This window comes from Bacillus sp. LUNF1 (assembly GCF_011008975.1).
GTDB lineage: Bacteria > Bacillota > Bacilli > Bacillales > Bacillaceae > Bacillus > Bacillus velezensis.
The window spans coordinates 3,034,228-3,091,898 of sequence record NZ_CP048876.1; the positions used below are offsets into that span (position 1 = coordinate 3,034,228).

Genomic DNA, 57,671 nt, shown 5'->3' on the forward strand with positions numbered 1-57,671 from the left:
CGAAGTGAAATATGCGGGCGGATTTGACAAAGCCGATGTCGGCAAGGCGACGGCTGAAAGCATGTACAAATCAGGCGTTGACGTCATTTATCACGCGGCCGGCGCAACGGGAACGGGCGTCTTCACAGAAGCGAAAAATCTGAAAAAAGAAGATCCGAAGCGGAACGTATGGGTTATCGGTGTTGATAAAGACCAGTACGCGGAAGGTCAAGTCAAAGGCACAAAAGACAATGTCACTCTGACATCAATGGTCAAAAAAGTGGATACAGCCGTAGAGGACTTAACGAAAAAAGCGAGTGACGGGAAATTCCCGGGCGGCAAAACATTAACATACGGTTTGGCGCAAGATGCAGTCGGCATCTCGGATCACAAGGAGAACCTTTCTGACGATGTCATCAAAGCAACAGACGATTGGAAGAAGAAAATCGCGGACGGACTCGAGATCCCTTCAACTGAAAAAGAATTGAAATCCTTCAAGGCTGAGTAAGAACCAGGGGATAAGGAGACTTCCGTGCTTATCCCCTCTCTTTTATGAAAAGAGCGGTGAAGGAAAAGCTGCATCTCTTGCAGCTTTTCTTTTGCCAAGCTCTTTCTCATCAAAGTATCTCTGAAAAGGAGCGACAAAAATCGGTGGATTATATCATTGAAATGCTGAATATACGCAAGGAGTTTCCCGGAATCGTCGCCAATGATGACGTCACGCTTCAAGTGAAAAAAGGCGAAATACACGCCCTTCTCGGTGAAAACGGCGCCGGAAAATCGACACTCATGAACGTTTTATTCGGTCTGTATCAGCCGGAAAAAGGCGAGATCCGGGTGCGGGGCGAACGCGTTCACATCAACAGCCCGAACAAAGCCAACGATCTCGGCATCGGGATGGTGCACCAGCATTTTATGCTTGTGGACACCTTTACCGTCTCAGAAAATATCATTCTCGGAAAAGAGCCGAAAACATTCGGCCGAATTGACAGACAGCGCGCCGACCGGGACGTGCGCGATATTTCCGACCGTTACGGCCTGCACATTGATCCTGAAGCCAAAGTTGCCGATATTTCCGTCGGTATGCAGCAGCGGGCGGAAATATTAAAGACCCTCTACCGGGGCGCCGACATTCTCATTTTTGACGAGCCGACCGCGGTGCTGACTCCGCACGAAATTCAAGAACTGATTCAGATTATGAAAAATCTTGTCAATGAAGGAAAATCGATTATCCTCATCACTCACAAATTAAAAGAAATTATGGAAGTCTGCGACCGTGTCACCATTATCCGGAAAGGAAAAGGCATTACAACACTCGATGTCGCACATACGGATCAAGATGAACTGGCAAGCCTTATGGTCGGACGCGAAGTGTCATTCAAGACGGATAAAAAGCCGGCCGATCCGAAACAAGAAGTGCTTTCGCTTTCTGATGTAACGGTGAAGGACGCGCGCGGCGTTGAGGCGGTCAAGCAGCTCTCCCTCTCTGTCAGAGCCGGTGAAATCGTCGGCATTGCGGGCGTTGACGGAAACGGCCAGTCTGAATTAATTGAAGCCATTACAGGCCTCAGAAAAACGAATGCCGGCACGATCACGTTAAACGGCAAACAGCTGCAAAACATGCCGCCCAGGAAAGTCACTGAAGCCGGCATCGGGCACATTCCGCAGGACAGGCATAAACACGGGCTCGTCCTTGATTTTCCGATCGGAGAAAATATCGTGCTGCAAAGTTATTACCAAAAGCCCTACTCTTCTTTCGGCATATTAAATAAACACACGATTTATGACAAAGCGCGAAGCCTGATTGAAGAATACGATGTCAGAACACCTGATGAATATACGCCTGCGCGCGCGCTCTCCGGAGGGAATCAGCAAAAGGCCATTATCGGCCGGGAAGTGGACAGAAATCCTGATCTTTTAATTGCGGCCCAGCCGACGCGGGGACTCGATGTCGGCGCGATTGAATTCGTCCATAAAAAGCTCATTGAGCAGCGTGACGCCGGTAAAGCGGTGCTTCTGTTATCTTTTGAACTTGATGAAATAATGAATCTCAGCGATCGCATCGCCGTCATCTTTGAAGGCAGCATCATCGCAAACGTCAATCCGCTTGAAACAAACGAGCAGGAGCTCGGACTTTTAATGGCGGGAAGTAAGCAAATGGAGGCGGGGAAAACACATGATTAATCGACTTTCTCACCTGGCTGTGCCGCTGATTGCGATCATCCTTGGGTTAGCTGCGGGTGCGGTCATCATGCTCGCCAGCGGCTACAATGTCGTAAGCGGGTATTCGGCTCTTTGGAGCGGCATTTTCGGTGAAGTGTATTACATCGGGGAATCGATCCGGCAGATTACGCCATATATTTTGTCCGGATTGGCCGTGGCATTCGCATTTCGGACCGGCCTGTTTAATATCGGGGTTGAAGGACAGCTCCTTGTCGGCTGGACCGCCGCGGTGTGGGTCGGCGCTTCCTTTGACGCCCCCGCTTACATCCACCTTCCGCTTTCGTTATTGGCGGCTGCTGCTGCAGGCGGCATTTGGGGCCTGATTCCCGGATTTTTAAAAGCCCGTTTTTTTGTCCACGAAGTGATTGTCACGATCATGATGAATTATATCGCTCTTCATTTAACCAATTATCTCATTTCCGATGTCATGACGGACCACCGGGACAAAACAGACAAAATTCATGAAAGCGCGTCGCTCCGCTCGCCGTTTTTAGAGCAGCTGACAGATTACTCCCGCCTTCACTGGGGCATTCTGATCGCTCTGTTTGCGGCAGTCCTCATGTGGTTTATCATTCATAAAACAAAAAGCGGATTTGAATTCCGGGCTGTCGGCTTTAACCAGCACGCCGCACAATACGCCGGAATGAGCGTCAGAAAAAATATGATGTACGCCATGATGATTTCCGGCGCCTTCGCAGGGCTTGCCGGCGCGATGGAAGGACTCGGAACCTTTCAATACGCGGCGGTTAAGGGCGCCTTTACCGGCGTCGGCTTTGACGGCATTGCGGTTGCGCTTCTCGGCGGCAGCACGGCAATCGGCGTGGTTCTGGCGGCATGTCTTCTCGGCGGCCTTAAAGTCGGGGCATTAAATATGCCGATTGAATCCGGGGTGCCTTCTGAAGTCGTTGACATCGTCATCGCCATTATTATTTTGTTTGTGGCATCAAGCTACGCCATCCGTCTCATCCTTGATAAATTGAAGAAAAAGGGGGCGAAGTAAGTGGACTTCCTGCAGATTTTATCCATTATTGTCCCGGCAACACTCGTATATGCGGCTCCGCTTATTTTAACTGCTCTCGGCGGTGTGTTTTCTGAAAGATCTGGAGTTGTCAACATCGGTCTTGAAGGACTGATGATTATCGGCGCCTTTACAAGCGTCATGTTCAACTTATTTTTCGGACGCGAGCTTGGCGCCGCCGCTCCGTGGCTCGCCTTGGCTGCGGCAATGATTGCCGGCGGACTGTTCTCACTGATCCACGCGGCCGCCGCGGTTTCTTTCCGCGCCGATCAGACGGTAACCGGTGTGGCGATCAATATGCTCGCGTTAGGAGCGACACTGTTTATCGTCAAGCTGATCTACGGAAAGGCGCAGACTGATAAAATCCCGGAGCCCTTTTACAAAACGAACATTCCCGGGTTAAGCGATATTCCGGTTTTAGGAAAGATTTTCTTTTCCGACGTATATTATACGTCGATTTTAGCCATCGTACTGGCCTTTGTTTCCTGGTTTATTTTATTCAAAACGCCGTTCGGCCTCCGCATCCGTTCTGTCGGGGAACATCCGATGGCGGCCGATACGATGGGAATCAACGTGTTCGGCATGCGCTATATCGGCGTCATGATCAGCGGGCTGTTCGGCGGGCTCGGCGGCGGTGTATATGCTTCCACGATCGCGCTTGATTTCACGCACTCCACCATTTCCGGGCAAGGCTTTATCGCTCTCGCCGCACTGGTTTTCGGCAAATGGCATCCGATCGGCGCGCTCGGGGCTGCGCTGTTCTTCGGGTTTGCGCAGAGTTTGAGCATTATCGGCTCGCTTTTGCCCCTGTTCAAAGACATTCCGAATGTATACATGCTGATGGCTCCTTACATTCTGACCATTCTCGCGCTTGCCGGCTTCATCGGCCGCGCGGACGCGCCTAAAGCCAACGGCATCCCTTACATTAAAGGAAAACGCTGATCACCACAAAAAAAGAGTTCCGCGCCCCGGCGCCGGAACTCTTTTCATCTATAAACGATTCTGATATACTCACGCGGCTGAAACGGTGTTTGCATTGATTCAGCCGCACTCAGTTTATCTTCCGCGTATTCCGCACCGAGAAAAAAACGCTCCCATTCATCTACCTCCGTCTGCTGCCGCTCTTTGCAGAAATCATCCGCTATGAATGTTCCTGCAATAATAGAACAAAATATTCCAATACAGGCCGCCGCCTTTCTCTTCATCTGATCAGCTCCTTTTTTAAAAGCTTGATCTGAAAGATAAATGTATATACAAAGATCAGGATATTTGATAAATTTATTTTGGGTTCAAAAGACCACAAAAACACAGAAAGGAATACATTATGCCGTAGCAGGGTAAAAAAAAGTGCGATATAATTTGTACTGGGTCCTATGACCGTGAATTGATTGATTCACTCTTACATAAAGCAGTTGCTTGATGAAAAAACAAGCAAAGGAGGTCTTCTGTTGCAGCTGTTACATTTCGCGATTTTGGCGCCTTTTTTATTTGCATTTATCGTTCCCTTTCTTTATAAACGGGTAAAACAAGTCCATACAGGCTGGTTTGTGCTGATAGTGCCCGTTGTGCTGTTTGTTTACTTTATCAGCAAGCTCCCTGTCACAATGGCTGGGGAAACCGTCCGGTATGCGGCCGAATGGATTCCGTCCCTCGGTATTAACTATACCGTTTATATTGACGGACTCGGGCTGTTATTCGCTTTATTGATTACGGGCATCGGCTCTTTGGTGACGCTTTACAGTATTTTTTACTTATCGAAGGACAAAGAAAAGCTCGGCCCCTTTTATGTGTACCTGCTGATGTTTATGGGCGCGATGCTCGGCGTTGTGCTCGTCGATAACGTTATCGTTCTTTATATGTTCTGGGAGCTGACAAGCCTGTCATCCTTCTTATTAATCGGGTATTGGCATAAGCGGAAGAAATCACGCTACGGTGCGGAAAAGTCACTGCTGATTACCGTCGGCGGCGGGCTGTGCATGCTCGGCGGCTTTATCCTGCTGTATCTGATGACGGATTCTTTCAGTATCAGGGAAATGGTCAACCAGGTGCATATTATCGCAGGCCATCCATTCTTTATTCCGGCGATGGTTCTCCTGTTATTGGGGGCCTTTACGAAATCAGCGCAGTTTCCGTTTTATATCTGGCTGCCTGATGCCATGGAGGCGCCGACTCCTGTCAGCGCCTATCTGCACTCGGCTACAATGGTGAAAGCGGGCATTTATGTGATTGCCAGATTCAGTCCGGTTTTTGCATTTTCACCCGTCTGGTTTTGGACGGTTGCCTCAGTCGGTCTGATCACGATGGTATGGGCTTCCTTCAATGCGATTAAACAAACCGATTTAAAAGCGATTCTGGCATTTTCCACAGTCAGTCAGCTCGGTATGATTGTATCGATGCTCGGCGCAGGAGCCGCCGCGCTTCATTACCAGCATTCAGAGTATTTTACGGCGGCTGTCACCGCGGCTGTGTTTCACTTAATTAACCATGCTACTTTTAAAGGAAGTTTATTTATGGCGGTCGGCATTATCGACCATGAAACGGGAACACGGGACATCCGCAGGCTCGGCGGCCTGATGGCGCTTATGCCGGTAACGTTCACCGTTTCACTGATCGGAACGTTTTCCATGGCGGGCCTCCCTCCGTTTAACGGCTTTTTAAGTAAAGAAATGTTCTTTACAAGTATGCTGCGGATTGCTCATGCAGATATTTTCAGCCTGGATACGTGGGGCGTGCTGTTCCCCGTTCTCGCATGGATCGGGAGCGTCTTCACTTTCATCTACAGCATGAAGCTGTTTTTCAGAACGTTCAGCGGCGCGCGCAAACCTGATCAGCTTGAAAAGACGCCGCATGAAGCACCGCTCGGCATGCTGATTTCGCCGGTCATTCTTGCCGCTTGCGCCGTCAGTCTGTTTTTTGCACCGAACGTTTTGTCTTACAGCCTGATTGAACCGGCGATGAACTCCATTTATCCGGCTCTGTTAACCGGCGGAGATACATTTCATGTTCATATTTCCCAGTGGCACGGGGTGACGGCTGAGCTAATGATGACCCTCGGCATTATCATTGTCGGCACGATCGGTTACGTAACGCTGTCTAAATGGGAGCGTTTGTACGGTCTGTTTCCGAAAAAACTGACGCTGAACAAGCTTTACGATGCGGTGAGGGGCAGTATGGAAAAAAGATCTTACCAGCTGACGTCATCTTATATGACCGGATTTTTGCGGGATTATCTGCTGTATATCTTTGCGGCGTTTATCATTCTCATCGGAGCGGCGTTCGTGATGAAAGGCGGCTTTTCCATGACAGCGAAAGGCATGGCTGAGATCGGCCTGTATGAAATCGTGCTGTCCCTCGTTATGGTGAGCGCAACGATTGCGACTGTGTTCGCCAAATCGCGGCTGACGGCCATTATCTCACTCGGTGTTGTCGGGTACACACTCGCGCTGTTTTTCGTGATTTTCAGAGCGCCCGATCTGGCGCTCACGCAGCTAGTCATTGAGACGATATCCGTCGCCTTGTTTCTTCTTTGTTTTTACCATCTGCCGAAAATGCGGCGGAAAAAGAAGACAAGAACATTCCGGATGACGAATTTTATCATTTCTCTCGGTGTCGGCGTCATCGTGACAATGCTCGGAATCGCGTCTTCCAGCGAAAAAACAAAAGACAGCATCTCCTCCTTTTTCACCGCTTACAGCCATAAGCTCGGGGGAGGAAACAATATCGTCAACGTCATCCTCGTTGATTTCAGGGGATTTGATACGATGTTTGAAATCACGGTGCTGTCGATTGCCGCACTCGGGATTTACGGCATGATCAGAACGAAAGTAAAAGAGGAGGGAGAAGAGCGTTGAGACAGCAAAAAACAAACGACATCATCCTTCAGACGGCAACGAAGCTTGTATCTTTTATCATTCTGCTTTTCTCTTTCTATTTATTTTTATCGGGGCATAACGCTCCCGGCGGAGGATTTGTCGGCGGACTGATTACGTCTTCGGCCATCGTGCTGTTGCTTTTGGCCTTTGATTTAAAAACCGTCAAATCGATTTTGCCCGTCAATTTTATTTATGTGGCGGGCGCGGGTCTGCTTATCGCGATTGCAACGGGTGCAGGTTCGTTCTTATTCGGAGCACCCTTTCTCACCCATACATTCGGCCATTTTCATCTCCCGGTGCTTGGGAATACGGAGCTTGCGACGGCCACTTTGTTTGATTTAGGTGTGTATCTCGTTGTTGTCGGCGTGACGATGACCATTATTCAAACGATTGGAGAGGAAGAATAATGGAAATCTTAATGTCTGTCATTGCCGGTATTTTGTTTATGGCGGCAACCTACCTGCTGCTTTCTAAAAGTCTGCTGCGCGTGATTATCGGCACCGCGCTTTTAAGCCACGGCGTCCATTTGCTGCTCCTGACCATGGGCGGACTGAAAAAAGGCGCTCCTCCCATACTGGGCGGAAAAAGCACGTCGTTTGTCGATCCGCTGCCGCAGGCACTCATACTGACGGCGATCGTTATTTCGTTCGGCGTCACGTCCTTTTTGCTTGTGATGGCGTTTCGCGCCTATCAGGAACTGAAAACGGACGAAATGGATCGAATGAGGGGAAATGATCAACATGAATAACTTTGTGATATTGCCTATCCTGGTGCCGCTGCTTGCCGCAGTGCTGCTGATTTTTATGAACAGGCGCGTGATGCTGATGCGGATATTCAGCACTGCCGCTTCCTGTGTTTCCATCGTCATCAGCGCCGCTCTCGTTCAGACGGTTTTCACACACGGGATTCAGACGCTGACACTCGGCGGCTGGAAAGCGCCGTACGGCATTGTGCTCGCCGCGGATCAGCTCGCCGCACTGCTTGTTTTGACAACCGCCATAATCGGGCTGCTCGTCATCCTGTACTCCTTCCGCTCCATCGGAGAAAAAAGGGAGCGCGCTTTCTATTATTCAGGGGTGCAGTTTCTTCTGGCCGGCGTAAGCGGAGCGTTTTTGACGGGCGACCTGTTCAACATGTACGTCTTTTTTGAGCTTCTGCTTATCGCGTCCTACATGCTGATCGTGCTTGGCGGAACGAAAATTCAATTAAGAGAATCATTGAAGTATATCGTGTTTAACATTGTGTCATCCGCGTTTTTTGTCATCGGCGTCGGTTACTTATACGCGGTGACGGGCACGCTGAATATGGCTGATCTAAGCGTAAAAATAAGCGAATCGGGCCAGACCGGGCTGATCACCGTCATCGGCGTCCTTCTTCTCGTTGTATTCGGTTTAAAGGGCGGGATATTCCCGCTGTATTTCTGGATGCCGGGCTCTTATTACGCCCCGCCGGCTGCGATTTCGGCTTTATTCGGGTCTCTTTTGACGAAAGTCGGCCTGTACGCCATTTTAAGAGTATTCACCCTGATCTTTATTCATGATACGGGCTTTACCCACCAATTGATGATGTGGCTTGCGATGCTGACGGTGCTATTCGGCGTAATCGGATCTATCGCCTTTTCGGATGTCATGAAAATCGTCATCTACAATATTATTACAGCCGTCGGCGTGATTTTGTTCGGCATTGCCATGAACACGCCGGCCTCCATTCAAGGAGCGGTTTATTACTTGATTCACGATATGCTGATTAAAGGAGCGCTGTTTATGCTTGCCGGCACGCTTATCGCATTGACAGGCACTGCCAGCCTGCATAAAATGGGCGGACTGATCACCCGTTATCCCGTTTTGGGATGGATGTTCTTTATCTCAGCCATATCTTTGGCCGGCATCCCGCCGTTCAGCGGATTTGTGGGCAAGCTGAAGATCGCGGAAGGCGGGTTCGATAAGGGGGAAACATTGTTTTCCGTATTGATTCTCTTATCAAGCCTGCTTGTGCTCTATTCCGTGCTGAAGGTTTTTACGACGGCTTTTTGGGGGGAAGAAAAAGAAATTCCGGGCGCAGGCGGACGTTCCGCAAAAGGACTTCTTTATCCGGCAGCCGCTTTTCTCCTTTTGTCGCTTCTGTTCGGGCTCGGAACCGAATGGGTTTCACCGTATGTCAATCAGACGGCTGAGAATCTGCTGAATCCGGAAAAATACATTGAAGCTGTTTTGAAGGAGTAGATGGCATGGCTTTTCAACTATTATTAAATGTTCTTCTCGCTGTTTGCTGGATGTTTCTCACAAACAGCCTCAGCGCCGGGGGTTTTATGACCGGATTTATCGCGGGCTTGGCGGCGCTGTTTTTTTTCCGGCGCTTCTTCTCGCGGCCGTTTTACATTTGGAAAATATGGTCAGTCATCAAACTGGCGCTGATCTTTATAAAGGAATTATATTTGGCCAATGTCAGCGTGCTGAAAACCGTTATATCGCCGAAACTGAACATCCGCCCGGGCATTTTCGCGTTTAAGACGGAATTGACGGAGGATTGGGAGATCACGCTGCTCTCGCTGTTAATCACTTTAACGCCGGGTACGCTTGTGATGGATATCTCCGATGACCGGTCGATTCTCTATATACACGCCATGGACATTGAAGATGCGGAGAAAGCGATCCATGACATCCGCGTCTCTTTTGAGAAAGCCATTCAGGAGGTGAGCCGCTGATGTTTACGTTTATTCTGCAATTATCACTCGGCATTATGGCGGTCTCGACTCTTCTGTACGTCATTCGCGTCATAAAAGGTCCTACGGTTCCGGACCGGGTCGTCGCGCTTGATGGGATCGGCATTAATCTGATTGCCATGACCGCGCTTGTATCCATTCTCTTAAACACATCGGCCTTTTTGGACATCATTCTGCTGCTCGGCATTTTATCGTTTATCGGCACGATTGCCTTTGCTAAGTTTTTGGAGAAAGGAGAGATTATCGAAAATGATCGAAATCGTTAAATGGGCCGTCGGCATTTGTATTCTGATGGGATCGCTGATCTGCCTGGTCGCGTCTTTCGGCACACTCAGGCTTCCTGATGTGTATACGCGCGCCCACGCCTCTTCAAAAGGCTCGACACTCGGCGTTAATTTGGTATTGCTCGGGGTGTTAGGCTACTTGTGGATGCTGACCGGAGAAATTTCTGTAAAAATACTGCTCGGCATCATTTTTATCCTGCTGACGGCGCCGGTCGGAGCGCACCTCATATGCAGGGCCGCGTACAATTCGGGAGCGGCGCTTGATAAAAGAAGCGTTCAGGATGATTACAAAGGGATCAGAAACTTTGTGATCAAACGAAAAGAAGATTCATATTTGTAAAAACAAACAGCCGGACGATTCAGGGTTCCGGCTGTTTGTTTATTTTGTTATAACAGCCAGCGTGCAGCGGGAAACACAGATCAGCCTTTCCCGTTCATCGAAAATGTTAATCCCGTACACAATGGTTGCTCTGCCCGTGTGAACGGGTTCTGCTATTGCCGTGACCGTCCCGCCCTCTTTCACGGATTTTAAATGATTGGCATTAATCTCAAGCCCGACACACGCCTGTTTCGACCGGTCAATAAAATGCTGGGCCCCGACACTTGCAACAGTCTCCGCCAGCGCTGCTGACGCGCCCCCATGCAGATATCCGAAAGGCTGCACCGTTCTCTTATCCACCGGCATCACCGCCACGCATCTCTCCGGCGTGTTTTCAGTGATTTCAATACCGAGTGCGCCGAGCAATGTATTGTTCAGATTCATAGGTTATTCTCCCTTCAAGATTTATAGTACGTTATCTGACTTGGCGATCAGCACCGCTTCAGTGCGGGAGCCGACATTCAGCTTATTAAAAATGGATGTCAGACTGTATTCAATCGACCGCTTGCTTAAGTGAAGCGCATCTGCGATTTCCTGATTGGTCAAACCTTTTTCGACCTCTTGGAGAATATGGCGCTCTCTCGGGGTTAACCGATCCTGCTCACTTTGAGGGGAAGAAGACGTTTTTGTTTTTTGCTGGGTCATCAGCTGTTTGAAATAGGAGAAATCAACTAAAATCTGTCCGTTGAGCACGTGATATATGTATTGCATGATTTTCTCTTTAGATTCGGTTTTGCTGATGGCGCCATGCAGGCCCGCGCGGATGGATTCTTCAAAATAATCTTCAACCTCATAGCCTGTGTAGACAATGATTTTACAGAGAGGATTCTCTTTTAAGATTTTCTTGGAAAGCTCTATGCCGCTGATGTCATCACCCAGATTTAAATCCATTAATATGAGATCGTAAGCTGAAAAATCATGCCGGAGAACAAATTGTTCACTGGCATCAGGACTGAGGCAATCGACAGAAAGATTCGTGTCCGTTTCCAGAATCGTCTTGGTGCCCTCCATGACAGCCGGATGATCATCAATCACTAGTATCTTTTTCATGGTTTCCTCCCTTTTACTCACTCATTTCCATTTTATTAAAAAGACTTGGCTTCTGCCAAGTCGATTTGGTGATAAATTGGTTACAATTCCATTTCAATATCCGCTTTAAAACCGTTTCCTTCACTTGTGTCGATTTTCATCCGTCCGTCAAGCGCACGGACGCGCTCCTTAATACCCGAAAGCCCCATGCTCATCGACTGCCCGCCGCCTTCTTCCTGATTGCAGCCGACACCGTCGTCTTCATAATGCAGAATCACTTTATTTTGAATGCTGATCAGCATAATCAGCACCTCATTCGCCTGTGAATGCTTCATGGCGTTCGAAAGAAATTCCTGAATGATGCGGTACAAATTCAGCTGCGTATCCAAATCCAGCGCCGCCGTAAACCGGCCCGTATTCAGACGGATATGAAACGGCGCACGCTCCTGCTGCTGTGCGGCAAGCTTGGATACCGCCTTGACCAGACCCAAATCATACAGCAGCTGAGGACGCAGCTCATGGCACGTCTCCCGGGTCATCAAAATGACATCCGACATCTGCTCATTCATCTGATGAAGCTTGTCCTGCACCTCTAACTGGCAAGGCTCCTCTTTCTTAAAATCGGCCAGAAACAGCTCACACTGGCGCTTCAAAGAAATCAAGTCCTGCAGCACTGAATCATGCAGATCACGGGCCAAATCCGAACGCTGCTTTTCCTCGATCGTAAACATCAGCTTTTTGAGCCAGACCGGGTTTGTCTCTTGTTTCTTTAAATCTTCGAGATGATTCATAAGTTCTTCGATTTTAAGCACATTCTCCATCGTAATACTGGTGTAGAATGATAAGGTTTTTAACCAAGAAATCTCATCCCAAGTTAGTTTCGGAGTATTCATAAATGATAAACACAGTACAATGTATGATTTAGTGCCCCGTTCCCCTATTTTCATTAAAAACCCTTTATCCACTTGAACTATTTTGCCAATTTCGCTTGTCGTTTCAGCTAATTGATGAGAATACGGCTCCCATAATTTTTTCTCATTATCATTAAAAAAATACCTTACATTTAAGTCTCCTTCTACTTCTAAAACACATACTTTACTAACCATCAAAACTTCAAGTAGAGTAGATTCAAGTTCAGTGAATACTTGCTTTAAGGATGAAGCTCCTTTAATTATTTGAGTAAACTTGAATATGCTGTCCTGATAATTATGTTTTTCAGAAAAACGCTTTAAACGGAAACGAAAATCTAAGATCTCTTTTGAATAAAACACAGCCAACATAATAATATATGTCAGCAAAGTTAGTTTAAACGTATAAAACTCTGAGTTTGGATCTTGTACAAGATCATAAATTGTAATAATAAGTAAAGTAGGAGTGACAGCTAAAAGACTATAATATTTCAACCGCCCAATAATAAAATCAATTTCATAGATTTTATTAGTCATAAATTGATAAACTAAAGAAAAAGGAATTAATAAAAGAAAAGGCGCAACTAAAAAAGAAGAAACATAATAGTCATTAAAAATGATGTAGGGTGCCACATACAAGAATACAAATGGTGAGAAAGCAAAAATATTAATTAAAAGAAAAGTCTTAAGAATATTTGCTTGCTCTGTTTTTTTGTACTTTATTAAACCTACAGTAATGAAAAATAGAGCTATTAAATAAAGGAGAGATATTGATACTAAATTAACTTTCCCAACTACTCCTCTTTCAAAGCAATGCCTAAAAAACTCTAGTATTATATTAATAACAGGGACTGTATATAAAGCAACAAAAACTTTCCCGTTAAAAATCTTGTATCCAAATTCTTTGATATATTGGTAAATAAACAAGAGATAATTTACCGGTACGGATATTAAAGTTATGACATTTACGTATCGGCTTATTATATCTCCTTTTGATGAACCTCCCGCACTTACATATGCTATACCAGTAGTGAGTAAAAAGATGATCAATATAAAAGCTGAAACTGAATCTTGCTCCTTATTAATTTTTAAAATAAGGATAATACAACTAAGGCATACAAAGAAAAAAATAACAGGTATTAAATAAACAAATAAGTTGTCTTCACTTAATAAACTTAAATTTTTGAGATCAACTATTTCACCAGATCTTTCAACTGTCATAGATCTTACGTTTTTCAATGTATTTTGTTTTAAATCTTTTGGTTCAACGCTCTTATTCTGATTAATTTTAATTACAATGTCACCTTTTTTAACACCAGCATAATAAGCCATTGTGTAATCTGATACTTTGGTAATCTCTATTTGATTCTTGTTATTAACATTTGCGGTGGCTCCTACAAATAAATTATTTACATTTATATAAGTTAAATAGAAAATATAAGACAAGCTGAGTAAAATTAATAAAATGGAATACGTATTTTTAGATAACTTCATATTTACCCCTGTTTCATGACGGTTTCCAATATATCTCGTCTTTTGAACTCATTGAGATTAATTGATCAAATCCAAGCAATACCCCTTTCACCTCTTCTTTATCTAAACCTATGATACTGACTTCTTCTCTTCTCAATTTTTGAACAATTTCGGGATTACGAACTAAATAATTTACTATTTCCTGCATTTTTATCCACCTTCTCATTCTCGCAAATTTTTTTAATTAAATAGTTTTTGTTCTCTAAAGTCAAATTTAAATTTTCGAGTCCATTTTTCACTTTCAAATTATATACATTAATCATAACTGACATATAATGGATAACACCAGATTCTAAGAGAAGCCGTTTTAACTCTGATTGTTGAAAGTTGTTGTTTAACAATTCTGTGGATACTGTGTTGAATTTTTTCTCTAAGAACTGAATTGCCAAATTTGTCTTTTTGAAAAAGGTTTCCGTATTATTCACATACATTATCTCAAATAAATCATTTTTTAATTGAGCTGCAACCCCTATATAGAAAGCATACTGCTCCACATCTGATTGATAACGTTTAGTTGCAAGTACAGCACCCAGCATACTTGCTAAAGCTGTCAAAGCCCCTGACTTTTTCTTAATCATTTCAATGCATTGATTTTCAGTTAAAGTATTATCGACCAAATCAATGTGTTGTCCTTCCATAGCTTGAACTGTATATTTTAGAGCTGTCTTGAGTAATAACCCTTCCGGATCTCGAGATGATATAACTTGGAGAGCTATTGTATAAATTAAGGTTGCAATATTTAAAGATACAGCCTGATCCATTTTCATCCATTCTGCATTTGGACGATCCTTATCTTGTATGTCATCAAAAATATCAGCCGCTAAGATAAGCAGTTCAATCCCTGATCCTAAATCTAGTATTTCTTCAAAATCATTCCCTCCAAAAGCCAAATAATGATCTAAAGCTAACTCAGCAAATGGAAAGTTGTTTTTTGTATCAGCAAAATTCAAAACATGTTTACTTACTTCTTTATTCACATCATTTTTTTTGAGAATATGGTTTATTGTGTCCTTTACATCTTCTGCTTCTAGAGTTAATTTCTTAGCTATATGAATCCCTCACTTTATTTTACTAAACCCTTTTGTTCAAATACAGCATGTTTATTGTTTTTTAACAATCATATAATACTTTATCCATTAATTGTATAACAAATGCACAAAAAAAAGACTTGTTTCCAAGTCTTTTTAAGAAATTTTCATTGCATATGAGAATTTATCGAGCTGATCAATGCTTTTGTTAATGTTTCGTAATGAGTCGGTTGTTTCTCTGATATCATTTTCAAGTCGGAATAATAATTGCTTTACTTCTTCTAATTTGTTTTCCACCGTTTCCACACTCCTTTTTTTGAAAGATCAATGAATTGTGTATGGTGAACGAGTCCTAGGTATTTGATCTGTTACTAATAGTGTAAACGTTTTTGCGGGATTTTTCACCGAAAAGTATGTGTAAAAGTATCTGCGTGACACCGCAAACCGGGGTAATCCCATAGTCCCGAATGGAGCATTTAGCGAACAGGACTATATAACTACCAGAAAGGCAGACGTTTAGGATGAAGCAGACCAATCTGGCGGTTCTGCTGTTTTTTTAACGGTTTTCCGACAAACCGGCAAGGACTATAGTCCCTGCCGTCGCAATTTCAAAACAGAATGGGCGAACAGCGTCGCATAACCACCGACAAACACCGAAAAGACCTCAACCCCCGCATTGTGGTCTTTTTGCATGTCATAACTCATTATCACGCCGCCTATACTCATGTATAACGAATGTTTTCTCAGGAAGGAGGCCGCCGTATGCATTATGTGTATCCATGCTGCCCTGTTTTCGCCGCGCCATACCGGCATCCAGCGCCCAGTCCCCCGGTTCACGCAGATATTTTGACAGCGTCCGCAAATGAAGCTGCGGGCATGCTGGAGGATGCGCGCCTGCTCCTTGCGCGGCTGACGGCGTCAAAAGAGCTTGCACGCCGCATCCTCACCGCAGCGCAATCCTCTGACACCGCAGCGGTCAAGCGGCTCATTAAGCAGACCGGCATCAAAAATGACTTTGACGTGACGTATAATCCCGACGGCATCCGTGTCAGTCTGGTCAGAGAGCAAAGCCGGTTTATCATCGCCTTCAGGTGGTCGGCTTAAAGCGGCTCAATCCACGATCAGCTGCCGGCACCATTCGATCGCCTGTAAGTAACAGTCATACGCTTCTTCTTTGTTCAGTTCTTTTCCCCACTCGTCACAGTCCCAGTTGTTGCATTCAATGGCCTTGACGAGCGCGAGCATCTTATAATAATCGTTTTCATAACCGAGCAGCGCCTGTCCGACTTCATCGATTAAAGGCAGTTCTTTGATGATATCCTCCAGCTCCCTGTGGAGAAGCGTATCGATGAGCGAAAACATGCCGATCAGCATGTAAGAAGAGGGCTGGGGCCTTCCGGTTCTTTTCGCCAGCAGTTCGCACAGTTTGGCCCTGATTAAGGAAATCTTAATGATTTCTTTTTGGCTTGAGTGGCTTTTCGCCGTTAAATCTCTGAATGAAAGAATGTAAATCAAGCGCTTAATCTCATTCAGCCCGAGCATCATGATGGCCTGCTGGATGCTGTCTATCTTTTTTTTCAGCCTTGTTTGCGATCCGTTTAAAAAACGCAGAATCTGATACGATAAGCTGACGTCCCGCTCTATGTATTCCGTCACGCGCTGTATATTGGGCTGGTCATTGTTTAATTCGCTTAAAAGCTGGTAGTAAGAATGAAAATGAAACGTCAGATCATTTCCGCTGATGACACGCGGTTCACTGAAAAAATATCCTTGAAACAGGTGAAAGCCGTCTATGGCCGCCTGTTTATAATCTTTTCTCGTCTCCACTTTCTCCGCTAAATAAATCAGACTTTTACAGCTGTACGTCTGAATGATTTTTTTGCGCTCCAGACGCGAGGATTGCAAAAAGTCGATTTTTAAAATATCAATATATTTCATCAGCTGTTCCACTAACTCTTCATTTTCCGGATTGATGGCGTAAAAATCATCAAGTGCTAATGTATATCCTAATTTCTTCAGCTGTCTGCATCTTGAGATGAGTGCCGGAGTGATCGGTATGTCCTCAAGAATTTCGATAATAAGCTGGTCAGGATCAAAGGAGGTAGGGAGATCTGAAAACATCAGGCTTTCTGTAAAATTCACAAAGCAGCGTTTCCCCTCAGTCAGCTTTTCGATTCCGATGTTGATAAAGCTGTTAATAATGAGATCCGTCGTAGCTTTATCTCCGTCAGCGGCCGAATAACGGTTCTCTTCGCTCTCCCGGTAAAGAAGTTCATAAGCAACAACCTGTTCGTTTCTGTTGAAGATAGGCTGTCTCGCAACAAACACCTTCATTCATTTACCCCCTTAGATGCGGCCTTCGAACATAAGTATATCAAATAACTTGACGAAATTTGTCTAAATGTGAAAAATATTATCACAACAAAAAGGCCTTTCCAGAGAAAGGAAAGGCCGCTTTGTCTTCTATTCAAGTTCCCGTTTCAGCTCGCTTTTGATTTCATGAATCCGCTGCATCTTGTTGCTCCAGCAGTCTTCGCTTAAATCGACCGGATATTCTTCCGGCTTGCTGATCCGTTTGTATTCCTCCCACAGAAGTTTGAGGTTATCCTGCACATATTGCTGGATGTCGGTAATTTCGGGATTATCATAGCATAAAACGCCGTTTTCAAAGATCGGCTCATGCAAGTCTTTCGCATAGAAATCAGTGACGAATTTGCTGACGAACGTGTGGACGGGATGGAACATTTTTAAGCGTTTCTGATCATTTACCCGCTCGTCATAAAGCGCGATATAATCACCTTCCGAGTGGTGATTCAGCTTGTTGATAATCCGGTATACTCTCTTTCTTCCCGGCGTTGTCACTTTTTCAGGGTTTGACGAAATTTTAATGGTGTCGGTCAGTTTGCCGTCCTCTTCAATGGCGACAAGCTTGTAAACCGCGCCGAGAGCCGGCTGATCGTATGCGGTAATCAGCTTCGTGCCGATGCCCCACGTATCGATTTTCGCTCCTTGCGATTTCAGATTTAATATCGTGTGCTCATCAAGATCGCTTGAAGCAATGACCTTTGCGTCTGTGAAACCCGCTTCATCAAGCATTTCACGCGCTTTTTTTGACAGGTACGCCAAGTCCCCGCTGTCCAGACGGATGCCGATGAAGTTGATCCGGTCGCCGAATTCCTTTGCGACTTTAATCGCATTCGGCATACCCGAACGGATCGTATCGTACGTATCTACGAGAAACACGCAGTCTTTGTGGGTCTCCGCATATTTCTTAAATGCCGTATATTCATCGCGGTACGCTTGTACGAGCGCATGAGCGTGCGTGCCGGATACGGGTATATTAAAACGCTTTCCGGCTCTTACATTACTCGTCGCGCTGAAGCCGCCGATCAGAGCCGCTCTCGCTCCCCACATAGCGGCATCCATTTCATGGGCGCGCCGTGTTCCGAATTCGAGGGCGTCTTCGTCACCGACAACGCCTTTAATGCGGGCCGCTTTCGTGGCGATTAATGTTTGGTAATTCACAATGTTAAGCAGAGCCGTCTCAATCAGCTGGGCTTCGATCAGGGGCGCTTCGACCCGCATAATCGGTTCGTTGTTAAAAACGAGCTCGCCTTCTTTCATGCTGTAAAGAGATCCGGTAAAAGAAAGATCCCGTAAATAATCAATGAAATCATCAGCATAGTGCAATTCCGTTTTTAAATAATTCAGATCGCTGTCGGTAAATTTGAAGTTCTCCAAGTATTCGATTGCTTTTTCTAAGCCCGCAAATACCGCATAGCCGTTTTCAAAGGGAAGCTTTCTGAAAAAAAGCTCAAAAATCGCTTTTTTCTCATGAATGCCGTCTCTCCAGTACGTTTCGGCCATATTAATTTGATAAAGATCTGTATGTAAAGACAAACTGTCGTCTTTAAAACCATGCTCCACCAAAATTGTTTTCCCCTTCCTTACTCTGCCACTTGCGCTCCGATGCTGTTCTTAAAATGGGACAGGGCCCATTCATGCCCTTCCGGATTAAAGCTGGCCACAGCGTTTTGATGAATGACGATCTGAAAGCCCTTGTTGTAGGCATCAACCGCCGTGTGAAGAACGCAGATGTCCGTGCACAGGCCCGCAAGATGCAGCTCAGTGATCTGCCGTTCCCGCAGTTTCAGCTCTAAATCCGTTCCCGCAAAAGCAGAATATCTCGTTTTTTCCATATAATTTACGTTTTTTGCGTGTTTATGTTTCTCATAAAGAGGCGATAGCCTTCCGTACAGCTCTTTGCCCTCCGTGCCGTTGATATTATGCGGAGGAAACAGGCGTGTCTCGGGATGAAAGTCATCGTCTGCATCATGCGAATCTACCGCAAAGACAACGTAATCACCATTTTCTATAAATGCTTGCGTCAAACTGACAATCGTATCTTCAATCTGTCTCGCGGGTTCCCCGCAGGTTAATGCCCCGTTCTCAGCTGCAAAATCATTCGTATAATCAATGCATATAAATGCTTTTTTCATAGCCGGCCTCCCCGCCATTCATATGAAAACCATTATATCCTATCTCCACTTGTAAGTGAATTGGCATTGTAAAATGACAAACGGTGTTTTGCCCTTTTAAGATTTCAGGAGTGAGCGCTGAAAAATGTCATCCTGAACGTAAATGCCGTCAAGGTTCACGGCATAATCGGCGGCAAAAACCAGGCCGAGCGGCGTTTCGAATTGAAGGTCCGAAATGACGGAGCTTCGGACACCGGCAAGTGCGGCAAGCTTCATATATGGTGAATAAGCATGATACGGGAGCCTTCCGTTTATATAGAGCACCGCGTCTTTTCGGCTTTTCAGCGCCTGTTTCACTTCTTCATACGGCTGCTTTTGCAGCACCTGCCCCTTCGTCAGGGCAATGATGACTCTTTCACGGAGCGAGCCTAAAAATAAATGGCGCTCATCCGGTTTCGTCTGCAGAGGGCCGTACATCCCCTGCTGTAAATAAAGGTCAACCGTTTTGTCGCTCATCGGCCTGTCCCTCCTCAGCTTGTTTTACAATTATCGCCCCGGACGGGACGCGGTAAACCGCTTCGTTACATTTCAGCCACCCAATGGGAGATCTTGCCGGCGAGCTCTCCGGCGGGCTCTTCTTCAATCAGCTTGCTGAACGATTGTAAAAGCCGCTGCGCCAGCGCCTTTTTCTCTTCCTCATAGGAAATGATCGTGCTCCACTCAAGTTCCGGAACGGCTACAAGGGTATGCTGTTCTTTTTTATTTTCATGCAGATATACATCACCGATCATTCCGGACTGCACGGTAATATTCGCTTTTCTGATTTTCATAAAAATTCCCCTTTTATAAAGACTGATTCTATTATACTACAAAAAAGCGACAGCCTCCTAAAAGGAGGCTGTCACGCGTTAAACCAATCAGGTTCGTCAAACACATCGATGTCTTCAAAGCGCGTTTTGCTGAATTTATTAGTGACTTTGATAAAATCTCCGGAATGAAACGCCCCTGCCCCCGCGCCTGAGTGGTCAACGGCTTTGGGAGAAATGGCAAACACGTCACCGAAGCTCGCCGCAGCGTCTCCGGCTAAACTCATAATATAAATCGGTCCCACAATTGCAGGCATACCCACACCTCCGCTTTTCTTTACAGCATTTTATGCGCTGCATCGGGAGTTGTGCCCGTTTTTATTTCGGCTTGCGGCTGTCTTCAAGCTTTGACCGCTGACGAAGTTTGATAAGCCGGACGATATTTAAGACAAAAGCTTTTAAAACCGCGTAAACCGGCACGGCCAGAATCATTGCGAGAATGCCGCCGAAACTGCCCGCTCCGATAAGCAGAAGAATAATGGTGAGCGGGTGGGTATTGAGCCGTTTCCCAATCACAAGCGGAGAAAGCAGGTTCCCGTCAAGCTGCTGGACGACAACGACAACAATAACGGCAAACAGCGCCTTAGCCGGCGAATCCATAAACGCGATAATCACCGCGGGCGCCGCCCCGAGAAACGGCCCCAGGTACGGAATGATATTGGTGACGGCGATCACCATCCCGAGAATTAACGCATACTGCAGGCCGATGATCCAATATCCGATAAAGCATGCCGTTCCGACAAAGAGACAAATCAGCAGCTGGCCTTGGAAATAGGCGGCCAATGTGACATATAAGTCATTAAATATTTTCCGACCTTCCGCCCGGTAGGAAGAAGGCAGGATTTTGACCGCCAAGAGCGGAAACCGCCGGCCGTCCTTCAGCATATAAAACAAAATGAACGGAACGGTGATCACGACAAGCGTGATATTCGTAACGACGCCGAACACGGCCGACAGGCTTGCCGTAATATTTTGCGGAAGGCTTTGTAAAAATCCCGTCAGAGACTGCTGGATTTTTTCTATCGACACATAATCCTGCGTCATCATCCACGTAAACCATTTGGAATGGGATAATTGCGCCGTCAAGACTTGAATCTGATGAATGTAATCAGGGAAATTGTTAATCAGCCCCGTGACCTGGGAAGCCACAATCGGTCCGATGGCGGTGAACATAAAGGCAATCAGGCCGATGAAAACGAGATAAATGAGCAGGATCGCCAATGTCCGGGGGATTTTTTTCTCAAGCAGGCGCACGATCGGATTAAAAATGAAAAACAAAATGCCCGAGATCAAAATCGGAAAAAACAGAGTGGTGATAAAACCGAAAAACGGCTGAAAAATAAACGAGACTTTCGTTGATACGTAAATAATGAGCAAAACGAGCAAAATTTGCAGCGTCCAAAAATGGACCTTTGATTTCAACAAGCGGTTTCCTCCTATTGTCATGTGAACTTGTACTGTGATTGTACCAAAAAAAGCCGCCGTGCATCTATGTATCTCAAAAAAGAAGACGCACCGGGGTTCTATAGGGCCGCCTCCGGTTTGCGCCTTATTCGGGCTGTTACACGCGTTCGGTATAATCAGGCATGACGGAAACCACATGGCGGTTTCTGATATAAAATACACGGTCATGCGTTTCTTCAATGGCGATGTGATCCGGAGTGGCATCAATCAGCCGTCCTCTGATAATGCGTCTGACGGTTTGAATGATAAACCTTGAGCCGATAAGCTTATGGATGGTCTGATAAACGTAAGGGTCCACTAACGAGACGATTTGCGGGCTTCCTTGATGGGCCATTTTCGCTGATCCCCTTTACTATGTTTTCCTTCAGCATATGCAGCGGACAAAGGCTTTGACACAGTACGTCTATCGGAGCGGAAAAGGTGTTAGTGAGCATGCGGAGTTATGTAAGCGGAAAAGGCCGCATGAGTGGCCTAGACTGAGCTTCTTATGGGATATTGGGCTTGGTCAATTAACTGATCAAGCTTTTGGATTTGTTTGAGCGCGGCCGTGTGATCCATTTGGCGGTAATGGTGATGTCCGCCGGGTTCTTCATCGAGTTCATCCGCTTGTTTCACGATTTGCTGGAGCGTATTCTTGTCCAGTTCGCCTTCAGGCAGATAGGAATCGGTGTGAAGCAGAATCGCCAGCGCAATGTCCTTCGCCGCTTTCGGTTCTTCACCGAGCCGGATGAGCAGCTTATGCGCCCGTTCCGCGCCTTTAATGGCATGGATATCGTTTCTTCTGTACTTTTCATAATCCCATTTGCCGTCTGTGTACCATTCATAATGGCCGACGTCATGCAGTAAAGCCGCTTTCGCCGCAAGATCCGGGCTGACACCTGCTTTTACGGCAAGACGGTATGCATGAAACGCGCAGGCGATCGCATGTGCGACACCGGAACGCTGTAAATACTTTTGTGCGATTGGATGGGTGAAGACATCCATTAACGTTACATTTCTCATGGAAACCCCTCCTTATTTATATTTTTAGAATCCTAACATAAATCGAGAAGAAACTCAATTCATCTGATACATTTCTTATACCCCTTATACGTTGTTTCATTCATCATATGCCGCCGGACCCCGAAGTGATTGTACAAACAAAAAAGAGCAGCGTGAACGCTGCTCTACAAAAATTCTTTGATATCGTATATCCGTCCGTTTTCCGGCTCGCCCGCGACCAGTGAGTGAATGACGCCGGCGATGTATTCAGGACTTCTGAGGTTTTTCGTTTCTTTCAGATTGCGGAACCGTTCGATGTCATGAAAATCTTCTTTTGACGAAGAACGGATGACAGCCTGCATGTCTGTATCCATCACTCCCGGCGAGAATGAGATCATGCGGACCGGCAGTTCTTCATCTTCCTGTTCAAACCCGAATGTTCTCGTAAACATATCAAGCCCCGCTTTTGAGCTGCAATACGCGCTCCAGCCTTTATAAGGATTTTTCGCTGCGCCCGATGTGATGTTGACAATTGTTTTGCTGCCGCTGAACGCTTCGAAACGCTTTGTGAACATTTGGCTGAGCAAAACGGGCGCCGTCAGATTAAGGGTGTAATGGCGGTTTAATTCTTCGGCGGAAGCCTCTTTCGCCCGCTTGATCGGTTCCACCATTCCGGCATTGTTGATCAGTGTGACAGCGGAGTACCCCTTCTCCTCTGCTTGATCAAGAATCGCCTTCATCTGCCGCCCGGTATCTGCCAGATCGGTTAAATCAACACTGTATTCTGTCAGCCCCTCGCGCTTTTCCCCGCTTATCGTTCTTGAAAGCGCGGCGACTTCGGCTCCTTCTTGAAGCGCCTGTTCCGTAAGCGCCCGGCCCAAGCCTTTTGACGCGCCTGTTATAAGAAAAAACTGCATGAAACTCCTCCTTTTTTTCTTATTTTACGGGCTGTCTTCCCGCAAACACAAGCGATCCGTTTACCGCTTTGCCTTTTCCTGCGCCGTGACTTTCGGGATCAGATAGATCATCGCCGCAATCCCGAGGAGGATCAAGACGGCATAAATGACAGGAAGCAGATAAGAAGTCTTTTTCTCTTCCGTTTCCATATCTGCCGAGGTATGCCGCACCGCAGGCTCGGCAAATGTGATACCCAGTTTTTTCGATTGCGCTTTGATCGTATTCGGCTCCGTGTCTGACGATGTAAACAACTTTGATATCAGTTTGTCATCCGGGTTTTCGGCCGGCTGATCAAACGTGATATCCTTCTGTTCTTTCGGAAGCGCCGTTTTTTCCTCAGAGTAGGCATCGTCGTGCAGGTAATCCGTACGAATTTCAATGTCTTTCTTTTCATATTCATTCGGCTTGACATCAGTATTTTCCTCATTCGCGGCTGCGGCTTGGGGAAGGAAAAGGAAAAAGGAGAGAGCAAACAGCAGCAATCCTTTTTCCATGATTGTGTTACGCCTCATAAGACTGATCACTTTCCTCCGTTTTTTCCGCAAACAGCCGAATGACGAGCGGAAGCGCCGCCGCAATCAGCGTAATGATCGCAAGAACCGTTACCCCCATCGCAAACAGATGCCCCGTTCCGTATTGAATATCGATATAGACTTTCGAAACCGGACTGTCAAAGGTGAAGTTCGGCATAATCAGGTCGATCAAAGGCGCCACATAAAAGAGAATGAGCGCGGATGATGCAATCCATCCGGTAATCGAGCCGAAGACAAAGGCTGCCCGGATAAAAGCAGAACTCGCCGCAAGCAAGAGAATCGTAAAGACTGACCATTTAATCGTCTGATCATCCGGAAGCGAGTAGATATTCAGACCGAACAGACTGATCATCAATCCGACCATAATGTTTAAAATCCCAAAGAGCGCGCCTTTGACAAGAAGCGGCGCCTGCTGATAATACGAGCTGAAATAGCCGATCAGAAGACTGCTGATCAGGACGATCACCAAAATGACGACCGGCGGAACATTCTGAACCCGGTCTTCCGGCACCTCTCCGCTGATTTTAAGCGGGTTGGCGAGATAATCGTAAACGTAGCCGTTTTCCTGTCCATCAACGAGCGCGTTCCCTAAAATGCCGTACACGTCATTTCTGATCAATTTCGTGGAATCGACGTTTTTGCCCCAGTTGCTGTTTAAGGTGTCCGCTTTTTGCTGGACGTCATTTACGCTTTGCTGCATATTGTCGGTATAGCTGATGATGCCGGACTGGCGTTCTGACAGATGGCCCATCGTGTCAGACATTTGCAGGACTTCGCGGCCGACGGTATCCTGAGCGCCGAGCGCCATCGTTCCGGTTAATCCGTCTCCGCTGAATGCGGCCGCTTCCTGCACAGCGCCTTCAGCCAGCTGATCGGATGCTTTCGCCGCGCTGTCTGAAATGCTGGCGAGCTCATCGAGCACTCCGGCTTGTTCATCTCTGATATACGAACTGTAGTTATCCGAGAATTCGGTCATGCCTTTAATGAAATTGCTGATGTCTTCATCTGTCTGCATCTTGTTCTTTTTCAGGTTTTCCCAGCTTGCCGTTTCCACCGGTTTGATGGCGAGAACGGTTTGAACTTCGCCTTGCTGGGCTTTCAGCACCCTGTTTTTCACATCAGGCAGCGGGCCCGCGTCAAGAGAGTGATAAAGTGTCGCCTCATACAGGGATAAATCATTATAGTAACTCATTAAATCGGATATTTCTTTTGTATTGATGTCAGCGGCAAATATCTGTTCAAGAGCAGATTTGCGGCCGCTATCCAATGACGGGTAGTTCAGAATGTTCTGTTCTGTTTTTACAATCATTCTGTAAATGGTATTGAAATCTTGTTCTCTCTTTCCTTCTGATTCTTCCAGCTTTTTCTTTAATTTGTCTGCCCGTTTTTTGACGTCATCAATCTGGTCTTGAAGGCCTTGGATTTCTTCATCAAGAGCATCGAGACGTTTTTTCAGTTCTTCATTATGAGTCTGCTGTTTCTCTTCCAGCTCTTTTTCAATTTGCTGAATGCGCTCTGCGGCTTGGTTCAGCCTTTCTTTCGCCTCAGATATGTCCGTGCCGCCGTCCCCTTCAGAATCGTTTGGATCGTCCGCCGGCTCATCAGCAGGCGGAGTGACGTTTTTAGCGGCAGTGGCGGTCTGGACGGTTTTTGGCTCCTGATCGCTTGTGTTATCGGAGGCAGGCTGCTCTTCTTTTGTACCGTCTTCCGTTTTTCCGTCTTCTCCGGGATTTGTTCCGTTATTCGGATCGGTATCGCCGGAGTTTTCACCGTCATCACCTTGGCCCGGTTTTTCAGGGGCCGGATTTTCTTTTTCCGGTTCTTTTAATCCGTCAGAAATGTGATTGATTTCAGCGGAGATGCGCTTTAATTCGTCACGCTGATCATCAAGGTCAATTTTCAGATCGCCGGGATTTTCTTTTTCCGGTTTTTCTTCTTCTTTCGGTTCATCCGATCCGTCATCACCCGGGTCCTTTTCCGGAACGGTTAATGCCTGCCGATCCCTTTTCATAAGGGTTTGGATGCTGTTCAGTGTTTCAAATCTTGCTTGAGCTTTATATTGAGTCAAAAAATTGTTCAGTAAATTAGATTGAATATCTGCCATCCCGCGTTCCTGATCAGGAACCTGCGCTTCTCTCACCTGTTGGGCGGCAAGAAGAGCCGATCCTGTCTGGTCAAGCTGTGTCTGCGCCCGGTTTATGCCTGAAGACAGCCCGCTCATCATCGTGCTGAACTGGTTGGCGGCCTGCTGTGCTTTAATGGCATTCAGTCCGGTTGTGATTTGCTTTTGATTTTGTTCCTGCGCGGCCATCAGCAGTTTTTTCTGATTTTCTTGATATTGTTTATAGCGCTCGACCGTATCGGCAAAGTCTTTGAGCGTGGTTTTGGCTTCATCTGCCGAAGTCAATTTTTCTTTTGCCGCGCCCTGCGCTTCATTCATTGATTTTTTCAGTTCGTCAATCAGGTCTTTTTGCCGCTTGATTTCACCTGCCAAGTCATTGGAGCTCGGCTTGTAAAAATTGTACATGACGTTTTGAAACTCTGATTCTTTATTGACGATCTTGTCAAAATCGCCTCGGACATTGTTCACTTTTTGTGAGACGAAATTCCAATATAATGCCGACATTTTTTTATTCATTGATTTTTGGGCGTCTTCTAGCTCACGCTGCACTTTTTCTTTGTTGACGGCGTTCAGGTTGCTTTGAATATTGAATGTCAGCGTGGCTTTTTGCGGGCGCTCCTTGTCATAGCTTAAGATGTCTTTTGAAAAATCGGAGGGAATGTAAACGACGGCGTCATACTTCTTAGCCGCCAGACCGTTTTCAGCCGCGCTCCTGTTGACAACCGTCCATGAATAATCCGGACGGCCGCCAAGAGCGGCCGCTACTTCTTTGCCGAAATGGACGGATTCCTCTTCCTCATTTTCATCTGTTTGTAAGCCCATATCTTCATTCACGACTGCGATTTGGCGGGTGGCGTTGATTTTTTGTTTTCCCGGGTCATCGCCGATAAACCGGAAAAACAGCACCGGCAGCAGCAGAATGATGACGACCGCGGCTATTAATTTGATCAGGCTTTTTCGTTGTTCAGTCATCTGACGGCCTCCCTTTCCGCTGAACATAAAGGTATTTGGATTTTTTGCTCCTTCCCGTTTTCAACCAAATAGCCGAAGCCCGGCTGAATGTCCGGTTCCTGCCTTTGGTAAGGCAGCGGAATGACATTTTGTTCGGATTTTTTCACAAGCAGCATCGCGTGGCGGATCTGTTTCATTTCCGTCGTTAAGGAATCATAGCCTTTTGAGAATTCGCTGTGATTGCCCGCCGGGATAAAACTGAAGCCCACATGCGCGTAAGATTTCATAAACATCGCCAGTTTGTCCTGAATGGCGGTGTCGATCGTCTGCTGGAATCTTGTAATGCCGTCGGCCATTAACACGACCGGAGAGAAACTGAGTTTGTGCACATCGCCATTTTTGACGGCCTGCGCATACTGAGCTTCGCGCTCCGTGAAAATGGCTTCTGCCGTTTCGATCCACTGCCGGACGTCTTCTTTTGTATCCAGATAGCTGACCTTTGTTTCCTGCGCATACTGCGACAGTCCGCGGTCAATCGAGTCAAACAGCCCGACCCGTTCCGTACCTTCACGCAGCAGGTGATTCAGCATCACTTTCAGAATGTTTGTTTTTCCACGCTGTGTCTGGCCCAAAATAAGACAATGTTTATTTTTGCCCAGATCAAAGTACACAGGGCTGACCTTTTCCTCATGAAGCCCGACAGGAATGCGGAACGGTTCTTGATCCGGGCCGAGACGGAGTGAAAATTCTCCGGCCGTCAGCCTATCCGGAAGCATCGGAATCGGGTGTGGGCCGGCTGTTCCGGCGTGGCGCTCAGCTAAAGCTTTTACATCATCTTTCAGCGCCTGGAACATCTCGAGGTCATTTTCCGCTTCAGCCGGAAGAAACATTTGCGCGAAATACAGTTCTTCTTTTTGGATCATGACGCGGCCCGGGATCGGTTCGAGACTGAACGGCGGACGCCCGTAAATGGAGTATCCTTCTGACTGATCCATTAAATAATGGACGACTTTCGTTTTTATGTTGTTTAACAGCGACTGGCGGACGGCGTTTACCCTCGTTGCGGTCAGCAGGAAGTAAATGCCTAAGCTTTGCCCGTCGCGTGAAATCTGGATAAATTCCGTTTCTAATTCATGCATTTCATCTTTTACGATGTCGAAATTGTCAATTGTGATAAATATAAACGGCAGCTCTTCTTCACTGAGCGAATTGTACATTTTGATATGGCTGACTTCTTTTTCTCTGAACAGCCGTTTCCGCCGCTCGATTTCTTCCTTGATGCGGATCATGAATTTTTCGATCTTTCTCATTTGATCCATTAAGAAATAGTCTGCGGTGTGCGGAAGCTTTGCCAATGGCAAAAGCGTGCCGTTTCCGAAATCAAAGATGTACATATGAAGCTCTTCCGGCGTGTATCCTTCCGCGAAGTTCATCAGGAAGGTGATGGCAGCCACTGACTTGCCGTAGCCGGATGAGCCGAAAATGCCGATGTTGCCGTCATCCATCATCGTATAAGCGAGAGGCGCCTGTCTTTGCTGATCAGGCTCATCCACGCAGGCGATGAAGAAGCGGTCTTTTTCCTGCGCAGGGTAAAGCGTGCGCGGGATACGTTCGGCAAGCGGCGGAAGCCACGGGCTCGGCAGCTTTTCAATGCCCATTTCATTTTGAATCCGCTCGATTTCTTCGACTACGGCTTCTATTTCTGCCGGGGCGTCTTTTTTCGCCGCATCATCCGCGTCCACCTCAGACAGCGGAATTAAGCCGGTGTCGGTAACGATGGCAATGTCATCCTCGGTGCCGTATACATCTTCCATGTAAGGGGCGCCGCTCCAGGCAGACTGGAACTGCTCATACACTTCGTTATTTCCGACTTGCAAGTAGCCGCGTCCGGTGACCGTAATATTCGCCGCATCACTGTTTTTCAGGATTTCTTTACTGTCACTTGCATCCTGCACTTTCAGCGCGACCTTAAAGCGTGAGTTGCTCCATATTTGGTCGTCAATGATGCCGCCCGGCTTTTGCGTGGCGAGAATTAAATGCACACCAAGGCTCCGTCCGATGCGGGCCGCGCTGACAAGCTCCCTGATAAAGTCAGGCTCTTCGCTTTTCAGCTCGGCGAATTCATCTGAAATCAAAAACAGGTGCGGCATCGGAATATCCGTTTCTCCCTGTTTATACAGCTTTGTATAGTCATTGATGTGATTGACGCGATATTGATCAAACAGACGCTGCCGTTTTTTCAGCTCGCTTTTAATGGATGCAAGCGCCCTGATACTGAAGTTTCTGCTTCCTTCAATATTCGTGATGGTCCCGAGAAGGTGCGGCATCTTGCGGAACGGCTGGGCCATTCCTCCTCCCTTATAGTCAATCAGCAAAAACGCCGCTTCATGCGGGTGAAAGTGAACTGCCAATGACAGGATGTACGTTTGCAGAAATTCACTTTTCCCGGAGCCGGTCGTTCCCGCCAGCAATCCGTGCGGCCCGTGCGCTTTTTCATGCAGGTTTAAATAGACGATGTCGTCTTTTCCTTTATAGCCGATCGGAACAGCCAGCGATTTTGCAGACTCACTTGTCTCCCACTTCTGCCTGATGCCGATTTCTTTTACTTCCTTCGCATGAAACAGCTCCAGAAATGAGACCGTTTCAGGAATGGAATTCGTCATTCCGACCTGATGATGCAATGTCCGAAGCGTCCGGGAAAAACGCTCGTTGTTTTTCCGTTCGTGCCTGTCCAGCTTAAACGGGATCTGCACCGCTTTTTTCTGCTGAATGAGAATGTCTCCCTCATCTTCATTAATGTAGCGGACGAGGGTGTGAATGTTTTCCGCCAGGCTTTCCTTCGTTTCCGCGGCGATGATTGCCGAGATGCCGAGATGCTCATGCCGGCCTTCGATGTATTCTAAAATGACGTGCTCTGCGATCAGCTGCTGATTTGTGATGACAAAGACAAAATGCGGCTGGAAGATCTTCTTTTCTTTATCTTCTTCCAAATCCCGCTCACGCAGCAGCTCGTAAATGGACGATAACAATTGATCGCGGGTCTGTTCATTGTAAATAAATCCTTTCGCGTACATATGAGGCAGCTGAAATTGCGGCAGCCACTTCATCCATTCCCATTCCTTATATTCGTCCTCATGAAAGATAAAGACAAACCGCAGATCATGGTAGCTGTTGAAGAACGCGAGCTGGCCGATCAGCTGGTGAATTTCATTTTTGACGATCTGAGGTTTCCCGACAAGCCCCATCGGCCCTTCTTGTAAATCAACAGTCACGGGCGCATGGCGGATATCTTTATACACGCGCTGCATGTGCTGCGACTGCTCCATCAAGTCATCCACATCACGGTTCGCCAGGTCTCCGCCGCTCATTGAAATCTCGTAGCTTGCCGGGACCGTGCCCGTTCCGAGCCGAAGCATCAGAAAATCCCTGCTTTCCAGCGATTTCTCCCAAATGCGGCCGCTGATTTCAGAGGTTAAATATTTCATTTTTTCAAACGTGGGAAAATGATGCGTCAGCACTTGCAGCTGTTTTTCCGACAGCGCCTGAAGTTCTTTCCTTTTGTTTTCTAAATACTGCTTGTACACACGCTCCCGCTTCTCCTCCCGTTTTTTCCGCTGGTTTTTTTCACGGAAATACTGCACGGTGGAGGTAATGAGAGTCATCATAAACATCGCCAAAGAGACTAGGATGAATATGCCCCTCGGCTGTATAATGGCGACAACCCCCATTACAATCAGCATGACCAAAGGAGGCAGAATGACGAGCCACAGCCCCCGGTTATTCTGTTCGCTTTCCTGCGAGGGAAAGCTGAATGAAACGCGGTCTTCTGGAAGATCGTAGACCATGCGCGGCGTTCTTCGATATTGCGGGTATTTCTTTTTCATTTCGGTGCTTGGTTTTACCGTTTTGGTTAAACCGGTATGAAGCTTTTCGTGATGAACGGCTTCTAAAAGGTCGTCCTCCGTCAGCCTCACACGCAGAAAATTCCACAGCAGCTCATCTCCCGTCCGGAGCCTTCCTTTAGCTTCTGCAAGCTTTCCGTTCACATAAACGTCTTGGCCATCAGGGACGACAGACCAGCATCCTCCCGACTTTCGCAGATAAAAAGCCCCTGTTTGAGCGGAGGACGGCTCTTTGTATATATCCGCTTCCTCTATTTCTGATGAGAAAACGATCTCATCCTTCCCGCCGATAAAATAAACGGAGGATTCTTCTTTGTCAGGGGTGAGCAGAAGCCGCATCGTCTCTTCTTCAATCCGGCAGGGCATTTCATTTCCTATTGTCAATTCGCCGGCACAGTTATTTCCCAGGAAAACATCATAACGATCTGTTTCTTTTCGATAAAGGGTTGCGGCGTTTTGCCGTAATGGAAGTGTGCCGACCGTGATAGTATCTTTCATATCCGGACCGATCGTAATCGGCTGAGACGGCGGGAGTTCAGACAGCTGAATCTTTTGTACGTGCTCTCGGTAAAAAACCCATAACAGACTCATATGGCGAACCTCCTGACAGCCTGATCGTTACCTGCGGCCATTTGATGTGTGCTGTTATTTTTTTTCATCTTTTTTCTCATCTTTCTTGTCGTTCTCTTTGTTATCTTTCGCTTTGTCTTGTTTGCTTTCATCCTGTCCGGCGGAAGCTTCGGCGGTGTCACCGTTTTCCTCCGCTTCTTTATGCTGCTCCTCCGCCTCTTTTTTCGCCTTCGCAAGCTCGCTTTCCACGGCGTCCAGTTCTTTCTGCTTTTCGTCGTCTTTCATACTGTCATCCGCTAATAATTGCTGTTTATATTTTGTAAGTCCGAGCCAGATGTACGGGTTGTACTCAAGATTGCGGCCGATTTTGATGGCTTCTTCATTTTCCCCTCTGCCGATATCAATCCAATAAAGGAAGTGCTTCGGGTCTGATTGCAGCGTCACCAGATTCCCGATGTTTTTCCGCTGTTCTTCCCTCAGATTTTCAACTGCCACATAAGAGGAAGCAAGCTCGTACTGGACAGATTCCGGGAGGCTTTCCGCATCGTATTTAGCGAGTGTGTCAATGACTTTGCTGTACTGCTGATTTAAAAAATAGCGGTTGCTTTCCGTAATTGCCTCTTGCTTTGGCTGGGCGAAAAACAGAACGTATAAGGAGTAAAGAAGTGTCGGCACAAGGAGGACGGCAAGCGCCAGACCGGCGTATCTTTGGATTTTCCATTTCTTTTTCGGCAGTTTTATGTATGTCTTGTCCCTTTCTTCGAGGGAATCAATTGCGGTTTGAATGGTTTCTTCCAGTTCTTCAATCGTCTCCGCCTCTAGCACGCTTTTCACCTCAGGAGAGAAGTGAAGCGTCTCCTTGTACTTCAAATATTCATCGAAGGTGTACGCCCCGTCAGCTGCAAGCGCCGCACAGGCTTTGAGCTCTTTTAACACCCTTTCTCTATCTTCCTCATAAGGCGGAAGGCTCTCCTTTACGCCGTAATGAAGAAAGTAAGGCGTCAGCGCTTTATCAAACACGATATTTTCAGGGGCGGCAATCAGATTGAGACGTTTCAGCTTATGCTGTTTCACGGCTTGGACGAGACGGTAGGCAAATTGCCACCTGCTTTTTTTATCTTTTCCTTTTATATAGCGGAAAGCCTGATAAGAAGAAGGAGGTTTGATTGTGATGGTTACTTCGTCTTCTGAAACTGAGACCTCTTTTTGAAAAAAAGGATCAGCATCTTTAATCACGTTTGCTTCCAGCCCGTCAAGAAGCTTGATTTTTTCCCGCTGGAAGGTGAACGTGAAGCCTGATTCGGTTTCTTCCCGGACGGCGTCTAATTCTGTTTCTAAATAAGATCGGTTATGATCTGTCATTCCACCATGTCCTTTCATAAAATTTCAAGGCGGTCTCCGTTCGTAATGCCGCAGTCAGATAGCTTTTGTTCTCCGGAAAAAACGGCTTCTTTATTGACCACTCTGATCCAATAGCCTTCACGCGGCGGAACAGATACATGCTGAGCCTGCCGGGCAATATCGATGACTTTTTTCACAGAATGGTAATCTGACAATCTGAGATCGAAGACGCTGCCGTTATAATGTGTTAAATCTATTGTAATATCGATATACATATTCATATCACCCTTACATAGAAAGAGCGCCGTCTTCTTGATTGAATCAGGCGCTCCGTTTCTTCATTCATCTTATTATCCGCGAATTTGGTTAGCGATATCTTGGTCAGTAGACTCAAGCGTATTTGCCGTTTGATCGAGCTGATGATTCACATCTTGAAGCAATTCAGACATTTTAATAAATGAAGGTTTCAGCTGCTCATATTGATCTGCAAATGCTTCACTTGAAGCACCTTCCCACATGCTTTTCAAATCAGAAATCATGCGGTTCAGGCGGTCAACCTGATTCATGACTTCCTGACTTTCAACGCCATATTGCTTAGCCATCGCTCTTAGCTCTTCGGGTGTGACACGAATTAATCCAGACATATTCCTTATACCCTCCTGTGTCATCAGCCTAAATATGGGCTAATTCACTTATTTTTTGAACGTCATTATTATAAAAACAACCATTCGGCACAGTCAAACAAATCTGTTTTAATTTTACAAAATGAGTCTTATGATATATTGGATTTTTCGGTATATTTACACATTTTGTAAATGAAGTAGTATGATTTTCTCATTATTTTCGTTTTCATCGAATGATCTTATTGTCCTAGTCTATTTCCCTGCAAAGATGCCTTTCAGTCTGAAAAGCAAGATGGTAAGATCAAGATATGAAGCTATGAAAAAGTAGGGATACAGATGACCAATCCAAAGGATCCATTTAAGTACAGTTTCGACAGGCTTGAAGATGTTGCCGACCATATCAGTGAAGTTCTTCAATGCCCCATTACAATAGAAGACGTTAATCATAAACTGCTTGCATACAGCACGCACAGCGATTGTACAGATCCGGCCCGGACGTCGACGATTATCGGGCGGAGGGTGCCGGAGAAAGTCATCAACAAACTGTGGAAAGACGGAACCATTCCGGCTCTTTTAAAAACGGACCAGCCGATCAAAGTGAAAGAAATTGACGAGGTGGGCCTAAGCAACCGCGTGGCGATTTCCATCTGGAAAAACAGTCAGGTTCTCGGATTTATTTGGGCGCTTGAGATCAAAAAAAATCTCAATGACGAAGATCTGAAGACACTTCAGCTGGCAGCCAAAGCGGTGCGGAACAAACTTTTGCACCTGCAGATCCGCAAAACGAAAATCGAAGAGCGGGGCCAGGAGTTTTTTTGGAAAATGCTGACCGGCCATATTTATCAGGAAGCCGAGATGGCCGAAGGGTTTCATAAGCTCGGAATGGCGCTGCCGTCCGTGTTCAGCGTCATGATCATCCGTTTACATGATGAGCTGACTGAAAAGACAGAACAGCAGCTGCAATATTTGCAGGAAACGACACAGCAGATTCATGTCATGCTGGCGACTGTCGATTCAAATGAATTAATCTTATTAGCCGCGCCGAAAACCGATCAGCCTTTTAAAGATTTAAAGCACTTCGCCCTTCATATTCAAAAACAGCTGAAGGAACGATATAAAATTGAGGATGCGTCGATTGCGGTCGGCGGTATTTACGAATCGATTTCTTACGTTTACCGCTCCTATCAGGAAGCGCTTTCCGTATTAAAAGCGAAAGAGCGGTTTGTGAGAGAAACCAAACACCTTTTCAGCTTCTCGGAACTCGGCATTTATCAGTACCTGGATGTGTTGGATGAAAAACGCAAGCACAGCGGCTATATGAACTATTCCCTCTCAAAGCTTGAGCAGTATGACAGGGAGCACCAAGCCGATATGGTAAAAACGCTCGAACATTTTATTGATGCCGACAGCAACGTCAACACCGCCGCTAAAGCGCTTAACATCCATGTCAATACATTGAATTACAGGCTGAAAAGAATCAGCCAGATCGCAGAAATCGACTTAAAAAATGTGAATGAAAAGTTTACGATTTACCTTGATATCAAACTTCGCAGCATGGGTTCGTGAAATTTCACAAATCCGTGTTTTTTTATTTTCTGTTTCAAACAAAGAATTTTCGCAAAAATCGCGCTACACTTGAAGTATCACACAAACATTGGGGGAAACAGACATGATTATCGGGGTTCCAAAGGAAATCAAAAACAATGAAAATCGAGTGGCATTAACACCTGGAGGCGTTTCACAGCTTATCGGAAACGGCCATCGGGTTCTTGTGGAATCCGGAGCGGGACTCGGAAGCGGCTTTACAAATGAAGATTACGTATCAGCAGGGGCGGAAATTCTGGAGGACAGAAAGCAAGTATGGGATGCGGAAATGGTCATGAAGGTAAAAGAACCGCTGGCTGAAGAGTATGCGTATTTCCGTCAAGGTCTGGTCTTATTCACTTACCTTCATTTAGCTGCAGAGCCGGAATTAGCTAAAGCGCTTACAGAAAAAGGCGTGACAGCTATCGCGTACGAAACGGTAACGGACGGACGTTCCCTTCCGCTGCTTACGCCGATGTCCGAAGTGGCCGGCAGAATGGCCGCGCAGATCGGGGCTCAGTTTCTTGAAAAACCAAAGGGCGGAAAAGGAATTTTATTAGCCGGCGTACCGGGTGTATCCCGCGGAAAAGTCACGATCATCGGAGGGGGCGGCGTCGGAACAAATGCCGCGAAAATGGCTGTCGGACTCGGTGCCGATGTGACAATGATCGATTTAAACGCAGACCGCCTGCGTCAGCTTGATGATATTTTCGGGCATCAGATTAAAACCTTGATGTCAAACCCTGTAAATATTGCAGATTCCGTCGCGGAAGCGGATCTTCTGATCTGCGCCGTGCTCATCCCGGGAGCCAAAGCGCCGACTCTCGTTACGGAAGAAATGGTTAAACAAATGAAACCGGGTTCCGTCATTGTTGATGTTGCCATCGATCAGGGCGGCATTGTGGAAACCGTTGATCATATTACAACCCACGATAATCCGACTTACGAAAAACACGGCGTCGTTCACTACGCTGTCGCCAATATGCCGGGCGCCGTACCGCGTACGTCTACGCTCGCATTAACGAATGTAACCGTTCCTTACGCGCTTCAAATCGCCAATAAAGGCGCGGCACAAGCCATTGCAGACAGCCCTGCGCTTAAAGCGGGCTTAAATACGGCTAACGGACATGTCACGTATGAAGCGGTAGCCAAAGACTTAGGCTATGACTACGTGCCTGCTGAAAAAGCAATGCAAGGTTCGGCTGCAAAAGCTTAATAGATATGAAGAGGACAGCCTGATCAGCGGGCTGTCCTTTTTTCTTTCTCATAAAAGGAAAAACGGCCCCCTGTCTCGAATATCAATTCATATCCCGAAAGAAAAAGGAGGATTCATATGGCTGTTCAGCACTATGGTGTATTAAAAGGCACTGTGTCAGATATGAAAAGGGAAACAGATGATGATTCTCCGCATTTTCAAGTCGAGGTGCTAGGCGAGCCTGATACGCGCTATCGCTGTGCGATCAATGTCATGTCAAGTTCAAAAGAATCAGAGGTTCTGTATGCGGCACGCGATCATTTTGACGCAAGCGCGATCACCCTGCTGCCCAACATTCCGTATGGATATACCCCAATTGATGAAACCAGCCGTGAGCTGGCGCTGGATTATGTCCGCGGCGGATTGTTTGATCCCCGGAACATGGTGCCCCTCCCGCATGAAGTCACCGGTCCGGATAATGACTTAAATGACTTTATTGAGACGTACATGCAAAAAGCCAAATCAGAAAAAGCCACCGTCTATATTTACGGCTCTAAATTCGGGCCGGAGCCGGGCGCTGATAAGATTTTCGGGTTCAAGCCGACAAACGGCATGCATAATATTCATATGAATCAGGGAAACCCAATTGATACACGCTGGAAGAAGGATAACGGAACGTGGCACGACGGCGGTATTTTAATCCAGTTTGCAGACCAGTGGGCCGCGGTCTTTTTGGCTTTTCTGTCTCAGTCATGGTGCACGAATGAAGAAGGCCACCCTTATACATTTTGTGATCATACACAGCTTAACGGCTGATGTCCGCATAAAAAGCCTGCCGAAATAACGGCAGGCTTTTCTTATTACATTTTAGCGGTTTCGTCCTGTTTCAGGCTTTCCGGCCTCATATCACGCCAGTTTGTTTCAATATATTCGAGACAAACGGGGCGGGTTTCATTCGTGACGCGGGTTTCCCAGCCGTCCGGCACATCCAGATAGGCCGGCCACAGTGAGTACTGGCCTTCAGCATTGACGAGCACATGGTATGAGCCGTCTTCCCGTTCAAATGGATTTGTCATATCATTCTTTCCTTTCTCTACCGGACTGTACGCCGTCCGTTTAATTTCTCTGCCAGAATCGCGCCGATGTCGGCAAGCGGGCCCGGCTGGCACATATCTTTATGGCGGCAGTCTAAGTCATACCGCTCGATATTCCCCGTAATATACGGTTTCCAAGTATCCGGCTCAATCGGGTCAAACCACTCCGGAATAATCGTGGATCTGAAGAACAGCACATCTCCGTGGAACGGCTTCGGCTTGTATGTTCCTAACAGCCCGACAGAATTAATGTACGTGTCTTTCAGATTCATCATCACTGACTCGTCCAGGCTGGCTAATGCGCTTCCCTCACGGCGGAGAATGGTCAGCGCGGTGTCAAAATCAAGCGGCTGATCCCCGAGGCTGTCCGGGTCGTACCCTCCCAGGGCAAGCAGCGCGATGACGGCTTCCTCGTCATCAGGCGCATTTTTTATCGGCAGAAAATGATTCGGATACGCGTCAAGCATCACCAAAAGCGAAACCTCTTCCCCCCGGCTCTGTAATTGTGTCGCCATGGCCTGAATGACATTCCCTCCGAGAGACCAGCCGAGCAGACGGTACGGCCCTTTCGGCTGCACGGTGCGGATTTTTTCAATATAATCCGCCGCCATGTCATCTAAGCTTTGCGGAAGCGGTTCTTTTTTTCCGATGCCTCTCGCCTGTAAGCCGTATATCGGATAATCAGCCTCTAAAGAAGACATCAGCCCGGCATAACACCAGCTGAGACCGCCGGCCGGATGGACACAGAACAACGGTGTTTCTTCTCCTGCCGTTCTGAGCGGAAGAAGAACATCAAGCGCGCTTGCGCCCGTTCCTGACTCAAGTCTTTCAGCAAGGCTTGCCACCGTAGGAGCTTCAAATAGTGTTCCGATACTGAGCTCGGCTCCCATCGCTTCCCGAATACGGCTCATTAAATGAACCGCAAGCAAAGAATGGCCGCCTAAATCAAAAAATCTGTCATCAATACCGACACGCGGCAGATGAAGCACCTCTGCGAACAGCTCACACAGCATTTCTTCCTGCGGCGTTCTCGGTCCCCGGCCGGTGACCTCCGTTTGGAAGTCAGGCGCAGGGAGCGCTTTTCGGTCAAGCTTTCCATTCGGTGTCAGCGGCAGTTCATTCATTTGGACAAAAGCTGACGGAACCATGTAATCCGGCAGGCTTTCTTCGGCAAACCGGCGCATGTCCCCCGTGTCCAAGGTGCTGCCGGCAGATCGGACAAGGTAGGCGGCCAGCCGTTTATCTCCCGGCCGGTCTTCACGGACGACTACGGCGGCATCCTCGACATCCGGATGTTTGACGAGAACCGCTTCGATTTCTCCCAATTCAATCCGGAAGCCGCGGATTTTAATCTGGTGGTCCGCCCTGCCCATATAATCAAGAGAACCGTCCGTCCGCAGGCGGGCTAAATCCCCCGTCCGGTACATTCTCGTTCCCGGCGGGCCGTACGGATCAGCCACAAAGCGTTCGGCGGTCAGGCTTTGCCGCCCTAAGTAGCCGCGTGCCACGCCTCCTCCGGCAACATACATTTCGCCAGTGATGCCCGGGGGCACAGGCTCCAGCCGGTCATCAAGCACATATACGTTCAGATCAGGAATACCGCAGCCGATGAGGCTGTTTGCTCTCAGTTCGGCAATGTTTTTGTCTAATTCAAGGTAACTGACGTGCACCGTCGTTTCCGTAATGCCGTACATATTCACGAGCACCGGCTGATTGTCTGCGTGGCGGCTGTACCAATCCTCAAGCCGGCTCAGCTCAAGCGCCTCGCCGCCGAAGATGATATATCTGAGTGCGAGCTGACGCCCCAGCTCTTTGTGTTCTTTTTCCGCATGCATCAGCTGGTAAAACGCTGACGGCGTTTGGTTAAGCACGGTCACCCGCTCTTTCACGAGAAGATGTAAAAACGCTTCCGGCGATCTGCTGATGTCATGCGGCACGACGACGAGACGTCCGCCGTGAAGCAGCGGCCCCCACATTTCCCAGACAGAGAAATCGAAAGCGTAGGAGTGAAACATCGTCCATACATCATCAGAATGAAAGTGATACCAATGCCGCGTCGACTCAAACAGCCGGATAACATTGCTGTGCGGAATGATGACACCTTTCGGCACACCTGTTGATCCCGACGTGTAAATGACATAGGCCGGGTGAAGCGGTGACAGCGGACGAATACGGTCGGCATTCTCAGGGTTCGTGACGGCATATTGCCGAAGTGTTTCCTTGTTCTGCGGATCATCCAAGATGAAGGCCGGCATGCCGCTTTCGATAGAGAGCTTACTTGCGCCTTCACGATTGGTGAGCATAAATACAGGCTTGGCATCATGTAACATAAAAGCAATGCGGTCCGCGGGATAATCAGGATCAAGCGGCAAATACGCTGCCCCCGTCTTCAGGACGGCTAACAGCCCGACAATCATATCTAAAGAACGCGGCAGCGCCAGTGCGACAAACTGCTCCGGGCCGACGCCGCGGGCAATCATCATGTGCGCGAGCTGATTGGCTTTTTCATTCAGCTCTTTATAAGTGAGACCGCTCTCTTCAAATACTGCCGCCGTTTCATCCGATTTTGCGGCGGCCTGTATTTCAAACAGTTCAGGCAGTGTCTGCCGAGGCTGAATATGCTGTTTTGCCTGTTTAACCGGCAAAAGCTTCCGGCGCTCTTCATCAGAAAGAATGGTTAAGCTTCCGATCGGTTTTTCCGGATGTGATGCAGCATCTTCGAGCAGAAGAAGCAGGCGTCCGGCAAGTGCTTCGGCCGTTTCTTTTCTGAATAAGTCCGTACTGAACTCCAGCAGGCCTTCAATACCGGCAGGCGTGCCGTCGTCATGGCGCTGTTCCGCCAATTCCAGCGTCAAATCAAATTTGGACGATCCGACACTGCTGATTTGCAGGCTTGTTTCCATATCAGGAAGACTGAGTACAGGGTCAGGCGTATTTTGGAATGCGAGCATCACTTGGAACAGCGGATGTCTTGATCGGGAACGACTTGGATTCAATTCTTCCACGAGACGTTCAAACGGCACATCCTGATGTTCATATGCTGCGAGATTCATTTCTCTGACCCTTTCAAGGAGCTCACAAAAGCTCGGATCGCCAGAGGTATCGGTTCTCAGCACGAGTGTATTAATGAACATACCCACAAGGTCTCCCAATGCGTCATCACTGCGGCCGGCTATCGGACTGCCGATCGGAATATCGGTCCCTGCACCGAGCCGGGTCAGTAACGCGGAAAGCCCTGATTGAAGCACCATAAACAGGCTTACGCGCTGCTTTCTGGCAAGTGAGAGAAGACGGGCATGAAGCTCTTGGCCGATGTTGACCGGAATGACGCCGCCCCTGTAGCTTGATTCAGCGGGACGCGGAAAATCAGACGGCAGCTCCAGCTGATCCGGTACATTTTCAAGCGTTTTCTTCCAGAAATCCAGCTGGCGCGCAATTAAGCTCTCAGAATCAGACGCGCTGCCTAAAAGCTGCTGCTGCCAAAGCGCATAATCCGCATATTGAACCGCCAGCGGCGCCCATTCTGCTTTTTCACCTGTTTGCCGGGCGATATAGGCTATGGATAAGTCACGCATGAGCGGATTCAAGGACCAGCCGTCACCTGCGATGTGATGCAGGAGAATCATCAGCGTATACTCGCCGTCACCAAGATCAAACAGCTCAGCCCGGACGGCCGGCTCTTTAGCGAGATCAAACCGATATCGTGCCGCAGCGGCAAGCATGTCTTGGAGCTCGTTTTTGTCTGCACGTGTCACTGTAAACACAGGGCGGGCTTCTTCAGCAGATAAAATGAGCTGATGCGATGATCCCTTATTTTCCGGAAAAACGGTGCGCAGGCTTTCATGACGGCTGACCACATCGTAAAAGGCGTGTTTCAGCGCTGATTGGTCAAGCTTGCCTGACATGCGGACAATCACCGGAATGTTGTAAGTCGGGCTTGGCCCTTCAAGACAGTAGAGAAACCAAAGACGCAGCTGCGCAAATGACAGCGGGATGTGCTCCGGCCGGTCAAACGGCTTGAGCTTAGGCCGCGCACTCTTTGCGGTGTCAAGCTGTGCGGCGAGCCCGGCAACGGTCGGCGTATCAAACAGACGGCCGATGCCAAGCTCTGCGCCCATCGTCTCCCGAACCCGGCTCATCAGGCGTCCGGCTAAGAGCGAATGTCCGCCCAATTCAAAGAACCCGTCATCAATTCCGACCCGCGCGAGACCGAGAACCTCGGCAAACAGATCGCATAATATTTCTTCCTGCGGTGTCCGCGGCCCTCTGTCAGACAGGACAGCGGAAAAATCAGGTGCAGGCAGAGCGCTGCGATCGAGCTTCTTATTCGGCGTCAGCGGCAATTCCTTCAGCTGTACAAACGCGCCCGGCACCATATAATCCGGCAGGCTTTCGGCCATATATGCACGAAGTTCGCCGATATCAAGGGGCCGATCCGCGACAGCATAAGCCGCCAGCCGCTTATCTCCCGGCTGGTCTTCACGGACAATGACGGCGGCCTGCGAAATACCCGGATATTTCGACAGCACTGACTCAATTTCTCCTAATTCTATCCGGAACCCGCGGATTTTAATTTGGTGATCGGCTCTGCTGATATAATCAAGCGAGCCGTCCTCACGCCAGCGCACGAGATCTCCCGTCCGGTACATCCTCGCGCCCGCGGGGCCGTATGGATCGGCAATGAATCTTTCAGCTGTTAAATCAGGACGGTTATAATAACCTCTGGCAAGCCCCTCGCCCGCTATATAAAGCTCGCCCGCAATTCCCGGCGGGACGGGCTGCAATGCGGCGTCCAGCACGTATACCCGCGTGTTCCAAATCGGCTTTCCGATCGGAGGCGCCCCTGTATGGCCTTTTGCAAGCGGCTGTGCGGCCGACCAGATTGTTGTTTCAGTCGGCCCGTACAGATTCGTCACCGTACAGCCTGATTCAAGCAGAGCATGCATAAGCGCCTTCGGAAGCGCCTCACCTCCGACAAGCACCTGCAGCGCCCGGAGAGAATCCGGTTCATTGGTAACTAATGAATGCCACAATGTCGGCGTTGCCTGCATGATTGAAATACCGTATGAGTGAATCATGTGCGCAAGCGCCCGCGGTTCCTGAATCGTCTCTTTATGTGCGATAACGCACCCTGCCCCGCTGATGAGCGGAAGGAAGAGCTCAAGTCCGGAAATATCAAACGCCGCAGTCGTAACGGCAAGCAGGCGGTCTTGTTCGCCGAGCGGGAACATTTCCCGCATGGATAAGAGGAAATTGCTTACGCTTTTTAATGTCACGACTACGCCTTTCGGTTTGCCCGTTGAACCCGATGTATAGATGATATAAGCGGGGTGCAAAGGCGAACATTCCGCCTGAGCGGGACAGTCAGCATTTTGAGCGGCAACGGTTTTTACCGTATCCGGGTCATCGAGAATGATTCTTTTTGCATCACTGTCTTCCGGCATGCGGCCGGATAATTCCATCGTTGTAATCAGGCAGGCAGGCTGTGCATCTTTGAGCATGTATGTGATCCGCTCAGAAGGAAAATCAGGATCAAGCGGCAGGTATGCGGCTCCCGTTTTCAAAACGGCCAGCATGCTCACGGCCAACTCCTGTGACCGCGGAAGCAGCAAAGCGGCAAATTGTTCCGGTCCGAGCCCCTTTTCTTTTAGCATGCCGGCAAGCTGGTTCGCGCGCTTGTTCAATTCGGCATAGCTGAGCTCTTCGTTTTCGGTGATGATTGCCGGCCGGTCCGGTGTTTTTACGGCCTGTTCGTAAAACAGCTCCGGCAGACTTTTCTGCTTCTCGGCCTTGCGCGTGTCATTCCAGCTTTCCAGTACGCGGAGACGTTCACTTTCAAGCAGAAGGTTGAGTGTGCCGATTTTTTGTGTCTGGTCTTTCACAGCTGATTCCAACAGAAGCAGGAATCGTTTTTGATGGTTTTCAATATCTTCGGCGCTGTACACTTCCGGATTCGCATCAAAGTCCACACGCATTCCGCTTCCGTCCGCTCTGTCGTAAACGTTAATTGACAAATCATCAACGGGCCCGGCTGATAAGTTATGAACGGTCCCCCGCGCTCCGGCGAAGTCAAGCGCGTAGTCAAACGGCATCACATTGACTTGCGGGCCGAACAGCCTGCGATTTTCTCCGAGCAATTTAAGGTCGCGGCGCATGTCTTCATGGCGGTATTTCTGATGGCGCCGGATGTTTCGGATTTCTTTTGCCACTTGGCTGACGGCCTCATGAAAATTCATATCCGGGCGGAGAGAAAGCCGTAAAGGCAGAAGATTCATGACCATACTCGGAATATTCAGTGAAATCGAGCCGATCCGTCCCATCATCGGTAAACCGAGCACGATATCCCCTGCGTTTGTCATCCGGTGGACATATACCGCCGCTGCGGCAGTAACGGCTTCATGCCAGTTCGGAATCGCTTTTACATGCTGTAAAGCCGTTTCAGAAAGATAAGCCGTACTTCTCCGAAAACTTGTTGACGTTCGCGGCGCTCTTTCCGCCAAACTGACGACATCAGGTTCATCCGCAAATTTCTCCATCCAAAATTCCCGATCTTTCAGGAATTGATCAGACGCGCGGTATTCTTGTTCTTCTTTTACCAGCTCCTCCAAAGAGCCGAAGGAGCGCCCGTTATCCGGACGTCCTTCCCGTATTGCGGTGTACATTTGCGCCGTACGCCGTGCCAGCAGTGAAAAACCGTAGCCGTCTATCGCAATGTGGTGAATGCGCTGATACCAGAAAAAGCGTTCCGGTCCCGCCTGAAATAAAATGTCGCGGAACAAAGGCCCGGCCGCCATATCAACGGGCTCAGCCAAATCTGTCTGCATGAGTCTGAGTGCGGCCTGCTGCGGATCAGCTTCTGAACTCACATCTATGACATCGATCGCAGCCTCAAATGGAGGATTGATGATCTGCTTCGGCCCGTCTGCTCCCTCCTCGAAGCGGGCGTGTAATGACGCGGCTTCCGTCAGCACGCGTTCGAGAGCGGTTTTAAATATGTTCACATCGATCGCGCCGTTTATCTCAACGTACTCGCCTGTATTGTAAATCGGATTATCAGGATCAAGCTGCTGCGCAAACCAGATACCGGCCTGTGCGCCTGTCAGAGGCAGCTGTTGTGTATCATGCATTCTATTCTCTCCCTTTATAAATAATCTGCGTTCGGCAAGACTTTTTGAGATCGGGAAGAAAGAAGTCTCCACCACTCTTCCAGCGTCGGGTTCTCCGCCAGTTCCACAAACGTCACTTCAGCTCCGTCACGGCGCCATTGTTCGACAAGGCTCATGATTCTGACGGAGTCAAGACCTCTGTCCAGCAGGTCTTCATGATCCGGAATATCAGACGGTGATTCTTGAAGAATCGCCGCAATTTGTTCCCGCACCCGGTCTTTTGTCAATACGGCGGAAGCCTTCTTTTCTCCTTCAGTAACCGGCGCGCCGCCCAGCAGCTCCAGCACTTCGTTTGTCAAAGCTGTGTAAGCGCAGCGCTGAGACGCATATTCGATGGCCATCTTATGTTTTTCTGAAGAAAAATCAGCAACGGCATCTCCGATAAAGAAGCTTTGGATATCATCCATAAATGCTTCACATGCTGTGACGAGGCAGCCGATGTGTGCATAAATTCCCGTAATCATGAGCTGGTCTCTGCCGCTTTCACGCATGATCTCAAGGAGATTCGTCCGTTTAAACGCGCTGTATCTCCACTTTGTGAGGACAATGTCCTGATCATCCGGGGCAAGCTCCGGAATGACCTTTTCTTCATAAGGCCCGCTTTTTAGCCCCGGTCCCCAAAAATCCGTCAGCAGCGCGCGGTCCGCCGGGTCTTGGCTGCCCGGCTGCGCGGTATACACCACCGGAATGCCGAGTGCTTTGCATTGCTCTTTTATTTTTTTGATATTCTGAGACGCCTCTGTGATCGGAGCGACACCTTTCGCAAAAGCATCGACGAAATAATTCTGCATGTCATGGATCAGAAGCACCGCGCGTTTCGGATTCAGCGTCCACGATACTTTATTTTCAGGCATATCTGACGCTGTCGGCAGCGCATATGCGGGAATAGACGGTATAGCCAATGTAAACACTTCCTTTTTTAAGATTGTTTGATTTCAGCCGGCTTTACTTTTTGGGCGATCGTTTCGCGAAGATCCTTTTTACTGACCTTGCCGACGCCGGTTTTCGGGAAAGAAGCGATAAATTCAATCCGGTCGGGGATTTTATATGCCGCCAGTCCGCGCTCACGTAAAAATGCTTTCAGCTCTCCCGGTTTCGGCGCTTCTCCTTTCGGGATGACGAACACACAGGACCGCTCCCCGAGAAAATCATCCGGCATTGAAACCATGGCCGCATCATGAACGGCAGGGTGCGCAAGAAGGTGATTTTCCACCTCCTCAGCGGCTATTTTTTCACCGCCCCGATTGATTTGATCTTTCGCACGTCCTTCGACGATGATATAGCCGTCCGCCGTCAGTTTGACGATATCGCCGGTCTGATAAAATCCGTCGGCTGTGAATGATCTTTCATTATGTTCTGGCGCTTTATAATATCCGCGAATCGTGTAAGGGCCGCGTGTAAACAAATGTCCCGCTTCACCGGGGGCGACATCCCGCCCGTCATCGTCTAAAACCCTGACCTCATCAAAAGGTGACATCGGTCTGCCTTGCGTATTGACAATGATCTCTTCAGGATCATCCAGTCTCGTATAATTCACCAATCCTTCCGCCATTCCGAAAACCTGCTGAAGGGTGCATCCGAAAGCGCTCTTCACGCGGCGGGCCGCCTCAGCGCTGAATTTGGCGCCTCCTACCTGCAGCACTTGAAGGCTTGATAAATCATCACTTCGCGAACCGGATGCGTCCATCCACACCATCGCAAGCGGCGGGACGAGCGCTGTAATCGTGACACGTTCTTTTTCAATTAACGGGAAGCAGTCATCCGGACTCGGCGTCGGTGACAGAACAACCCGGCCTCCGGCATATAAAGTTCCCAGCACACCCGGCGAGCTGAGCGGATAATTATGCGCTGTCGGCAGAGCGGCCAAATAAACGCTGTGATGATCCAAGCCGCATATTTCCGCACTGATGCGCAAACTGTATATGTAATCGTCGTGTGTTCGCGGAATCAGCTTGGACAGCCCCGTACTGCCTCCTGAAAGCTGTAAAAAGGCGACTTCCGCCGGGCTTACATCTTCCAGCTGAACAGCCTCTCTATGCAGGCTGCTCAGTTCCTGAAACTCTTCAGCTTCGCCGGCCACAATGACATGCGCCAAATCCGGAAGTTTGTCTTTCACCTGTCTGGCAAGCGCCCTGTAATCAAAACCTGAATGCATATCAGGAATGATGTATGCTTTCGCCTCTGCAAACTCGCAGAAATACGTGATCTCACTGCTTCTATGAGAAGGCAGCGCGAAAACGGGCAGTGCTCCGAGGCGGAACAGCGCGAAAATCACTTCAAAAAACTCAGCGATATTCGGCAGCTGCACGACAACGCGGTCTTCCTTTTGAATTCCGAGCTTATGCAGTCCCGCCGCTAAACGATCGGCCCTTTCATCTAATTCTTTGTAGGTCCAATGTACATCTTTACACGTCACGGCAGTTTGATTTCCGTATAAAGCCGCGCGCTCTTTCAGCATTCCTCCGAACGTCTCACCCTTCCAGCAGCCGTCTTTTCGGTATTTGTCAGCCCATTCTTCCGGCCATGGCGTAAATCCAGTCAGCACGATCCGTTCCCTCCTTTTTTACAACTCATCTTGGTAAAGCCCCATCGCCCGGAGCATAGTGCGGAATTTCGCCGATGTCTCGTCCAATTCATCCTGCGGCTTTGATCCGGCGACAATCCCGGCACCCGCAAAGAGCCGGAGAGACCTTGTTTCCGCTTCGGCGCAGCGGAGTGCGATAATCCATTCTCCGTCACCTTCAGCATCACACCAGCCCGCCATTCCCGTGTAGAAATTGCGGTCAAACGGTTCAATATCCTGAATCGCTTCTCTCGCCGCATCCGTCGGTGTTCCGCATACCGCGGGCGTCGGATGCAGGGCGATGGCCAGCTCAAGTGATGTCGTTGACGGATCACGAAGCTCTCCCTTTACCTCGGTGGACAGGTGCCACATCGCCTCAGTTTTAATGAGTGACGGTTTTTCCGGCACATCAAGCACACGGCAGAACGGTTTAAGGGCGGCGGCCACGGCGGCCACAACTACGGCATGTTCATGCAGATCTTTTGCTGATTGCAGCAGTTCTTCCGCTCTTCTCTGATCCTCGGCGGGATCTGTGCTGCGAGGTCTGGAACCTGCCAGCGGATTGGACAGAATCGATGTTCCATTTTTGGACAGCAGCAGTTCAGGACTTGCGCCGAAAAGCGTTTTTCTTGTTTCTGACGTTCCCGTCACATCCGCAGCGAATGTATAGCCGCGCGGGTTGTGCTGCGCCAAATGCTTGACGGCCTGAGGAATGTCGATATCCTTTTCAGCGGTCAGATGAAGCGTCCTTGACAGCACGATTTTGCTGAGCGGACCGTCCGTAATGTTGAATACGCCTTGTTCCACACCGCTCATAAAGCCCTCAGGCTCCGGAACGGGACGGATGTCATATGTATTGGATTGCGGCTTTTCTGCGGAAGATTCCGCAAACGAAAGCGGGCCTGCCGTATGGACATTCTTCGGTACAAAAAGCCGGGAAGCTTTTCTGCCGTCAAAAGGAATGGCGCCGGCCGCAATCGGATGTTTGATGCCGGCTTGCTTTGCCTCAAGAAGCGTCTGTCTCACGCGTTCAGGCAGTGAATCCAGCTGATTTTCCGTGTCTGTATCAGGCACTTCCGCAAACATTCCTTCCGCAAGCATCGTACTTTTCGGGGAAGCTAAAAAGAACGCCCCGGGCTTGTAAGCGTCCAGCACCTCTTTTGCTGACACTTCCGTCAATACATGTTGATTTGTCATGTTTGTCCCTCCTTCTCGTTAAATCAAACGCCTAAAGTAGCGCCGCCATCAACGCATAAATCATGCATCGTAATATGGTTTGCCTGTTCAGAAGCCAGAAACAAAACGGCATTTGCAATATCAGAAGGCTTCGCCAGCTTTTGAAGCGGAATTCCCGTTTTATATGTATCAAGCGAACCTCTGATGACGTCCCGGGCTCCGTTCTCGTCCTGCCACAGCGCCCGCTGCATGTCGGTTTCCGTTGAACCCGGAGATACGATGTTGCAGCGGATATGATGGGCCGCAAGCTCCAGTCCGAGGCATTTCGTAAACATGGCGGCAGCCGCTTTTGACGCCGCATAAGCCGCCATGGAAGCACGCGGAACGCCGGCTGCATTCGAACCGACCGTAACGATGGCGCCCTTTTTCCGCTCAATCATGTACCGGCTTACAGCCCGCGACACATGAAATACGCCGGTCGTATTAACTGAAAATGTTTGATCCCAATCTTCATCACTGAGAGATTGCACCGGACCCGGCCGCAGCACGCCCGCAACGTTCGCCAATATTTCAATAGGCCCCATGTCGCGTTCAACGGCGGCGATGATATTATTGACAGCCGCACTGTCAGATACATCTGCGGCAAACCCCTGCGCCTGCACGCCTTTTTGCCGGAGTCTGTCAGTAAGCCTGAGAAGCAGGTCTTCATTTGTATCTATAGCTGCCACATTTACGCCTTGTTCAGCAAGGGCAAGCGCTGTTGCTTCTCCGATGCCTTGAGCGGCGCCGGTGACAACGGCCGTTTTCCCTTTCATTCCCAATGCGTCCATATTATCATTCCCTTTCTATATTGATAATGATTATCATTATCAATTATGATTCAAGACAATCATATCCAAATCAAAACACGCAGTCAATTAGAAAATTAGAATCAGCCGTATTTAGTTCGAAGGGCCTGTTTTTTCTCATGCGGGAGAATACGGGGTATGCGGCCCTCCCGGATTCAGGCAGAAACGCAGGGCCCTGCTGATTAAAACGGGCAGGACAGAAATATGGCCCTCTCCTTCAAACTCGCTGTATTCAGTACGGACTCCATCATCTTCAAAACCGGATAATAAAGAGTACAGCGCCTCTGCGTGCTGCGGGATTCTGCTTTTATGTGTTTTTTCAATTTCTCCCGCAGCCAGCAATACGCTGACTTGAAGATTTTCCGCAGAGAGCCGGTCTGACAAACGTTCCGCTTTTTCCTGAATAAAACGCTTGTTCCAGTGAATTGACGGACTCCCGGCAACATAGGTCTGAAACATGTCCGGCCTCGTCAAAAGCACTTGCAGCACAAAAAGACCGCCCAGCGAATGGCCGAAAATCGTCTGCCTGCCTCTGTCGATCGGATAATCCCGCTCCATCGCGGGCTTTACTTTTTCTTCTATAAAACTCAGAAACGCTTCCGCCCCTCCCTGTTCGGGCCATGCCGCGCCGTGCGGATGCACCGGCAGTTCTGATTCAGAAAGCGGCATCGTAAAATCACTGTGACGTTCGGCGGAAAACGGCTGATCTGTCGGGTAGCCGATTCCGACAATCACCGCCGGAACAACGCCTGTTTTTTCAGGCCGTCGGCTTTGCACCCGCAAAGCTTCGGCCATTGTGCCGAATACGGAATTCGCATCGAGCAGGTATATGACGGGGAAACCGGATACAGGCGGTTCTTCCTGAGGAAAAGAGACAAAGATACGATATGTACGGCCTCCTTTAGAGCGCATTTCTCTTACTTCTGTGCCCGGAACTGCGTATCGGCCGGCCGGCGTGAAACCCCGCTTTATTTGTTTTCCGTCCATTATGTGTTCATCCCCTTTGCGGCAATTGCTTTATCTATCCTTATTGATAATGATTTTCAATATCAAAAGACACCTCAAATAATAGGTTTTTTGCCAAACAAAGTCAATGGATTTTTGATATAAAAAAAGCACCTTATTTCAATAAGGTACCTAAGAACTATATAGTGATAGGGGCTTAATCCCATGTAAAGCGCTCGTTCTTCCATGGATCTCCCCTCATATGGTAGCCGTTTTTCTCCCAAAAGCCGGGGTGGTTTTCCTTTGTGAACTGAATGCCGCGCAGCCATTTGGCGCTTTTCCAAAAATAAAGGTGGGGGAAAACGCCTCTTAGCGGATAGCCGTGCTCTGGCGTTAACGGCTCGCCGTTATGCGCATATGCCAGCAGGGATGTTTCCCGCGTAAAATCAGAAAGCGGCAGGTTGGCCGTCCAGCCCTCTTCAGCGTGCAGAATGACGAAACCGGCTTCTTTGTGCACGCCCGCTTTCTCAGCGATGTCTTTCGCGCGTATTCCCTGCCAGATATTATCAAGACGGGACCAGCCCGTGACGCAATGAATATCATTTTTCACTTCGGCTTCAGGAAAGGCTTTGATATCTTCAAAGCTTAACAGCATAGGACGGTCAACAAGCCCGTACACCTGCAGGTTCCATTTTGACATATCTTCATAATAAGGAACATTTCCGGCGTGAAGCACGGGAAACTTCGTTGTGACATTTTGGTTTGGCGGAATCCGTTCCGACTGTTTTGTTTGTTTCGTTTTCCCGAAAAACATATGGCTCCCTCCATTTAGTAAACCTACATTAAATCTGTGTTGACAATCAATCACCCTTCGATTACGCTAATCTGGTACAAGTGTAAGGGGGAAAAACAAATGAAACAACGCAACCTTCGCGCGGGCGATATGGCACTTATCGGCATGTTTGCCGCACTGATGGCCGTCGGCGCCAACATTACATCAATGGCTCCTTTTTTGCAAGTTGCGGGAATTCCGTTATCGCTGCAGCCTTTCTTTTGTCTGTTAGCCGCGATGCTTCTCGGCGCCAGACGGGCAGCCATCGCAATGACGGTATACGCATTGGCCGGACTCGCGGGGGCGCCTGTTTTCGCCCAATTCTCAGCAGGCTTTGCGCCGTTTATCGGAAAGAGCGGCGGATTTATTCTCGCTTACATCCCGGCGGCATTTGCAGCCGGATGGCTGCTGGAAAAAACAAAAAAACCCGGCCGCCTGCATTATGCATGGGCCTCTTTGATCGGTACCGCCGTCATTTATATCATTGGCACGACCTATACGTATATTGCGCTGAAATTATGGCTTCATGCTCCGATCAGCTACGGAATGGCCTGGTTTTACATGATATGGTTTTTCATAAAAGATATCGTTTTAGCACTGTTATTGGCATCAATCGCGCCTGCCGTATACAGGTCTATTCATAAAGCGACGGGGTTCAGCAGAAATCCGGCGTAGGATGTTCTCAGCATACAAAAAGGCTCCCCTTTTCGGGAGCCTTTTTTTACAGAACAAGCGCGGCAATCCAGCCGAATATCACAAGCGGAATGTTATAGAAAATAAATGTCGGTACGCACGTATCCCATATGTGGTGGTGCTGTCCGTCGGCGCTGAGGCCTGACGTCGGGCCGAGCGTACTGTCACTTGCAGGAGAACCCGCATCGCCGACCGCGGCGGCCGCTCCGATTACGGCGATCGTTGCCATCGGGCTGAATCCGAGCTGAGCGCACAGCGGAACGAATATGGTCGTAATGACGGGTACGGTTGCAAATGATGATCCGATTCCCATCGTGATTAATAAACCGACCACCAGCATCAGGAGCGCGCCCAATGATTGGCTGTGGCCGATAAAGCCTGTTGATGCTTTGACCAAGGAAGCCACATCGCCCGTTTTATTCAATACATTTGAAAAACCGGCCGCAACAAGCATGACAAACCCGATAAAAGCCATCAGAATCATGCCGTCCGTGATCAGCTTATCCGCTTCATTGCGCTTCATGACTCCGCTTATAAACAGCGTAAACAAGCCGGCAAGCGCGCCCATGATCATACCTTCCACTCCGAGCACTTGTGACAGATAGAGCTGAACGGCAAGCGACACGGCAATGGAGATCAAGGCGATGGCAATGCTTTTTTTCGTATAAGGAGAAGACGATAGTCCGGCAATCTCCTTCGTCTCATATTTCTTCGGTTTCCGGAAGACGATGACGGCTAAAATTAAACCGACCGCCATCCCGGCCGTCGGGATGATTAAAGCATACGGGATATCACTGAGCGGCACCTTTAAACCGGCTGACGCCATATTATCTCTCAGCATCCCCTGGAAAATCTGTCCGAATCCGACAGGCAGAACGATATACGGCGCAGTCAGTCCGAATGTCATCACACACGCGATCAGCCTGCGGTCTATTTCAAGTTCGTTAAATATTTTTAAAAGCGGCGGAATCAATACAGGAATAAACGCAATGTGAACGGGCACCACGTTTTGCGAGAAACAGGATATGATTAAAATAATCAGTACGATTAACACTTTTGACAGTGCTTTTTTCCGCGAATCTTCCTTTTTTCCGATTAGTTTGACAGACGCTTCCACCATTGCATCGGGAAGCCCCGTTTTTGTCAGCGCCGCGGCAAATGCTCCGAGCAGCGCGTAGCTGACCGCGACGGTGGCATTTCCGCCGAGACCGTCCGTAAAAGCCTTCACCGTCTCTCCGAGGCCTAAGCCGCCGGTCAGCCCGCCGGCAAGCGCGCCGATCATTAAAGCTATAATAATATTGACACGCAGCAGGCTTAAGACGAGCATAAGCAATACTGCGACAACAACAGCATTCATTGATGAGTCCCTCCAAAAATCCTTTAGTTTGCTAATGTAGTAGATAATTAAAGTTACCATATATTCTGTGCTTTAGTCAACTAAAGATTTTGGAAATCAAAAAACCCGCTGCATCAAGGCAGCGGGTTGCTGTTATCTTTCGGGCGTAAAGCGCTCAGTCAAAACAGCCAACGTCCTTGCCATGACGCCTGTTGCGCCGGCAGGGCCGAAGCATGTCGCTTTATTCGCCGTCGCGGTTCCCGCAATATCGAGATGAACCCACGGCGTGTTTTCCGCGAATTCACCAATGAATGCCCCCGCCATAATCGCGTGGCCTTCTCTTCCCGGAGAATTGTTCAAATCAGCCATCTGACTGTTTCTCACCCGTTTTTTATCCTTTTCTGTAATCGGAAGCTGCCAGATCGGCTCGCCGGATTCTTTCGCCGATTCAGCCACCTGTTCATAAAACGCGGCGTGATTGGTCATGGCGCCCGTCATTTCGTTTCCTAAGGCGACAATGACACCGCCCGTTAACGTTGCGACGTCTACGAGGACAGAGGCTCCGTGCTGCTTGGCGTATGTGATGCCGTCGGCAAGCACGAGACGCCCTTCCGCATCGGTGTTCAGAATCTCAATGGTTTTTCCGCTGAGCGAAACGATGACATCATCCGGCTTCATAGCATCGGACGAAATCATGTTGTCCGTAGACGGTATGACAGCGAGCACATTTTGTTCAGGCCGCAGTTCGCCGATAATTTCCATCGCGCCCAATACCGAAGCGGCTCCTCCCATATCGCTTTTCATGCCGACGATGCCGGTTTTCGGCTTAATTGAATATCCGCCCGTATCAAAGGTAATTCCTTTACCGACCAGGCCGATGACGTCTTCCCATTGATCTTTGCCCTGATACTTCAGAACGATCATTTTCGGCGGTTCGGATGAGCCCTTGTTAACAGCAAGCAGCCCGCCCATGCCGAGCTCTTCCATTTCATCTTTTTCTAAAATTTCACACTCAAAATCGTATTTTGCCGCCAGCTCAGCGGCATATGACGCCAAATCGGTGGCCGTCAGCATATTACCCGGCATATTTACAAGCGTGCGGGCTGAATTCGTCCCTTGGCCGTATGCCGCGCCGACATTCAGGCCGGCCTGCACTTCCCTCAGGTCTTCTTCGGTCACGGCGCAGACTGATTTCAGTTCCTGATCCGGCTCATTCGATTTATGTTTATAATCCTGCACTTCGTAAACCGCAAGCAGACAGCTTTCTGAAAGCGCATGAGCGGCATCGGCGGCAGGCACTTCACCGGAGACGAATGTATCGAGCAAAACGGATACTTCCTGTTTTTTATCTTGATGAATCTGCTGAAATACTCGCGCAAAGCATTCTTTCGTATCTTCAAACGAATAATCCGCTTCTCTTCCCAGACCGATAAAATAAATACGTTTCATACCGGTCGCAGCCGGAGGGTATACTTTTGATACACGATTGCGTTTGGCGGACACATCACCATCCTTTAACAGCTGGGTCAGATGACCGTCCAATTTATCATCCAATTCCTTCGTAAATCCGTTCAGCGTGCTTTTTTGAAAAAGACCGATGACCAGTGTTTCGGGATGCCGCAGTTGATCAGATGCATAAAACATGAGTACACACTCCTTATGTGGGTATTTGTTATGTAAAGTGGTATAATGAAAAAACATTTTTCATTGATTTTATTTTACCAAACTAAGGGCGTTTTCTGCAGTTTTTCGATACGATCGGAATCAGCAGATACAGAAAGGATGTCGCATATGGATGTACTTATGAATTTTCCTTTACTGGCGAGTTTTGCCGCCATTATTTTTGCCCAAGTTGTAAAAGTGCCTATTCAATTTATCGTATCCAAAAAACTTGACTGGTCTCTTGTGACGAGCACCGGCGGCATGCCGAGCTCCCATTCCGCCGCCGTCACTGCGCTGTCAACCGGAGTCGCTTTGCAACAGGGGCTGGACTCGCCCCTGTTTGCAGTCGCCGCGATTTTCGCCGTCATTACGATGTTCGACGCTACAGGTGTCAGGCGGCATGCGGGTGAACAGGCGACGGTCATTAATAAACTGGTCATCGACTTTAATCGGTTTGTCAGCGAAGCGAAGGACTTTCAGAAAGCGGAAGAGAAGGAAAAACAGAAGAAACTGAAAGAACTGCTCGGCCATCAGCCGATTGAAGTATTCTTCGGCGGCGTCACCGGTATTGTGCTGACATTGATTTTAGATTATCTCTTTATGTAAAAAACGCTTCAGCGGATGCTGAAGCGTTTTTATTCTTTTACCGTTTTGTATTGATTTCTGAACACTTGCATCGACTTTGTTTCGTTCAGCTTTACAAGTTCGTCCTCGGTCACTGTGCCGTTCCCTTTTTTAATCATGTAGACCTCAAGTGTTTTTTTGCCCCAATTGTTATAGACGTCCTTGACGGTGTCAAAGTAGAGGTCAAGGCGGCTGCCTTTAATTTTTGAGCCGGTATCGGCGACAACCCCGTAACCGTAATTCGGTATAAACAGAATCGTCCCGATCGGGAAAACAGACGGATCGGCCGCAACAGTTGAATATAAATCGCGTTTGACCTTCACGCCTGAATATGTAATTCCGTACTGCGGATGACCCGGAGATTTTCCGGTAGATTCCGCTCCGGCGGTATAACCGGTGGCCGTCACCTTATGTGAGGGATAGCGTTCCCAGTCAAAAGCTTCTTCCAGCGGTTTTATCCTGCCTGATGCCTTCTTTTCCGGCTGATTCTGTAAGGATTGAAACGGAGTGCCCATGTTTTTCAAAACGGCGCCGCGATGCTCGGTCATCCAGTTTGTCAGATCCTTTGCTTCAACACCGGTTATGGAAAAGTATGTCGCATGGCATGCGCCCAAAAAGAGCACGATCATGAATACGCGTCTGATTATCGTCAATCTGAAATCACTCTCCTCCGAGTCATTGTTCCCAACTCGGTGAGGTGCTATACAAAAAGCGCCGCGACACAAAAAAAGCTTTCTCAAATAAGAAAGCGGCTTAAAACATTTGATATCCTCTTTTTCTGAGCGCCTTTATGGCAATGCCTGACGTGATGGCTCCCGCCAGTCCGCCCGCCAAAATCACGACATCCGCAACCGCTAATGACATGATACGCTGAAACAGGCTTTGAAAGGATTCCCCCGGCGCCTGCACGTAACTGATCATCTTTTTATTGCTGATAATGAAAAGGCATACAATCGGATAGACAACAGCCATAATCCACGACATTCTAAGCAGCATGTTCAACAGAAAGCCTATGCCGAAAAACAGTACAAAAAATAGTACGATTGAGATCAGGACAACCGGCAAACTAATCACAAACATCCACCCCCTACAGCACTTTCAGTGTACCTCGGGGGCGGTAAAAAAGTCAACGTCTGGAAAAATCATCGTCTCTCTTTGCCGCTTCCCTGGCAGGAGGGACATGTTTCGGAGCCGCCAAGAAGCAATTGAAAATACCCTTTACCTGAGCAGAACGGACACGCCGCCGTGCTTTTTGCTGTCGTTTTCATGCGGATCACCCTTTTTCTTAATTTTCTGATAATATATCATATTTACTTGTCAAGCACCAAGTCAGAATATGTAACAAAACAACTCATGTAAGCGGAAACATTCTTTTTTTTCTTTTACATGCTTTTGATAGCGCTCTTTTTTAAAAGAAGAGAAAACCCGCGGCCGCGGGTTTTCAGAAGAATTTAAACTTCCCTTTTTTCAGCGTCAGGCCCAGCCCGCCGATCATAAAGAGCGATCGGTTGTCAATGACCTTTTTCATAAAGGACGCCGGCATGCCTTTGAGCTTCCTGCCGTATACGACTCCGACAGCGTTATGCTCACCGAGGGAGGCGACGGTTCCTTTAATGTCAGGCTTGAACTCTTCAAGCTGGCCTCCTTTAATCAAACCGCCCAGATTTTTGGCGACCGTTTCTCCTTGCTGCATCGCGATCTGAGCAGTCGGCGGGTACGGCCGTTCCGTCTCTTCATTGATAAAGAGCGAGCTGTCGCCGAGTATAAAAACGTCATCATGACCCGGCGCCCGAAGATCAGGGTTGACCTTGACACGGCCGCGCATATTTTCAAAACCCGCTTCCTCCACGATCGGATGTCCGCGCACGCCCGCCGCCCAGACAACGGTCTGGGATTTGATTTCTTCCGGCTCTTCATCTTTCTTGCCGACTGTGACACCGTCTGCGCGGCATTCTTGAACCGCGGTGCCGATTTTAAATTCAACGCCTTTGCTCTCAAGGTATTGAACGGCGTAATCGACAAGCTCCGGATCAAATCCCGGCAAAACCGTCGGGGCGGCCTCGACACAGACGATCCGGACGAGACTTTCATCTATATCATAATATCTGCATAACTCCGGCTTGCGGTTCGCAAGCTCACCGAGAAATTCAATTCCCGTAAAGCCCGCTCCGCCGACAACGATGGTTAAGC

The 57,671-nt window shown here is 48.2% G+C and carries 54 protein-coding genes (2 of these 54 only partly in view); 17 read left to right on the forward strand and 37 right to left on the reverse strand.

Annotated elements, in window-relative coordinates:
* The 4 genes from G4O42_RS14990 to nupQ form a co-directional block, all read left to right on the forward strand.
* On the forward strand, positions 1-487 hold the end of the coding sequence (locus tag G4O42_RS14990; RefSeq protein WP_007408665.1) for a BMP family lipoprotein. The gene continues 587 nt to the left of window position 1, outside the view; only the last 487 of its 1,074 coding nucleotides appear in the window; its start codon lies off the left edge, out of view; it ends in the stop codon at positions 485-487.
* 143 nt (positions 488-630) lie between these two features.
* Positions 631-2,163: an ABC transporter ATP-binding protein gene (locus G4O42_RS14995; RefSeq protein WP_032876989.1), complete on the forward strand. Its 1,533-nt coding sequence runs from the start codon at positions 631-633 to the stop codon at positions 2,161-2,163.
* Positions 2,156-3,202 carry an ABC transporter permease gene (locus G4O42_RS15000; protein ID WP_012118308.1) on the forward strand — a complete coding sequence of 349 codons (1,047 nt, stop codon included), beginning with the start codon at positions 2,156-2,158 and terminating at the stop codon, positions 3,200-3,202. Before G4O42_RS14995 ends, G4O42_RS15000 begins: the two co-directional genes overlap by 8 nt.
* A complete protein-coding gene (nupQ, locus tag G4O42_RS15005; RefSeq protein ID WP_003152071.1) occupies positions 3,203-4,162 on the forward strand; it encodes a guanosine ABC transporter permease NupQ in 960 nt (319 codons plus the stop codon).
* Between the two features lie 44 nt (positions 4,163-4,206).
* Here nupQ and G4O42_RS15010 read toward each other — a convergent pair whose 3' ends face one another.
* Entirely contained in the window at positions 4,207-4,425 is a 219-nt protein-coding gene (locus G4O42_RS15010) for a hypothetical protein (protein ID WP_032876813.1), read from the reverse strand.
* 243 nt (positions 4,426-4,668) lie between these two features.
* Here G4O42_RS15010 and G4O42_RS15015 point away from each other — a divergent pair, with 243 nt between their 5' ends.
* From G4O42_RS15015 to mnhG, 7 genes are read left to right on the forward strand one after another with little or no spacing between them, the layout of a single operon-like run.
* Positions 4,669-7,071 (forward strand): Na+/H+ antiporter subunit A, encoded by a 2,403-nt coding sequence (locus G4O42_RS15015; RefSeq protein WP_032876810.1) that lies wholly within the window; start codon positions 4,669-4,671, stop codon positions 7,069-7,071.
* Positions 7,068-7,499, forward strand: a complete 432-nt coding sequence (locus tag G4O42_RS15020; protein ID WP_007613424.1) for a Na(+)/H(+) antiporter subunit B — start codon at positions 7,068-7,070, stop codon at positions 7,497-7,499. Before G4O42_RS15015 ends, G4O42_RS15020 begins: the two co-directional genes overlap by 4 nt.
* Positions 7,499-7,840, forward strand: a complete 342-nt coding sequence (locus tag G4O42_RS15025; protein WP_032876807.1) for a Na(+)/H(+) antiporter subunit C — start codon at positions 7,499-7,501, stop codon at positions 7,838-7,840. Before G4O42_RS15020 ends, G4O42_RS15025 begins: the two co-directional genes overlap by 1 nt.
* On the forward strand, positions 7,833-9,314 hold the full coding sequence (locus G4O42_RS15030; RefSeq protein WP_032876804.1) for a Na+/H+ antiporter subunit D: 1,482 nt from the start codon (positions 7,833-7,835) through the stop codon (positions 9,312-9,314). Before G4O42_RS15025 ends, G4O42_RS15030 begins: the two co-directional genes overlap by 8 nt.
* 5 nt (positions 9,315-9,319) lie before the next feature.
* Positions 9,320-9,796, forward strand: a complete 477-nt coding sequence (locus tag G4O42_RS15035) for a Na+/H+ antiporter subunit E (protein WP_007613428.1) — start codon at positions 9,320-9,322, stop codon at positions 9,794-9,796.
* The gene (locus G4O42_RS15040; protein WP_017419420.1) at positions 9,796-10,080 is read left to right on the forward strand and encodes a Na(+)/H(+) antiporter subunit F1; all 285 of its coding nucleotides are present in this window, start codon (positions 9,796-9,798) and stop codon (positions 10,078-10,080) included. The genes G4O42_RS15035 and G4O42_RS15040 overlap by 1 nt, the downstream gene beginning before the upstream one ends.
* Complete coding sequence (gene mnhG / locus G4O42_RS15045) at positions 10,064-10,438, forward strand: monovalent cation/H(+) antiporter subunit G (RefSeq protein ID WP_007613429.1); 375 nt, start codon at positions 10,064-10,066, stop codon at positions 10,436-10,438. Before G4O42_RS15040 ends, mnhG begins: the two co-directional genes overlap by 17 nt.
* Positions 10,439-10,477: 39 nt before the next feature.
* Here the strand turns inward: mnhG and G4O42_RS15050 are convergent, their stop codons facing one another.
* The 6 genes from G4O42_RS15050 to degQ form a co-directional block, all read right to left on the reverse strand.
* A complete protein-coding gene (locus tag G4O42_RS15050; protein ID WP_007613430.1) occupies positions 10,478-10,861 on the reverse strand; it encodes a hotdog fold thioesterase in 384 nt (127 codons plus the stop codon).
* A 21-nt stretch (positions 10,862-10,882) separates the two neighbouring features.
* On the reverse strand, positions 10,883-11,527 hold the full coding sequence (gene comA / locus G4O42_RS15055; RefSeq protein WP_003152052.1) for a two-component system response regulator ComA: 645 nt from the start codon (positions 11,525-11,527) through the stop codon (positions 10,883-10,885).
* A gap of 80 nt (positions 11,528-11,607) precedes the next feature.
* The gene (locus G4O42_RS15060; protein WP_032876801.1) at positions 11,608-13,908 is read right to left on the reverse strand and encodes a histidine kinase; all 2,301 of its coding nucleotides are present in this window, start codon (positions 13,906-13,908) and stop codon (positions 11,608-11,610) included.
* A gap of 13 nt (positions 13,909-13,921) precedes the next feature.
* Complete coding sequence (comX, locus tag G4O42_RS15065; RefSeq protein ID WP_012118314.1) at positions 13,922-14,095, reverse strand: competence pheromone ComX; 174 nt, start codon at positions 14,093-14,095, stop codon at positions 13,922-13,924.
* On the reverse strand, positions 14,064-14,924 hold the full coding sequence (locus G4O42_RS15070) for a polyprenyl synthetase family protein (RefSeq protein WP_142925231.1): 861 nt from the start codon (positions 14,922-14,924) through the stop codon (positions 14,064-14,066). Before G4O42_RS15070 ends, comX begins: the two co-directional genes overlap by 32 nt.
* Before the next feature lie 207 nt (positions 14,925-15,131).
* A complete protein-coding gene (gene degQ, locus G4O42_RS15075) occupies positions 15,132-15,272 on the reverse strand; it encodes a degradation enzyme regulation protein DegQ (RefSeq protein WP_003152043.1) in 141 nt (46 codons plus the stop codon).
* A gap of 465 nt (positions 15,273-15,737) precedes the next feature.
* On the opposite strand from degQ, the gene G4O42_RS15085 reads away from it, so the two are divergent.
* Positions 15,738-16,079: a YuzC family spore coat inner layer protein gene (locus G4O42_RS15085; protein ID WP_032876795.1), complete on the forward strand. Its 342-nt coding sequence runs from the start codon at positions 15,738-15,740 to the stop codon at positions 16,077-16,079.
* A gap of 6 nt (positions 16,080-16,085) precedes the next feature.
* Here the strand turns inward: G4O42_RS15085 and G4O42_RS15090 are convergent, their stop codons facing one another.
* The 16 genes from G4O42_RS15090 to G4O42_RS15165 form a co-directional block, all read right to left on the reverse strand.
* Positions 16,086-17,309 carry an EAL and HDOD domain-containing protein gene (locus G4O42_RS15090; RefSeq protein WP_032876792.1) on the reverse strand — a complete coding sequence of 408 codons (1,224 nt, stop codon included), beginning with the start codon at positions 17,307-17,309 and terminating at the stop codon, positions 16,086-16,088.
* Positions 17,310-17,438: 129 nt separating this feature from the next.
* Positions 17,439-18,905: a nicotinate phosphoribosyltransferase gene (locus G4O42_RS15095; protein WP_014418767.1), complete on the reverse strand. Its 1,467-nt coding sequence runs from the start codon at positions 18,903-18,905 to the stop codon at positions 17,439-17,441.
* Between the two features lie 17 nt (positions 18,906-18,922).
* Entirely contained in the window at positions 18,923-19,474 is a 552-nt protein-coding gene (locus G4O42_RS15100) for a cysteine hydrolase family protein (RefSeq protein ID WP_003152033.1), read from the reverse strand.
* A gap of 96 nt (positions 19,475-19,570) precedes the next feature.
* Positions 19,571-19,969 (reverse strand): YueI family protein, encoded by a 399-nt coding sequence (locus G4O42_RS15105; protein ID WP_003152031.1) that lies wholly within the window; start codon positions 19,967-19,969, stop codon positions 19,571-19,573.
* 65 nt (positions 19,970-20,034) lie between these two features.
* Complete coding sequence (locus G4O42_RS15110) at positions 20,035-20,283, reverse strand: YueH family protein (RefSeq protein ID WP_003152028.1); 249 nt, start codon at positions 20,281-20,283, stop codon at positions 20,035-20,037.
* 71 nt (positions 20,284-20,354) lie between these two features.
* Positions 20,355-20,576, reverse strand: a complete 222-nt coding sequence (locus G4O42_RS15115; protein ID WP_014418768.1) for a spore germination protein — start codon at positions 20,574-20,576, stop codon at positions 20,355-20,357.
* Positions 20,577-20,637: 61 nt separating this feature from the next.
* Complete coding sequence (locus tag G4O42_RS15120; protein WP_014418769.1) at positions 20,638-21,744, reverse strand: AI-2E family transporter; 1,107 nt, start codon at positions 21,742-21,744, stop codon at positions 20,638-20,640.
* Positions 21,745-21,880: 136 nt separating this feature from the next.
* Positions 21,881-22,117, reverse strand: coding sequence for a DUF2642 domain-containing protein (locus G4O42_RS15125; RefSeq protein WP_014418770.1), 237 nt, complete (start codon positions 22,115-22,117; stop codon positions 21,881-21,883).
* 137 nt (positions 22,118-22,254) lie between these two features.
* Complete coding sequence (locus G4O42_RS15130) at positions 22,255-22,785, reverse strand: HD domain-containing protein (protein WP_007613450.1); 531 nt, start codon at positions 22,783-22,785, stop codon at positions 22,255-22,257.
* A 164-nt stretch (positions 22,786-22,949) separates the two neighbouring features.
* Positions 22,950-23,681 carry a (S)-benzoin forming benzil reductase gene (locus tag G4O42_RS15135; RefSeq protein WP_032876789.1) on the reverse strand — a complete coding sequence of 244 codons (732 nt, stop codon included), beginning with the start codon at positions 23,679-23,681 and terminating at the stop codon, positions 22,950-22,952.
* 60 nt (positions 23,682-23,741) lie between these two features.
* A complete protein-coding gene (gene essA, locus G4O42_RS15140; RefSeq protein WP_015418112.1) occupies positions 23,742-24,215 on the reverse strand; it encodes a type VII secretion protein EssA in 474 nt (157 codons plus the stop codon).
* A gap of 7 nt (positions 24,216-24,222) precedes the next feature.
* Positions 24,223-27,348: a type VII secretion protein EsaA gene (gene esaA / locus G4O42_RS15145; protein WP_032876786.1), complete on the reverse strand. Its 3,126-nt coding sequence runs from the start codon at positions 27,346-27,348 to the stop codon at positions 24,223-24,225.
* Positions 27,345-31,820 (reverse strand): type VII secretion protein EssC, encoded by a 4,476-nt coding sequence (gene essC / locus G4O42_RS15150; protein WP_032876783.1) that lies wholly within the window; start codon positions 31,818-31,820, stop codon positions 27,345-27,347. Before essC ends, esaA begins: the two co-directional genes overlap by 4 nt.
* A gap of 54 nt (positions 31,821-31,874) precedes the next feature.
* Positions 31,875-33,161 carry a type VII secretion protein EssB gene (essB, locus tag G4O42_RS15155; protein WP_032876983.1) on the reverse strand — a complete coding sequence of 429 codons (1,287 nt, stop codon included), beginning with the start codon at positions 33,159-33,161 and terminating at the stop codon, positions 31,875-31,877.
* Positions 33,162-33,175: 14 nt separating this feature from the next.
* Entirely contained in the window at positions 33,176-33,415 is a 240-nt protein-coding gene (gene yukD / locus G4O42_RS15160; protein WP_007408690.1) for an ESX secretion system protein YukD, read from the reverse strand.
* A gap of 75 nt (positions 33,416-33,490) precedes the next feature.
* Positions 33,491-33,784, reverse strand: coding sequence for a WXG100 family type VII secretion target (locus G4O42_RS15165; RefSeq protein ID WP_015418116.1), 294 nt, complete (start codon positions 33,782-33,784; stop codon positions 33,491-33,493).
* 315 nt (positions 33,785-34,099) lie between these two features.
* Here G4O42_RS15165 and G4O42_RS15170 point away from each other — a divergent pair, with 315 nt between their 5' ends.
* From G4O42_RS15170 to G4O42_RS15180, 3 genes are all read left to right on the forward strand, one after another.
* Positions 34,100-35,329 carry a sporulation transcriptional activator AdeR gene (locus G4O42_RS15170; protein ID WP_032876780.1) on the forward strand — a complete coding sequence of 410 codons (1,230 nt, stop codon included), beginning with the start codon at positions 34,100-34,102 and terminating at the stop codon, positions 35,327-35,329.
* Positions 35,330-35,432: 103 nt separating this feature from the next.
* Positions 35,433-36,563: an alanine dehydrogenase gene (gene ald, locus G4O42_RS15175; RefSeq protein WP_003152011.1), complete on the forward strand. Its 1,131-nt coding sequence runs from the start codon at positions 35,433-35,435 to the stop codon at positions 36,561-36,563.
* A 117-nt stretch (positions 36,564-36,680) separates the two neighbouring features.
* Entirely contained in the window at positions 36,681-37,358 is a 678-nt protein-coding gene (locus tag G4O42_RS15180; protein ID WP_007613467.1) for a YukJ family protein, read from the forward strand.
* A gap of 44 nt (positions 37,359-37,402) precedes the next feature.
* On the opposite strand, the gene G4O42_RS15185 is transcribed toward G4O42_RS15180, so the two are convergent.
* The 8 genes from G4O42_RS15185 to G4O42_RS15220 form a co-directional block, all read right to left on the reverse strand.
* Entirely contained in the window at positions 37,403-37,618 is a 216-nt protein-coding gene (locus G4O42_RS15185) for an MbtH family protein (RefSeq protein ID WP_032876777.1), read from the reverse strand.
* Positions 37,619-37,635: 17 nt separating this feature from the next.
* Positions 37,636-44,763 carry an amino acid adenylation domain-containing protein gene (locus G4O42_RS15190; protein WP_032876774.1) on the reverse strand — a complete coding sequence of 2,376 codons (7,128 nt, stop codon included), beginning with the start codon at positions 44,761-44,763 and terminating at the stop codon, positions 37,636-37,638.
* Between the two features lie 14 nt (positions 44,764-44,777).
* Entirely contained in the window at positions 44,778-45,704 is a 927-nt protein-coding gene (locus G4O42_RS15195; RefSeq protein WP_032876771.1) for an isochorismatase, read from the reverse strand.
* A 17-nt stretch (positions 45,705-45,721) separates the two neighbouring features.
* The gene (locus G4O42_RS15200; protein ID WP_032876768.1) at positions 45,722-47,347 is read right to left on the reverse strand and encodes a (2,3-dihydroxybenzoyl)adenylate synthase; all 1,626 of its coding nucleotides are present in this window, start codon (positions 47,345-47,347) and stop codon (positions 45,722-45,724) included.
* 18 nt (positions 47,348-47,365) lie between these two features.
* A complete protein-coding gene (gene dhbC / locus G4O42_RS15205; protein ID WP_032876765.1) occupies positions 47,366-48,562 on the reverse strand; it encodes an isochorismate synthase DhbC in 1,197 nt (398 codons plus the stop codon).
* Between the two features lie 23 nt (positions 48,563-48,585).
* Positions 48,586-49,371: a 2,3-dihydro-2,3-dihydroxybenzoate dehydrogenase gene (locus tag G4O42_RS15210; RefSeq protein WP_032876762.1), complete on the reverse strand. Its 786-nt coding sequence runs from the start codon at positions 49,369-49,371 to the stop codon at positions 48,586-48,588.
* Positions 49,372-49,506: 135 nt separating this feature from the next.
* Positions 49,507-50,376: an alpha/beta hydrolase gene (locus G4O42_RS15215; RefSeq protein WP_032876760.1), complete on the reverse strand. Its 870-nt coding sequence runs from the start codon at positions 50,374-50,376 to the stop codon at positions 49,507-49,509.
* Positions 50,377-50,551: 175 nt separating this feature from the next.
* Complete coding sequence (locus G4O42_RS15220) at positions 50,552-51,148, reverse strand: sulfite oxidase-like oxidoreductase (protein WP_012118333.1); 597 nt, start codon at positions 51,146-51,148, stop codon at positions 50,552-50,554.
* 99 nt (positions 51,149-51,247) lie between these two features.
* Here G4O42_RS15220 and G4O42_RS15225 point away from each other — a divergent pair, with 99 nt between their 5' ends.
* Entirely contained in the window at positions 51,248-51,841 is a 594-nt protein-coding gene (locus G4O42_RS15225; protein WP_007408702.1) for a biotin transporter BioY, read from the forward strand.
* A gap of 46 nt (positions 51,842-51,887) precedes the next feature.
* On the opposite strand, the gene G4O42_RS15230 is transcribed toward G4O42_RS15225, so the two are convergent.
* The gene (locus tag G4O42_RS15230) at positions 51,888-53,216 is read right to left on the reverse strand and encodes a Na+/H+ antiporter NhaC family protein (protein ID WP_007613482.1); all 1,329 of its coding nucleotides are present in this window, start codon (positions 53,214-53,216) and stop codon (positions 51,888-51,890) included.
* A gap of 132 nt (positions 53,217-53,348) precedes the next feature.
* Positions 53,349-54,839, reverse strand: a complete 1,491-nt coding sequence (locus tag G4O42_RS15235; RefSeq protein WP_007613484.1) for a leucyl aminopeptidase — start codon at positions 54,837-54,839, stop codon at positions 53,349-53,351.
* Between the two features lie 147 nt (positions 54,840-54,986).
* On the opposite strand from G4O42_RS15235, the gene G4O42_RS15240 reads away from it, so the two are divergent.
* Positions 54,987-55,463, forward strand: a complete 477-nt coding sequence (locus G4O42_RS15240) for a divergent PAP2 family protein (RefSeq protein WP_014418782.1) — start codon at positions 54,987-54,989, stop codon at positions 55,461-55,463.
* A 29-nt stretch (positions 55,464-55,492) separates the two neighbouring features.
* On the opposite strand, the gene G4O42_RS15245 is transcribed toward G4O42_RS15240, so the two are convergent.
* The 4 genes from G4O42_RS15245 to G4O42_RS15260 all read right to left on the reverse strand — a co-directional run.
* On the reverse strand, positions 55,493-56,134 hold the full coding sequence (locus G4O42_RS15245; protein WP_032876757.1) for a 3D domain-containing protein: 642 nt from the start codon (positions 56,132-56,134) through the stop codon (positions 55,493-55,495).
* A gap of 100 nt (positions 56,135-56,234) precedes the next feature.
* Positions 56,235-56,555 (reverse strand): YuiB family protein, encoded by a 321-nt coding sequence (locus G4O42_RS15250; RefSeq protein ID WP_025285206.1) that lies wholly within the window; start codon positions 56,553-56,555, stop codon positions 56,235-56,237.
* Positions 56,556-56,623: 68 nt separating this feature from the next.
* Positions 56,624-56,749: a YuiA family protein gene (locus G4O42_RS15255; protein WP_007408708.1), complete on the reverse strand. Its 126-nt coding sequence runs from the start codon at positions 56,747-56,749 to the stop codon at positions 56,624-56,626.
* A gap of 173 nt (positions 56,750-56,922) precedes the next feature.
* Positions 56,923-57,671, reverse strand: the 3' portion of a protein-coding gene (locus tag G4O42_RS15260; protein ID WP_007408709.1) for an NAD(P)/FAD-dependent oxidoreductase. Its footprint extends 472 nt past the window's final position; 749 of the gene's 1,221 nt are visible here — the last part of the coding sequence; the start codon falls outside the window, past its right edge — the gene reads right to left on this strand; the stop codon is at positions 56,923-56,925.

Bases quoted from the DNA above. Each gene is read 5' to 3' on its own strand.
- G4O42_RS15000 (WP_012118308.1), top strand. From the start codon at position 2,156: ATGATTAATCGACTTTCTCACCTGGCTGTGCCGCTGATTGCGATCATC.
- G4O42_RS15010 (WP_032876813.1), bottom strand. From the start codon at position 4,425: ATGAAGAGAAAGGCGGCGGCCTGTATTGGAATATTTTGTTCTATTATT.
- G4O42_RS15025 (WP_032876807.1), top strand. From the start codon at position 7,499: ATGGAAATCTTAATGTCTGTCATTGCCGGTATTTTGTTTATGGCGGCA.
- G4O42_RS15030 (WP_032876804.1), top strand. From the start codon at position 7,833: ATGAATAACTTTGTGATATTGCCTATCCTGGTGCCGCTGCTTGCCGCA.
- G4O42_RS15035 (WP_007613428.1), top strand. From the start codon at position 9,320: ATGGCTTTTCAACTATTATTAAATGTTCTTCTCGCTGTTTGCTGGATG.
- G4O42_RS15040 (WP_017419420.1), top strand. From the start codon at position 9,796: ATGTTTACGTTTATTCTGCAATTATCACTCGGCATTATGGCGGTCTCG.
- mnhG (WP_007613429.1), top strand. From the start codon at position 10,064: ATGATCGAAATCGTTAAATGGGCCGTCGGCATTTGTATTCTGATGGGA.
- G4O42_RS15050 (WP_007613430.1), bottom strand. From the start codon at position 10,861: ATGAATCTGAACAATACATTGCTCGGCGCACTCGGTATTGAAATCACT.
- comA (WP_003152052.1), bottom strand. From the start codon at position 11,527: ATGAAAAAGATACTAGTGATTGATGATCATCCGGCTGTCATGGAGGGC.
- G4O42_RS15060 (WP_032876801.1), bottom strand. From the start codon at position 13,908: ATGAAGTTATCTAAAAATACGTATTCCATTTTATTAATTTTACTCAGC.
- comX (WP_012118314.1), bottom strand. From the start codon at position 14,095: ATGCAGGAAATAGTAAATTATTTAGTTCGTAATCCCGAAATTGTTCAA.
- G4O42_RS15085 (WP_032876795.1), top strand. From the start codon at position 15,738: ATGCATTATGTGTATCCATGCTGCCCTGTTTTCGCCGCGCCATACCGG.
- G4O42_RS15090 (WP_032876792.1), bottom strand. From the start codon at position 17,309: ATGAAGGTGTTTGTTGCGAGACAGCCTATCTTCAACAGAAACGAACAG.
- G4O42_RS15100 (WP_003152033.1), bottom strand. From the start codon at position 19,474: ATGAAAAAAGCATTTATATGCATTGATTATACGAATGATTTTGCAGCT.
- G4O42_RS15105 (WP_003152031.1), bottom strand. From the start codon at position 19,969: ATGAGCGACAAAACGGTTGACCTTTATTTACAGCAGGGGATGTACGGC.
- G4O42_RS15110 (WP_003152028.1), bottom strand. From the start codon at position 20,283: ATGAAAATCAGAAAAGCGAATATTACCGTGCAGTCCGGAATGATCGGT.
- G4O42_RS15115 (WP_014418768.1), bottom strand. From the start codon at position 20,576: ATGCCTGCAATTGTGGGACCGATTTATATTATGAGTTTAGCCGGAGAC.
- G4O42_RS15125 (WP_014418770.1), bottom strand. From the start codon at position 22,117: ATGGCCCATCAAGGAAGCCCGCAAATCGTCTCGTTAGTGGACCCTTAC.
- G4O42_RS15130 (WP_007613450.1), bottom strand. From the start codon at position 22,785: ATGAGAAATGTAACGTTAATGGATGTCTTCACCCATCCAATCGCACAA.
- G4O42_RS15135 (WP_032876789.1), bottom strand. From the start codon at position 23,681: ATGCAGTTTTTTCTTATAACAGGCGCGTCAAAAGGCTTGGGCCGGGCG.
- essA (WP_015418112.1), bottom strand. From the start codon at position 24,215: ATGGAAAAAGGATTGCTGCTGTTTGCTCTCTCCTTTTTCCTTTTCCTT.
- esaA (WP_032876786.1), bottom strand. From the start codon at position 27,348: ATGACTGAACAACGAAAAAGCCTGATCAAATTAATAGCCGCGGTCGTC.
- essC (WP_032876783.1), bottom strand. From the start codon at position 31,820: ATGAGTCTGTTATGGGTTTTTTACCGAGAGCACGTACAAAAGATTCAG.
- essB (WP_032876983.1), bottom strand. From the start codon at position 33,161: ATGACAGATCATAACCGATCTTATTTAGAAACAGAATTAGACGCCGTC.
- yukD (WP_007408690.1), bottom strand. From the start codon at position 33,415: ATGTATATCGATATTACAATAGATTTAACACATTATAACGGCAGCGTC.
- G4O42_RS15165 (WP_015418116.1), bottom strand. From the start codon at position 33,784: ATGTCTGGATTAATTCGTGTCACACCCGAAGAGCTAAGAGCGATGGCT.
- G4O42_RS15170 (WP_032876780.1), top strand. From the start codon at position 34,100: ATGACCAATCCAAAGGATCCATTTAAGTACAGTTTCGACAGGCTTGAA.
- ald (WP_003152011.1), top strand. From the start codon at position 35,433: ATGATTATCGGGGTTCCAAAGGAAATCAAAAACAATGAAAATCGAGTG.
- G4O42_RS15180 (WP_007613467.1), top strand. From the start codon at position 36,681: ATGGCTGTTCAGCACTATGGTGTATTAAAAGGCACTGTGTCAGATATG.
- G4O42_RS15185 (WP_032876777.1), bottom strand. From the start codon at position 37,618: ATGACAAATCCATTTGAACGGGAAGACGGCTCATACCATGTGCTCGTC.
- G4O42_RS15190 (WP_032876774.1), bottom strand. From the start codon at position 44,763: ATGCATGATACACAACAGCTGCCTCTGACAGGCGCACAGGCCGGTATC.
- dhbC (WP_032876765.1), bottom strand. From the start codon at position 48,562: ATGACAAATCAACATGTATTGACGGAAGTGTCAGCAAAAGAGGTGCTG.
- G4O42_RS15210 (WP_032876762.1), bottom strand. From the start codon at position 49,371: ATGGACGCATTGGGAATGAAAGGGAAAACGGCCGTTGTCACCGGCGCC.
- G4O42_RS15215 (WP_032876760.1), bottom strand. From the start codon at position 50,376: ATGGACGGAAAACAAATAAAGCGGGGTTTCACGCCGGCCGGCCGATAC.
- G4O42_RS15220 (WP_012118333.1), bottom strand. From the start codon at position 51,148: ATGTTTTTCGGGAAAACGAAACAAACAAAACAGTCGGAACGGATTCCG.
- G4O42_RS15225 (WP_007408702.1), top strand. From the start codon at position 51,248: ATGAAACAACGCAACCTTCGCGCGGGCGATATGGCACTTATCGGCATG.
- G4O42_RS15230 (WP_007613482.1), bottom strand. From the start codon at position 53,216: ATGAATGCTGTTGTTGTCGCAGTATTGCTTATGCTCGTCTTAAGCCTG.
- G4O42_RS15235 (WP_007613484.1), bottom strand. From the start codon at position 54,839: ATGTTTTATGCATCTGATCAACTGCGGCATCCCGAAACACTGGTCATC.
- G4O42_RS15240 (WP_014418782.1), top strand. From the start codon at position 54,987: ATGGATGTACTTATGAATTTTCCTTTACTGGCGAGTTTTGCCGCCATT.
- G4O42_RS15255 (WP_007408708.1), bottom strand. From the start codon at position 56,749: ATGAAAACGACAGCAAAAAGCACGGCGGCGTGTCCGTTCTGCTCAGGT.